The 57,671-nt window shown below is 38.0% G+C and carries 49 protein-coding genes (1 of these 49 running past the window's edge); 40 read left to right on the top strand and 9 right to left on the bottom strand.

Translation table 11 applies throughout. The features are described from left to right. The 20 genes from OQX63_RS21090 to OQX63_RS20995 form a co-directional block, all read left to right on the top strand. Positions 1-448: the final stretch of a putative zinc-binding metallopeptidase gene (locus OQX63_RS21090; protein ID WP_265852781.1), read on the top strand. Its footprint begins 494 nt before the window's first position; the window shows 448 of its 942 coding nt (coding positions 495-942); its start codon lies off the left edge, out of view; the stop codon is at positions 446-448. Positions 449-468: 20 nt separating this feature from the next. Then, positions 469-2,916 (top strand): zinc-dependent metalloprotease, encoded by a 2,448-nt coding sequence (locus OQX63_RS21085; protein ID WP_265852780.1) that lies wholly within the window; start codon positions 469-471, stop codon positions 2,914-2,916. Positions 2,917-2,924: 8 nt separating this feature from the next. Further along, complete coding sequence (locus tag OQX63_RS21080; RefSeq protein WP_265852779.1) at positions 2,925-5,246, top strand: zinc-dependent metalloprotease; 2,322 nt, start codon at positions 2,925-2,927, stop codon at positions 5,244-5,246. A 3-nt stretch (positions 5,247-5,249) separates the two neighbouring features. Next, positions 5,250-6,359 (top strand): thioredoxin family protein, encoded by a 1,110-nt coding sequence (locus OQX63_RS21075; protein ID WP_265852778.1) that lies wholly within the window; start codon positions 5,250-5,252, stop codon positions 6,357-6,359. Then, complete coding sequence (locus tag OQX63_RS21070; RefSeq protein ID WP_265852777.1) at positions 6,340-8,622, top strand: S9 family peptidase; 2,283 nt, start codon at positions 6,340-6,342, stop codon at positions 8,620-8,622. Before OQX63_RS21075 ends, OQX63_RS21070 begins: the two co-directional genes overlap by 20 nt. 607 nt (positions 8,623-9,229) lie before the next feature. After that, on the top strand, positions 9,230-10,288 hold the full coding sequence (locus OQX63_RS21065) for a hypothetical protein (RefSeq protein WP_265852776.1): 1,059 nt from the start codon (positions 9,230-9,232) through the stop codon (positions 10,286-10,288). A gap of 366 nt (positions 10,289-10,654) precedes the next feature. Beyond that, complete coding sequence (locus OQX63_RS21060) at positions 10,655-11,869, top strand: Pycsar system effector family protein (protein ID WP_265852775.1); 1,215 nt, start codon at positions 10,655-10,657, stop codon at positions 11,867-11,869. Continuing rightward, on the top strand, positions 11,869-13,908 hold the full coding sequence (gene ppk1 / locus OQX63_RS21055) for a polyphosphate kinase 1 (RefSeq protein WP_265852774.1): 2,040 nt from the start codon (positions 11,869-11,871) through the stop codon (positions 13,906-13,908). Before OQX63_RS21060 ends, ppk1 begins: the two co-directional genes overlap by 1 nt. A 200-nt stretch (positions 13,909-14,108) precedes the next feature. Beyond that, positions 14,109-15,023, top strand: a complete 915-nt coding sequence (locus OQX63_RS21050; protein ID WP_265852773.1) for an SdiA-regulated domain-containing protein — start codon at positions 14,109-14,111, stop codon at positions 15,021-15,023. A gap of 224 nt (positions 15,024-15,247) precedes the next feature. Then, entirely contained in the window at positions 15,248-18,862 is a 3,615-nt protein-coding gene (locus OQX63_RS21045; RefSeq protein ID WP_265852772.1) for a BamA/TamA family outer membrane protein, read from the top strand. Between the two features lie 139 nt (positions 18,863-19,001). After that, positions 19,002-21,428 (top strand): GAF domain-containing protein, encoded by a 2,427-nt coding sequence (locus OQX63_RS21040; protein ID WP_265852771.1) that lies wholly within the window; start codon positions 19,002-19,004, stop codon positions 21,426-21,428. 348 nt (positions 21,429-21,776) lie between these two features. Further along, the gene (gene tssD, locus OQX63_RS21035) at positions 21,777-22,172 is read left to right on the top strand and encodes a type VI secretion system tube protein TssD (RefSeq protein WP_265852770.1); all 396 of its coding nucleotides are present in this window, start codon (positions 21,777-21,779) and stop codon (positions 22,170-22,172) included. A gap of 185 nt (positions 22,173-22,357) precedes the next feature. Then, on the top strand, positions 22,358-22,753 hold the full coding sequence (gene tssD, locus OQX63_RS21030) for a type VI secretion system tube protein TssD (RefSeq protein ID WP_090496864.1): 396 nt from the start codon (positions 22,358-22,360) through the stop codon (positions 22,751-22,753). Between the two features lie 86 nt (positions 22,754-22,839). Continuing rightward, positions 22,840-23,559: a hypothetical protein gene (locus tag OQX63_RS21025; RefSeq protein WP_265852769.1), complete on the top strand. Its 720-nt coding sequence runs from the start codon at positions 22,840-22,842 to the stop codon at positions 23,557-23,559. Position 23,560: 1 nt separating this feature from the next. Further along, positions 23,561-24,406, top strand: coding sequence for a hypothetical protein (locus tag OQX63_RS21020; RefSeq protein WP_265852768.1), 846 nt, complete (start codon positions 23,561-23,563; stop codon positions 24,404-24,406). Between the two features lie 22 nt (positions 24,407-24,428). After that, positions 24,429-26,267: a type VI secretion system Vgr family protein gene (locus OQX63_RS21015; RefSeq protein WP_265852767.1), complete on the top strand. Its 1,839-nt coding sequence runs from the start codon at positions 24,429-24,431 to the stop codon at positions 26,265-26,267. 4 nt (positions 26,268-26,271) lie between these two features. Next, positions 26,272-27,786 (top strand): polymorphic toxin-type HINT domain-containing protein, encoded by a 1,515-nt coding sequence (locus tag OQX63_RS21010; protein ID WP_265852766.1) that lies wholly within the window; start codon positions 26,272-26,274, stop codon positions 27,784-27,786. Between the two features lie 12 nt (positions 27,787-27,798). Then, positions 27,799-28,245 (top strand): hypothetical protein, encoded by a 447-nt coding sequence (locus OQX63_RS21005; RefSeq protein WP_265852765.1) that lies wholly within the window; start codon positions 27,799-27,801, stop codon positions 28,243-28,245. A gap of 5 nt (positions 28,246-28,250) precedes the next feature. Next, complete coding sequence (locus OQX63_RS21000) at positions 28,251-28,745, top strand: tetratricopeptide repeat protein (RefSeq protein ID WP_265852764.1); 495 nt, start codon at positions 28,251-28,253, stop codon at positions 28,743-28,745. Positions 28,746-28,941: 196 nt separating this feature from the next. Then, positions 28,942-29,643, top strand: coding sequence for a hypothetical protein (locus OQX63_RS20995; RefSeq protein ID WP_265852763.1), 702 nt, complete (start codon positions 28,942-28,944; stop codon positions 29,641-29,643). Positions 29,644-29,775: 132 nt separating this feature from the next. On the opposite strand, the gene OQX63_RS20990 is transcribed toward OQX63_RS20995, so the two are convergent. Then, positions 29,776-30,378 carry a GIN domain-containing protein gene (locus OQX63_RS20990; RefSeq protein WP_265852762.1) on the bottom strand — a complete coding sequence of 201 codons (603 nt, stop codon included), beginning with the start codon at positions 30,376-30,378 and terminating at the stop codon, positions 29,776-29,778. A gap of 258 nt (positions 30,379-30,636) precedes the next feature. Between OQX63_RS20990 and OQX63_RS20985 the strand changes: the two genes are divergently transcribed. From OQX63_RS20985 to OQX63_RS20975, 3 genes are all read left to right on the top strand, one after another. Continuing rightward, on the top strand, positions 30,637-30,993 hold the full coding sequence (locus OQX63_RS20985; protein ID WP_265852761.1) for a response regulator: 357 nt from the start codon (positions 30,637-30,639) through the stop codon (positions 30,991-30,993). A gap of 240 nt (positions 30,994-31,233) precedes the next feature. Then, on the top strand, positions 31,234-31,413 hold the full coding sequence (locus tag OQX63_RS20980; RefSeq protein ID WP_265852760.1) for a hypothetical protein: 180 nt from the start codon (positions 31,234-31,236) through the stop codon (positions 31,411-31,413). 268 nt (positions 31,414-31,681) lie between these two features. Then, positions 31,682-32,227, top strand: coding sequence for a hypothetical protein (locus OQX63_RS20975; protein WP_265852759.1), 546 nt, complete (start codon positions 31,682-31,684; stop codon positions 32,225-32,227). A gap of 227 nt (positions 32,228-32,454) precedes the next feature. On the opposite strand, the gene OQX63_RS20970 is transcribed toward OQX63_RS20975, so the two are convergent. Together OQX63_RS20970 and OQX63_RS20965 are read right to left on the bottom strand one after the other, a co-directional pair. Beyond that, positions 32,455-33,759, bottom strand: coding sequence for an ABC1 kinase family protein (locus OQX63_RS20970; protein WP_265852758.1), 1,305 nt, complete (start codon positions 33,757-33,759; stop codon positions 32,455-32,457). 7 nt (positions 33,760-33,766) lie between these two features. Further along, a complete protein-coding gene (locus tag OQX63_RS20965; RefSeq protein ID WP_265852757.1) occupies positions 33,767-34,420 on the bottom strand; it encodes a TetR/AcrR family transcriptional regulator in 654 nt (217 codons plus the stop codon). Between the two features lie 231 nt (positions 34,421-34,651). On the opposite strand from OQX63_RS20965, the gene OQX63_RS20960 reads away from it, so the two are divergent. The 5 genes from OQX63_RS20960 to OQX63_RS20940 all read left to right on the top strand — a co-directional run bounded on the left by OQX63_RS20960 (position 34,652) and on the right by OQX63_RS20940 (position 40,974). Further along, entirely contained in the window at positions 34,652-35,497 is an 846-nt protein-coding gene (locus OQX63_RS20960; protein WP_265852756.1) for an HD domain-containing protein, read from the top strand. A 240-nt stretch (positions 35,498-35,737) separates the two neighbouring features. Further along, a complete protein-coding gene (locus tag OQX63_RS20955; protein WP_090496822.1) occupies positions 35,738-35,878 on the top strand; it encodes a Sec-independent protein translocase subunit TatA/TatB in 141 nt (46 codons plus the stop codon). A 61-nt stretch (positions 35,879-35,939) separates the two neighbouring features. After that, entirely contained in the window at positions 35,940-36,146 is a 207-nt protein-coding gene (locus OQX63_RS20950) for a hypothetical protein (protein WP_265852755.1), read from the top strand. 261 nt (positions 36,147-36,407) lie between these two features. Then, positions 36,408-39,962: a PKD domain-containing protein gene (locus OQX63_RS20945; RefSeq protein ID WP_265852754.1), complete on the top strand. Its 3,555-nt coding sequence runs from the start codon at positions 36,408-36,410 to the stop codon at positions 39,960-39,962. A 1-nt stretch (position 39,963) separates the two neighbouring features. Next, positions 39,964-40,974: a type IX secretion system membrane protein PorP/SprF gene (locus tag OQX63_RS20940; RefSeq protein ID WP_265852753.1), complete on the top strand. Its 1,011-nt coding sequence runs from the start codon at positions 39,964-39,966 to the stop codon at positions 40,972-40,974. A gap of 365 nt (positions 40,975-41,339) precedes the next feature. Here OQX63_RS20940 and rpoN read toward each other — a convergent pair whose 3' ends face one another. After that, positions 41,340-42,812, bottom strand: coding sequence for an RNA polymerase factor sigma-54 (gene rpoN, locus OQX63_RS20935; protein WP_205057951.1), 1,473 nt, complete (start codon positions 42,810-42,812; stop codon positions 41,340-41,342). A 165-nt stretch (positions 42,813-42,977) separates the two neighbouring features. Between rpoN and mscL the strand changes: the two genes are divergently transcribed. Continuing rightward, positions 42,978-43,427, top strand: a complete 450-nt coding sequence (gene mscL / locus OQX63_RS20930) for a large conductance mechanosensitive channel protein MscL (RefSeq protein WP_265852752.1) — start codon at positions 42,978-42,980, stop codon at positions 43,425-43,427. Positions 43,428-43,472: 45 nt separating this feature from the next. On the opposite strand, the gene OQX63_RS20925 is transcribed toward mscL, so the two are convergent. Continuing rightward, on the bottom strand, positions 43,473-44,345 hold the full coding sequence (locus OQX63_RS20925) for a ChaN family lipoprotein (RefSeq protein WP_265852751.1): 873 nt from the start codon (positions 44,343-44,345) through the stop codon (positions 43,473-43,475). Positions 44,346-44,477: 132 nt separating this feature from the next. On the opposite strand from OQX63_RS20925, the gene OQX63_RS20920 reads away from it, so the two are divergent. From OQX63_RS20920 to OQX63_RS20905, 4 genes are read left to right on the top strand one after another with little or no spacing between them, the layout of a single operon-like run. Continuing rightward, the gene (locus OQX63_RS20920) at positions 44,478-45,236 is read left to right on the top strand and encodes a LiaF transmembrane domain-containing protein (protein WP_265852750.1); all 759 of its coding nucleotides are present in this window, start codon (positions 44,478-44,480) and stop codon (positions 45,234-45,236) included. Between the two features lie 22 nt (positions 45,237-45,258). Beyond that, positions 45,259-45,606 (top strand): DUF4288 domain-containing protein, encoded by a 348-nt coding sequence (locus OQX63_RS20915; protein ID WP_265852749.1) that lies wholly within the window; start codon positions 45,259-45,261, stop codon positions 45,604-45,606. Then, a complete protein-coding gene (locus OQX63_RS20910; protein WP_265852748.1) occupies positions 45,596-46,657 on the top strand; it encodes a sensor histidine kinase in 1,062 nt (353 codons plus the stop codon). Before OQX63_RS20915 ends, OQX63_RS20910 begins: the two co-directional genes overlap by 11 nt. Then, entirely contained in the window at positions 46,635-47,369 is a 735-nt protein-coding gene (locus OQX63_RS20905) for a LytR/AlgR family response regulator transcription factor (RefSeq protein WP_265852747.1), read from the top strand. Before OQX63_RS20910 ends, OQX63_RS20905 begins: the two co-directional genes overlap by 23 nt. Before the next feature lie 142 nt (positions 47,370-47,511). Here OQX63_RS20905 and OQX63_RS20900 read toward each other — a convergent pair whose 3' ends face one another. Beyond that, positions 47,512-47,724: a hypothetical protein gene (locus tag OQX63_RS20900; protein ID WP_265852746.1), complete on the bottom strand. Its 213-nt coding sequence runs from the start codon at positions 47,722-47,724 to the stop codon at positions 47,512-47,514. 185 nt (positions 47,725-47,909) lie between these two features. Here OQX63_RS20900 and rpmH point away from each other — a divergent pair, with 185 nt between their 5' ends. From rpmH to tsaB, 4 genes are all read left to right on the top strand, one after another. After that, positions 47,910-48,068 carry a 50S ribosomal protein L34 gene (rpmH, locus tag OQX63_RS20895; protein WP_010601723.1) on the top strand — a complete coding sequence of 53 codons (159 nt, stop codon included), beginning with the start codon at positions 47,910-47,912 and terminating at the stop codon, positions 48,066-48,068. A 49-nt stretch (positions 48,069-48,117) separates the two neighbouring features. Then, positions 48,118-48,531 carry a ribonuclease P protein component gene (locus tag OQX63_RS20890; protein WP_265852745.1) on the top strand — a complete coding sequence of 138 codons (414 nt, stop codon included), beginning with the start codon at positions 48,118-48,120 and terminating at the stop codon, positions 48,529-48,531. Next, positions 48,518-48,748 carry a membrane protein insertion efficiency factor YidD gene (gene yidD, locus OQX63_RS20885; RefSeq protein WP_090496806.1) on the top strand — a complete coding sequence of 77 codons (231 nt, stop codon included), beginning with the start codon at positions 48,518-48,520 and terminating at the stop codon, positions 48,746-48,748. Before OQX63_RS20890 ends, yidD begins: the two co-directional genes overlap by 14 nt. A gap of 425 nt (positions 48,749-49,173) precedes the next feature. Beyond that, entirely contained in the window at positions 49,174-49,869 is a 696-nt protein-coding gene (gene tsaB / locus OQX63_RS20880) for a tRNA (adenosine(37)-N6)-threonylcarbamoyltransferase complex dimerization subunit type 1 TsaB (protein ID WP_265852744.1), read from the top strand. A gap of 2 nt (positions 49,870-49,871) precedes the next feature. Here tsaB and OQX63_RS20875 read toward each other — a convergent pair whose 3' ends face one another. Continuing rightward, the gene (locus OQX63_RS20875; protein WP_265852743.1) at positions 49,872-51,284 is read right to left on the bottom strand and encodes a DUF5723 family protein; all 1,413 of its coding nucleotides are present in this window, start codon (positions 51,282-51,284) and stop codon (positions 49,872-49,874) included. A gap of 30 nt (positions 51,285-51,314) precedes the next feature. After that, positions 51,315-52,883, bottom strand: coding sequence for a hypothetical protein (locus tag OQX63_RS20870; protein ID WP_265852742.1), 1,569 nt, complete (start codon positions 52,881-52,883; stop codon positions 51,315-51,317). 90 nt (positions 52,884-52,973) lie between these two features. Between OQX63_RS20870 and OQX63_RS20865 the strand changes: the two genes are divergently transcribed. The 3 genes from OQX63_RS20865 to OQX63_RS20855 all read left to right on the top strand — a co-directional run bounded on the left by OQX63_RS20865 (position 52,974) and on the right by OQX63_RS20855 (position 56,705). Then, complete coding sequence (locus OQX63_RS20865) at positions 52,974-53,360, top strand: DUF423 domain-containing protein (RefSeq protein ID WP_265852741.1); 387 nt, start codon at positions 52,974-52,976, stop codon at positions 53,358-53,360. Next, on the top strand, positions 53,360-55,840 hold the full coding sequence (gene priA, locus OQX63_RS20860; RefSeq protein ID WP_265852740.1) for a replication restart helicase PriA: 2,481 nt from the start codon (positions 53,360-53,362) through the stop codon (positions 55,838-55,840). The genes OQX63_RS20865 and priA overlap by 1 nt, the downstream gene beginning before the upstream one ends. Positions 55,841-56,048: 208 nt before the next feature. Beyond that, positions 56,049-56,705 (top strand): protein-L-isoaspartate(D-aspartate) O-methyltransferase, encoded by a 657-nt coding sequence (locus OQX63_RS20855; protein WP_090496797.1) that lies wholly within the window; start codon positions 56,049-56,051, stop codon positions 56,703-56,705. 79 nt (positions 56,706-56,784) lie between these two features. Here OQX63_RS20855 and smpB read toward each other — a convergent pair whose 3' ends face one another. Continuing rightward, complete coding sequence (gene smpB / locus OQX63_RS20850; RefSeq protein ID WP_090496795.1) at positions 56,785-57,234, bottom strand: SsrA-binding protein; 450 nt, start codon at positions 57,232-57,234, stop codon at positions 56,785-56,787. Between the last annotated feature and the right edge of the window lie 437 nt (positions 57,235-57,671).

Genomic DNA, 57,671 nt, shown 5'->3' with positions numbered 1-57,671 from the left:
CATTCAGGTAAATTATGGGGATGCATCTGTAAGCTCCATGACTACCGCTGAGCAGCGGGCCTTTATTTATAAGGTGAATCTAATCTTCATGCAAAGCATTTTTGCCAGGGGATTATGTGCACCAACTTCAGACTTCGCCAGTAGTGCTGATTACATGAGCAATGTAACTACCCTTGCCCAAGCGTATAGCAGGGGAATAATTATGGGTACCTCAAACATTTCAGCCCAGTCAGACTGGAATGCCTATATCACTGCGATGGTTACTTATTCTACCCCGCAGTTAAATGCTTCGGTAGCAAATACAGACAGCACCCCAGCCGGAATGCTTAATGCTACAAAAGATACTGCAGGCCAGATAAAAAGGCGGTATAATATCGTTAGAAACTATTTTATCAGTGAATATGGGGTAGACCTTCAGTTGATCGGCAACGCTACCAGAGGTCTCTAAAAGATTTAAAAAACACACGAATGAAAATTATTATAAGAAAATTGTGCCTGGGTATTGCGCTATTGCTTATCACTGTAGTATGTACACATGCGCAATCAGAAATAAAGGTACCGGATCTCGGTACCTTTATTAAACCTGCTGCCAAGGCCTATAAAGGAATGTTCAATGTTTACGCACAGGACGATAAATATTACATCGAAATTCCCGATCAGCTGCTGGGCAGGGATATCCTTACCAGCATTACCATTATCCGTGGTTCAGCACAGCGTAAAAGAAACCCGGCCATGCGTTTTGGCTTTGCAGGCGATGCCGTAAACGATCGTGTGATCCGGTTTACCAAAGGAACTAATGGCAAGTTAAATCTGATTATTCCTGAATTTGTACAGGCCAATGATACTGTTGGTTTATATTTTAATGTCGTTAAATCAAGATTGGTACCCAGTCTGCTCGCCTTTGATGTGGTGGCTGCTGGAAAGTCGAGTTCCGTGATCGATATCACCTCGATGTTTGCCGGCGACAATGATTTTTTCTCCTTAAAAGGAGCCGCTACAGAATTAAAACTCGGTGGTTTCGAAGCACAGAAATCCAAAATCCTCGGCGTAAGCGTATTTGAAAACAACATCGTTTTCCGTTCCATCAAAAGTTATTCAGAAGGTGCGGCAGCGCCGGAAGCACCAGGTGCGCCGGGTACTGCACCAAAAAAGCAAGAGTCAAATCCCACCATGTGGGAAGTCGGCGCCTCCTGGTTTTTACTGCCAGAGGTTCCGATGGCACACCGTTACGGTGATAAACGGATAGGGTATTTTTTAACAGGATTAAGAAATTACGACCTTAACCCGGAAAGAGATGAATTTCTAACAGTTGCCAATAGATGGCGCATAGAGCCTAAACCAGAGGACCTGCAAAAATTCAAAAATGGCGAACTGGTAGAACCTGCAAAGCCGATCGTGTTTTACATTGATCGAAATACGCCCGCCTACCTCGTTCCTTACTTTATTGAAGGTGTAAATGCCTGGCGTAAAAGCTTTGAGAAAATTGGATTCAAAAATGCCATCACCGGGAAGCTGGCGCCTACACCTGAAGAAGATAAGGATTACAGCATGGAAGATGCAAGGTATTCCTATATTTCTTATAAGCCTTCAGAAATGGCCAATGCCTATGGTCCGCAGGTGGTGGATCCGCGTTCCGGAGAGATTTTATCGTCTCATGTGGCTGTTTTTCACAACATCATGGACCTCCTGCAACGCTGGTATTTCTCTATGTGCGCTGCAACGGATCCCAGGGCAACTAAGATTCCCATGAGCCAGGAGCTAATGGGCTCGCTAATGAAAAATGTGATCGCTCATGAAGTGGGGCATACCTTAGGTCTGAGGCACAATTTTGCCGGCAGTTCTTCCTATTCGGTAGACAGCATCCGCAAAAGGGATTTTGTGCGTAAAAATAGTTTTGGCCCATCCATAATGGATTATATGCGCTACAACTATGCGGCACAGCCTCAGGATAATATGACGCCTAAAGACCTGCTGCCGTTTATTGGCGTATATGATGATTATGCCATTGAATGGGGTTATAAATACATGCCCGACAAAACACCTGTACAAGTAGCAGATTACCTTAGTGCCTGGGTGTCGGAAAAGAGAAAAGATCCACGTTTCTTCTATTATGATGAAGAGGAAAAAAATGACCCAAGGGTACAAAGTGAAGACATCGGCGACAACAGTATGAAGGCAAGTGCACTGGGTGTCGAAAATCTGAAGAGAATCATGGCCGGTTTAAATACTTCGGTACAGGGAGACGATGATGACTATGCTACCCTAAGGTCGATGTACCGTGCAGTGAAAGGCCGCTATTACCAATACCTGCAGCATGTAGTGAGAAACATAGGCGGGGTTTCAGTCGATAATCCACTGCGTGCCGAAAATAAAGACAGCTATGTGCCTGTTAGCCGCGCGCGACAAAAAGAGGCCATGGCCTATCTGAATGATTACATGTTTACCGAGCCAAAGTGGTTGTATCCTGAAGATATAATGGCTAAAACGAATGCAAGCTTTGAAACAGAAGTAGAGCTTGGCTATACCGACTTGTTGAACAGGATATTAGCAAAGTATTTCCAACTGGGAAATGCAGCCAACATATCCACCAACCCGGCGTATCCGCCTACTGAGTTTCTTACCGATTTGCAGCGTTACATCTTTAAAGATCTGGAAACTGGTAAACCCATTTCCCGCTACACCCGGATGCTGCAGCGCTCCTTTTTAAATGCCATTATGGGGCATGTAGACAAGCCGGCAACCTTCCCTAATGATGTAGATTTTACGATGACCAAACTCATGTACCTTACTGCAAAACAGGCAGAAGCCGGTGCTGCAAAACAAACGGACTTTATTTCTAAAAGCCATCTTGTTTCGATAGCCAATATGATTAAGATCTGGAACACCGGACAAAATGATGCCTACCTCACTAAATAATCACCACAATGAAATATATATATTCAATTCTGCTTGGTCTTTGCGCATTTTTAGCAGCCGGCACTTCACAGGCACAAATAAAAGATACTGCTCCTTCGGGCGATCCGAAACCATTTGACAAGTTCTTTAAAAATACCATGAAGATCACACCCGGTGCATTTCCGGTTTACCAGGATGGTACTAAATACTACCTGGAAATTTCGCCTGCGAACTTAAATAAAGATATCCTGATCATTGGAGACGTGGCCCGTGGCTATGCAAATAATATTTCTCAATCTTCAGGCGTTATCCGCTTTAGCGAAGGCAACGGCAATAACCTGAACGTAACAAGAGCGGTTTATAAAGAGGCGGTATCGCCAGATTTTAATCAGGGTATTGAAGAGCTTGTACAGAAATCAAGCCTGGTTCCTGTGAGTTTCGTGATGCCCATTGCTGCTCTTGGAAAGACGAAAGGGAGTTACCTCATCGACATCAGCAGGCAGCTGATGGAGGGCGGTGAATTTTTCTCGTTCAAGGATGTAAATGGCTTAACTAGTCCTGACGCCGCACGCTCGGGTGTACAGGAAGTGAAAACCACAAACGATGCAGTTGTATTCAGCGTGTTGCGTACACAAACCATACCGGGTACAAGCTATAATGGTAGTAAAGCAATAGATAAAGCTACTGCTTTTGTACTTACCCTGGTTATTCAACGCCTGCCTGACGCCGTTATGAAAGTAAGAGAAGCGGATCCCCGTATAGGTTTTAAAACGGTCAATTACAATGATTTTGGCAAAAGCCCTTATGGTATTAAAAATGTGAAAGTGATTACCAAATGGAACCTGGAGACAAAAAAAATTATGGTCATTATTGACCCTACAACACCTTCGCTGTTTGTTCCTTACTTAAAAAAAGCGGTTGAACAATGGAACGGAGCCTTTCGTGCGGCAGGATTAAAAAATCCCTTGGTCGTATCCACAGATGATAAAGACAATTGGCTATCTGCCGGTAAAATACTGTTACGTTGGGGAAATGCTGTAAAAGGATTGGTCACAAACACAGTTACAGATCCACGAACAGGAGAAATTCTTGCCGGAAAAATGAATATTGATGTGAATGTCAGCAATGATTTGCTACCTTCTTATTTTGCGAAATGTGGCTTTAAAGATCCACGGATCATGAAGGACCTCTACAATCCTGAAGTACGTGGCGAGATTATGGAGTGGAAAGCAGCCCAGGGATTGGGCGAACTGCTGGGTATGCTGCCTAACCTGCATGGCAGTGCGGCCTACACCACTACACAACTTCGATCTGGTGCCTGGCTTAAGGAACATAGTTTTACCTCATCTGTTACAGACGATACGCAGTTTAACTTTGTGGTGCAACCGGAAGATCAGGTGAGCGTTACCGACTTGATGCCCCGGGTGTCGGCTTACGACAAACTGGCGATTGGCTGGGCATACAGGAATTTCAAAAATACCGCTGAAGAGAAAAAGGCACTATCGTCTTTAAAGATTTCTGATCCGGAATTGTTGTTTCTTGAAGAAAATAAAAGTGATCCTTACATCCGCAGGGGAGATGTTTCTTCTGATCAGCTTGAAGCCGCCATTCTCGGAATGAGAAACGTGCAGACCTTCTACCCACAGGTAGAAAAACTCACATCGGCGATGAAAGATAAGGACGAGGACTGGAAGAACTTTAAACTGTTGTCTAAAGCTTTCCAGATCAGTTATCAATTGTATACCGACAATGTAGTGAGCTACATCGGTGGGAAGTCTGTGCGTCCGGTGCTTAAAAACTACAATGACACAGGCGTAGTGTATCCGTCTAAAAAAGACCAGCAACGGGCAATGGCGCTGTTGGATACCTGGTTTTTTAATGGGCCGCCAGCCTGGATGCAAAGCAAACGCATGAACCAGATCAGCGAAGAGTCTGAAACCATAAAGATGGGTAAAAGCACACAAGATGCACTCAGAAAATTTATTACGCCGGAAGTGCTCAACAACCTGATTCAGGCGGAGTACGATTTGGGTAAGGAGGCGTATACAGTAAGTGATTTGTTCAACGACCTGGACCACTATGTTTTTAAAGATTTTAACCCTGCAGCACCGGTAGATGATTACAGAATGCTGATGCAGACAAACTTCGTGTACGATCTTTCTGCAGCGGTTGCAAAAAATAACATTACAAGTGGCTTGAGTGATTCCAGCGAAGTGTTGCATCTGTACTTTATCAGAACCTTGCAGCACCTGGGCGAGCTATCAGAAAAACACCAGGATGCTGCTACACGTGAGCGCTATAAAATGATCAAACAAAAAACTGAACGTAACATCAACCAGAAAGCAAGCTAGTACATGAAAAAGATAATATTAGGCATAATGCTCTTTTTGGGAATCTCAACATATGGACAGAACAGGGCGATTAATTTTAAAACGGCTTCGTTAAAGGAAGCCTTAAATATGGCGAAGGAACAGCATAAAATGATTTTTATAGATTGTTTTACCACCTGGTGCATTCCTTGCAAACAGATGGAAGCCAATGTATTTACACAGGATAGTGTTGCTGATTTTTACAATAAAAATTTCATCAACATCAAAGTTGATATGGAAAAAGGAGAAGGCCCTGCACTAAAAAAAATGTTTACGGTAGAAGCTTATCCATCTTACCTTATTGTGGATGCCGAAGGGAAAATCCGAAATAAATTTGTGGGTGGCATGTCGGCTAAAGACTTTATAATGAACGCCAAAAAAGGATTGGGAACAAGTGAAGAGGCAAGGTTAAATGCAATGTACGAAAGTGGAGATCGTTCACCGGAATTCATGAGAAATTACATCAGGCATAAGATTAAAGTGATGGAGATCTCGAAAGCTAAACAACTCAATGTCGAATTCATGGCCACGCTCACTCCTGAACAAAAAGCGAGCCCGGAGAATTGGTTCTTGTTCGGACAAAATAGATATACCATGTATCTCTCTGATTTATTTAGCCCGAATTTTAAATATTTAGCCGATCACTGGCAGGATTTTGCTGCAAAGAACACCAAAGATTCGGTAGATAATAAACTATCATCTGTGTATAGGCAGATTGCCTCCTGGACGCTTAATGGGTTTTATGCAAAGGTGAAGCCTTATGATAAAGCGACTTACGAAATGTACAAAACGCAGATCAAAAAAACGGAGATGCCAGATAAAAAGCAATTGTTAGTAATGATGGACATCGCTATGGCAGCAGGAGAGAAGAACATTACCAAGGTTACAGATTTATTTATCAAACACCTGGCTTCGTTCTCTGAAGAAAACCGTCACATCCTTTTCGATTACTACACTTTCGCCAGAACAATCAAGGGTTACGAATTCCCAAAAATTGAGGCGCTTTCTGACGAAATCTCGAAAAGTTCAAGCAATCCTTACTTAGTTAAACAGTTTAAGTCTTTAAAAGAAAGATATGCGCCAAAAGCAAATTAGTTTATGGTGCGCCTGGTTGTTTTCCTGTACGGCGGCTTTTGCACAGCAGGCCAATTATAAAGCTGCACAAAAATTTGATGCGCCAAATCTGGCTAAACTTATTGGCACAACCAAGGTGATTCCTTTTTTCCTTAAAAACAGTCATTATTTTTGGTTTATAGCTGATGAACCCCGTTCAACTACAGCTAAAGTAAATTTTACTCGCGACTCAGTTGCACTTACTAGCAAGCAAAGCACGCATTACATCGTGAATATGTTGACGGGTAAAAAACAAGTACTTTTTGATAAACCTGAAATTGTTAGGCAGTTGAAAGTGCTTACACAGGATGTAGTAGATGATCAGAAAATCTTGTATTGGGCCAGTTTTTCGGATGATGGAAAAAACGTAATCATAAAGTACGATACAAAAACTTACAACTATAACTACGAAACGAAAAAGCTTATCTTACAACAGGTTAAAGCGCCGCATAAAAAAACAGCTGGTTTTGGTGTTTCTTCCGATGGTAACTGGGAACTTTATACCAAAGCACATAACTTATACATCGCTCCAACAGCCAATAAGCAAAAAGAACGTCAGTTAAGTTTTGATGCCGAGCCTTATTTCTCGTTTTGTGTAGACGAAAAAGGCACCTATACTACAGATAAAACTTATCCTTCTAATGCAAAATGGTTAGGTGCCAGGTATTTTTATGCTTTACGGGTTGATACCAGAAAAGTAGCTACCCTGTCGGTGATCAGTTCAGCCATAACCCCAAGGCCCAGAATATCTACCTATAAATATGAATTGCCTGGCGATAAGGATGTAGCACAATATGAACTTTATGTTGGCAATGCAGAAAGCGGTTCATTTAAAAAAGTAGACCTGAAACGTTGGCCTGATCAGCAGGTGGAAACTTTAGAGGCTCAAGGAAATACAAAAGAGATTTACGTGATCAGACGTAAGCGCAGCAGAGACGAAATGGAACTTTGTGCCGTTGACCTGGCTACTGGAAATTTACGTTCTATCATCCACGAGACCAGTAAACCTTTTATCAATGAAGATTTTTTTAATGTTTCAATTATCAAAGGTGGAAAGGAAATTATTTGGTGGAGTGATAGGACAGGTTGGGGCCAATACTACCGTTACGATGGCGAAGGACATTTACTCAATCCCATCACCAAGGGCAATTTTACGGCCGGAAAAATCGTGGCTATAGATACCGCTATTGGTGATATTTATCTATATGGTTATGGTAAGGAGCGAAATATAAATCCGTATTATTCCATGTTATACAAGGTGGCTTTAAGTGGTAAAAACCAGCATTTGCTTACTTCTGAAAATGCCACCCATCAGGTATACATTTCACCAGACAGAAAATATTTTATAGATAATTATTCCCGCATAAATATGGCGCCCGTAACTATTTTACGTAAAATTGATGGGAAACAGATAGCAGAAGTATTAAAGCCAAATATAGATAATCTATATGCTTATGGTTGGAAAAATGCTGAACCCTTTACGGTAAAAGCTAAAGATGGCACAACTGATTTGTATGGATTGATTTGGAAACCTTTTGATTTTGATCCGGCTAAAAAATATCCGGTAATATCGCAGGTGTACCCGGGTCCTCAGATAGAAACCGTTTGGAACGATTTTACAGTATTGGATAAATATAATAATGCCGCTTTAGCACAACTGGGATTTATCGTGGTGGCAGTTGGGCATAGGGGAGGATCGCCTATACGCAATGCCCAATATTACAAATTTGGGTATGGTAACCTTCGTGATAATGGAATAGATGATGATAAGTATGCCATTGAGCAGCTGGCAGAACGTTTTTCCTATCTGGACCTGAGCAGGGTAGGTATTTTCGGGCATTCAGGCGGAGGTATGATGACGGTTGCAGCCATGTGTAAATATCCTGATTTTTATAAAGTAGGAGTAGCCTCATCAGGTAACCACGACAATAGAATATACAACCGGACCTGGGGCGAAACGTATCAGGGACTGGAAAATAAAATGCCTTTAAATGAAGATTTAGCCAGAAAATTAAAAGGTCATTTAATGCTCGTAACTGGCGAAGTTGATGAGAATGTAAACCCTGCCAATACCTACAGAATGGTAGATACGCTTATTAAAGCAGATAAAGATTTCGATTTAATGGTGCTGCCAGGGCAGGATCACCATTATGAAGGTACTGCAAAATTGTATTTCGAGAAACGAATGAGGGCTTATTTCGCAAAGTACTTTATAGAACAAGACATTTCGAATGATAAAAAATAAACATAACACTTAGCGTGCTAGTTCTTAGTTAATGATGATCGGAGCTGGTTGGATGACCACTCCGTTTTTTAGTTTTAGCTCAACATATAATTACTGGAGTTTGATAATTAATTCTTAGGCAATCGTCATGCTGAATTTATTTCAGCATCTTTTTAGCATGAAAGACCCTGAAATAAATTCAGGGCGACGAATCTATTCAATCTTTAATATTGTCATCCTCAGTGCAACGAAGGATCTTTAATTGTGGTAAGTTACTAACTTATAAAGGATTCTTCACTACGTTCAGAATGACAATATGGAAAACTCTCTGTGAATGGATTCTTATGGAAAAGCACGACCTTCTCAATTCTAAATTGTTATCCTTAGTGCAACGAAGGATCTTTAATTGTGTAAGTTATCAACTTATAAAGGTTCTTCACTGTGTTCAGAATGGTAGCAATCGCATTATGTGTATAACTAAGCAGATTTCATTGCTGCCCAAAGAATAGAGAGATTGGAGATTTAACACTATAGTTTAAAAAGTTCCTATCATCTTTTTATAAAATTAATGTGCAACACTGAAACTATATGCCTCTTTGGTTGTTGAACCTCAAAACAAAACCAAAATATGAGGCAGCATTTACGAATAGCTTTACTTTTTTTAATCACATTGAGCATCGCATTACCAGCGTGCAAGAAGAAAACTATAGATGAACCCACTCCGTCCGATCCGTTTGATATCTATGCAGCCGGGAGGGAAGGTTATGTAGCCAAATACTGGAAAAACGGGAAAGTCGTAAATCTTGGCAGTGCTGGCGTATCTTCTGATGCAAATGCTATGGCAATAGCCGGAAATGATATTCATATTGCAGGTTACGAAGTTAATGCTTCAGGGAAATATGTGGCCAAATATTGGAAAAACGGTGTCTCAACCTCATTAACCGATGGTAGCCAGGATGCTTTTGCAAATGACATATTTGTACAGGGGAATGATGTGTACATTGCCGGACAGGAAATAGTACCAGGAAAATCAACCTACCAGGCCAAGTACTGGAAAAACGGAACCCCTATAGTGTTAACGGATGGTACGCAGCAGGCCGTTGCTACTGGGATAGCCATAATCGGTAATGATGTTTATGTGGTTGGTGAGTGGAGAAGCCTGGAGTGGCTTACACCTATTACGGTTTATTGGAAAAACGGACAGCTTTTTAACCTTTCAGACCGTACTACAGCTGCTGACAACCAGTCAATAGCCGTATCGGGTAACGATTTATATTTACTCTGGTCTGAAACCTACAATAGCTCTGGGCAGTCAAAAACCAGGTATAGTAAAAACTTGGGCAGTCCGGTACTCATTAATGATGGTACTCCAGATGTAAGGGGCTATTCAATTTTCGTAAATGGGAGTGATGTATATGTAGCCGGATCGGGCACTACAAATGGAAATAGTGCAATTATGGCCAAATATTGGAAAAACGGAATTCCTGTAATTTTATCCAATGGCCCTGATAGTGCCTTCGGTTTATCTATTGCCGTGTCAGGTGCTGATGTTTTTGTAAGTGGTTACAGAGATGGGAGTAATGGGAAAGATGGTGTAGCTCAATACTGGAAAAATGGGACTGCAGTACCGCTTACCGATGGATCAGCATCGGCATTGATACGAAAAATTGTCGTAGTTAGAAAGTAGTTATTAACTGCTACTGATTCTGATAAAAAGCATTAACATGCACATAATTGAATGTTTATTGTTGGGACATTCCTGCTAAATTTCCTTTCAAGCAAATATGCTTAAAGAAACCTACTTTTACTACACCTTTGGAGTTAAAAATTATACTGTTGGTTTTATAAAAAGACATGGTTTCCTGTATGACAGCTTTAATCTTATTGTAAAATAAACCGGGCATTATTATTGTTTAGTGGAGATCTATATCGTTTTTAAAAAAATAGCTTAATTTTATCTCAATAAAATATTATCCAGATTTTTCAGTTTTAAAGATTTTTAAGAAAATGCATTTCCTACATCATATTAAATCATCACAATCCCAATACGCTCATGAACTATAAAAAATTGCAGGAAGATGTAGAAAAGCATGTTGGCGATTACTTCCATACCCATAGCGATCCGCGCTTGGTTTATCATAACCTGGAACACACGCAAGAAGTGGTAAATGCGGCGCAGCAAATTGCCAATCATTACCAGTTAAACGAACAGGATTTTTTTGTTGTAACCGTTGCAGCCTATTTTCATGATACCGGGTATTTTGAAGATGCATTAAACCACGAAGCAAAAGGAGCAGCTTTGGCTGATGATTTTTTAGCAACACATAAGGTAAACCAGGAAATCCGCGATCAGGTTAAAAGTGCAATATTGGCCACTAAAATTCCTCAGCAACCTAAAAGTGAAATTGATAAAATCCTTTGCGATGCAGATCTGTTCCATTTAGGGCTGGCTGATTTCCGTACAAAAGGGAAATTAATGCATAAAGAAAATGAACTGATCTATAAAAAAGATATCAGCAAATCAGAATGGCGCAAAAAAGATATCCAGTTTATGGAATCGCACCATTACCATACCGATTATGCCACCCTGTTGTTAAGCGATCAGAAACAAAAAAATATAGAAAAGCTAAAAAGTAAACTAACTGCACAGGAAGTAATCAACACCGAACTCGAAGAACCTAAAAACTTTGCACCGGTTATTGTTAACGATAAAAAGAAAAAAGATAAAGACAATAGGCCAGATAAGGGGATTGAAACGATGTTTAGGATTACTTCAGCCAATAACCAACGGTTGAGCGATATGGCTGATAATAAAGCACACATCCTTATTACCGTAAATTCGATTATGCTTTCCCTGATCGTAAGTTTATTGTTAAGGCGGCTCGAAGATCACGGCAATCTGATTATTCCCACCTTTATTTTATTGATGGTGAGTTTAACCTGCGTAGTCGTTTCCATTTTATCAACCCGTCCATCTATTCCAAAAGGAGAGTTTACACAGGAAGATATGGATAAGAAAAAGGTAAACCTGTTATTTTTTGGCAACTTTTATAAAATGAGTTTGCCCAGTTATACCGATGGGATGATTAAGGTAATGAACGATAAAGATTTCTTATACGGCACATTAATTACCGACGTATACTCGCAAGGTGTAGTACTGGGCAGAAAGTATAAACTCATCCGCCTGGCATACAATATTTTCATGTTTGGTTTAATTGCAGCAGTATTGGCATTTGTAATTGCTTACGCAGCTTACGGTAAACTTTAATGGAACAGCAAGTAGAAACCTCTTTTTTTAATCGGGATTTAAGCTGGTTAAAGTTTAACGAGCGCATTTTAATGGAAGCCGCACGAAATACCGTTCCGCTTTTAGAGCGGATTAAATTTTTATCCATATTCTCTTCCAATCTTGATGAGTTTTATCGCGTAAGAATGCCCGTATTGCTCGCTTTAGAGAAATTGAGCAATAAAGAAGATAACGATATCAAAATTGATGATAATTTATTGACTACGGCTAATCAAATTATTTCCGATCAGCAACAGCGATATGGCAAAGTGCTTCAATCAGCACTTATTCCCTCACTTAAAGAAAATAAGATCAACTTAATTTACGGGGAGCCGTTCCCGGCAGAAATTCAGAAAAGTATAACCCGGTATTTTTTAAGCCAGGTAATGGCCTTTTTGCAGCCGGTGTACCTAAATGCTGATGCTGATTTTTTTCCTTCCAACAATGAGCTGTATTTTCTAATCACACTAAAAAAGAAAGAAGATGCAGAAGTTGTAATTTTAAATATTCCTTCCAGCCAGTTGCCTCGTTTTTATAAAGTAGAATCAGGAGATGAAACCTTTGTGGTGTTTCTGGATGACGTTGTGCGCTTTCATTTAGACCGTGTTTTTCCGCACGGTGAAGTTACCGGATGTTATAGTTTCAAAATTACCAGAGATGCCGAATTAGACCTGAAAGACGAATATGCTGGCAGCTTATCAGAACAGCTGGAAAAACAATTGTTAAAACGCGATTTGGGTTTGGCCACACGTTTTCTCCACCAACCCGGTATACCGGCCAATGTATTCGAATTGCTTAAAAAACTGTTTAATCTTAAAAAAGCGAATCGGATAGAAGGTGGGCGATACCACAACCTGAAAGATTTTATGGGCTTCCCGGTGAGTTCTCAAAAGTTATCCAACCAGAATTGGCCAAAACTTTGTAATACCGACCTGATTGACGGATCGTTAACCGAGGCCATTTATAAAAACGACATTATTGTACATACACCTTACCAAAGTTATGATAGTATATTGCGTTTTTTTAATGAAGCCGCTATAGATGCCGAAGTTAGGGAAATCTATGTTACGCTTTATCGTGTAGCCAGCGATTCTAAAATTGTGAATGCATTAATCAGCGCAGCAAAAAATGGTAAAAAAGTTACCGTTCTGGTTGAGCTAAAAGCCCGTTTTGATGAAGCCAATAACATCAAATGGGCAAAAAAAATGAAAGATGTAGGCGTTGATATTATTTACAGTGTTACCGCTTTAAAAGTGCACGCCAAAGTAGCCCTGGTAAAACGCCAGGTTGGTAACAGAATGCGTTACGTTGGTTTGTTTGCTACCGGAAACTTTAACGAAAGCACTGCGGCTTTTTATACCGATCATATTTTAATGACGGCCAATAAAGAAATGCTGCGGGAAGTAGAACTACTTTTTATTTTTCTGGCCAAACGGGTTAAGCCTGCATCATCCGACCAGGTTAAATTTAATCATTTATTGGTGGCTCAATTTAATTTACAGCAGGTTTTTCTCAACCTGATTGATAGAGAAATTGAACACGCCAAACAAGGTAAAACATCAGGCATTACCATTAAAATGAATAACCTGGAAGAGAAGGTTTTAATTAACAAACTTTACGAGGCGTCATCTGCTGGTGTAAAGATTGAAATGATTGTTAGGAGCATTTGCCGCTTAATTCCGGGTGTAGCAGGAATGAGCGAAAATATTAAAGTTACCCGTATTGTAGATCGTTATCTGGAACACGGGCGTGTTTTTATTTTTAATAACCTGGGGAAATATGATGTTTATTTAGGGTCTGCCGATTGGATGAACCGGAATATTTACCGAAGAATTGAAGTTTGCTTTCCCATTTATAACGAGCAGATTAAACAAGAAATTATGGAGATTATAGAAATCCAAAAACAAGATAACGTGCAGGCGGTTTGTATAGATGAAAACATGGATAATATTCCTGTAAAAACTGGCGGGGTTCTTGTTTCCTCTCAACATGATATTTATCAATTATTGAAAAAAGATTAAATACAGCTTAGTACGGTCGTCATTCCCAACTTGATTGGGAATCTTAAACCTATTGCATTACGATTCCCGCCAGCGCGGGAATGACGGCCGATAAATAAAAACAGTTATTAAAGATTAAATTTTTGATTTTAGTTACGCATGATTTTACCGATGGTCTGTGAGGACACAGACCAAGGCGCATAAACATTAAATTTACCCTTATGAAATACAATAAAACTCTTTTGGCTTCAGGTCTTTTAATCGCTTCAGCTTTTTTTAGCGTATCCTGTGTTAACGGTAACCGCGAGAATAAACAAAAGGATTCAACCAGCACAACAGCTTCAACAAACGAGGCAGCAAAATCAGATTTTCCTTACGATCTGGCCAATCCGGTAAAATACAACATGCCGCATAACCTTTTCGAAATTTCAGGCATTGTATTTCATAATGGCGACCCTAAGGAAGTATTTGCCATTCAGGATGAAGATGGCGATCTCTTTCATTTAGGTTTGGGTGATAAAGAGTCAAAATTTACGAAATTTGGCGGCAAAGGCGATTATGAAGATGTAACCATCATCAAAAATTATTTCATTGTGTTAAAAAGCAATGGCGAACTGCACACTTTTCCAATTGCCGAATTAAGCAAGCCAGAAGCCGATAATGTAACCAAAACCAAAGATCTGGTACCCAAAGCGGAGTATGAGGGATTGGCGGCAGATGAAAAAAACAACATGATTTATGTACTGACTAAAGATAGCAAACCAGATTCTAAAGCAAAAGCTTCCAGTATTTATGGATTTAAAGTTGCTGATGATGCTTCGTTAACAGCAGCCGGAGAATTCAGCCTTTCGCATAAAGCGATCGAAAAAGCTTCCGGAAGCTCCAAATCAAGATTCCGTCCATCTGCACTGGCTAAAAATCCAAAAACTAACGAGTGGTATATCCTTTCATCAGTAAATAAACTATTGGTAATTACAGATGCTGATTTTAAATTAAAAACAACGTATCCATTAGATCCAAGTTTATTTAACCAACCAGAAGGCATCGCTTTCGACCGCGATAATAACCTTTACATTTCTAACGAAGGCGGAACCTTGGCCGCTGGTAATATTTTAATGTTTAAATTGAAGAAATAAATTTGGTAGAGGTGTGCTAACGCGATTGTTATGCTGATGGATAATTTATTTATAAAAATAAATATAAACCGAAGTACAATTTAATGGAAATAAATTCCCCCTATGGATCGTCATTGCTAGAAGGCTTTTTCAGCCGACGAAGCAATGACGATCTTTTTTGGAATGATGCTCATGAAAAATAAAATAAATTTTAAAATACCTACCTTTATGCAAACGCTTAGTCTATGATCAAAAGATTTACCTTTTTTACCATCTTATTTTTAATCAACCTCATTGCCTTTGCGCAGGATGATGTAAAATACCGAGTAATTCTTTTTGGCGATGCAGGCGAAATGAACCCTGCCCAAATGCAGGATTTAAAAAACGCGGCAAAGCAGATCCTTCCCAAAAAAACCACCGTTTTATATCTTGGTGATAACATTTACCCAACAGGAATGGGTTTGCCCGGCAGTGTAGAAGAAGAGGAAACCAAAAAGATTCTGCGTTCGCAGTTCGAGCCTATGCGTAAGATGGGGGCTGCGGTTTATTTTATTCCCGGCAACCACGATTGGGATAAATCAGGACCAAAAGGCCTGGCCAAGATAAAGGCCCAGGGTGATTACCTAAGGGAACAAAACGATCCTTTGCTTAAACTAATTCCCGATAACGGTTGTCCCGATCCCATAGCCATTAAATTAACCGATAAACTAACAATCATTGCTTACGATAGCGAATGGTGGTTATTTCCATACAACAAAACCAACCCCAATGATGATTGTGATTGCCATACTAAAGATGAGGTGCTGGTAAAAATGGACGAGTTATTGGCTGAAAATAAAGATAAAGTAATTCTTTTGGCATCGCACCATCCCTTTCAGAGTTATGGTCCGCATGGTGGTTATTTTAACTTGAGAAACCATCTTTTTCCACTAACATCTTTAAATAAAAACCTATACATCCCTTTACCTGGCTTAGGTTCTGTTTATCCGTTATTACGTTCTACCTTGTTAAGTCCTGAAGATTTAAACCATCCGGCTTATAAGGATATGATCAAATCGGTTACCGGTGTATTTGGCGATTATCCAAACGTAACCTACGTTGCCGGCCATGAACACGGCCTTCAGTTAATTAAAGGAAAGCAATTGCAGATTATCAGTGGTTCGGGATCAAAAGTATCGCCAAATAAAGAAGGTAAAGCTTCGTTATTTCACGAAATGCAACAGGGCTATGTGGTGGCTGATCAACTGCAAAACAACGATATGCGTTATGAATATTATATTTATTCAGATACAAGTGTTAAAAAAGTTTACAGTTACCTAAAAAAGTTCGAAACCATTCCAAAAAAATTAAGAAACAGGGATAAGCCAATTACAGCTGACAGTGTTTTTGTACGCGTAAAGCCAGAATATGATAGCGTTGGTCGTTTTCACCGTGTAATTTTTGGCGAGAATTACCGCAAAGAATATGCTGCAAAAACAAAAGTACCTGTACTGCACATTTCTCAGATGATGGGCGGCTTAAAAGCAACAAAACGTGGTGGAGGTAACCAATCGCGTTCTTTGCGTTTAGAAGATAAGAATGGTAAAGAATATGTACTGCGGAGCGTAGAAAAATTTCCGGAAGTATTGTTGCCGGCAGCACTGCGCGAAACTTTTGCTAAAGATATTTTAAAGGACAATATGTCGGCGCAACATCCTTTTTCAGCGCTCGTAGTTCCCGAACTGGCTGATGCTGGCGGAATTGCACACAGTAATCCAATTATCGGCTGGGTTTCTCCAGATGATAACCTGGGCGAATTTGAACCGGCTTTTGCCAATACGTTGTGTTTGTTTGAAGAAAGGGAACCAACCGGAGAATCAGACAGTTCTCCAAAAATGGATAAAAAGCTAACTGAAGATAACGACAACAGATTAGACGGACCTGCCTGGGTAAGAGCAAGGGCATTTGATGTGTTATTGGGCGATTGGGACAGACACGAAGACCAATGGCGTTGGAAAGAAACGAAGACTAAAGATGGTTCGCTTTATTCCCCGGTGCCCAGAGATCGCGATCAGGTATTTTTCAGATCAGATGGTCTATTACAACGTTATACACAATCTTCTTCGTTATTGCCAATGATGCAGGGCTATGAGCGTGGCATAAAAGATATCAATTGGTTTTTATGGGAAGGAAGAGAAATCAGCAGCCGCTGGACCGCCAATATAGATGAAGAGGAATTCGATAAAATCGTAAAAGATTTTTGCGCAAATTATAACGACGCAGTTTTCGAAAAAGCACTGAAAAAACTTCCTGAACCAAGTTATTCATTACATCACGATGCCTTTATGGCACAGCTGCGTAATCGCATCGCTACACTGCCAAAATTAATGAACCAGTATTATCATTTCTTTAACCGCATTGTAGATATAGAGGTAACCAATAAAAATGAACTGATTCAAGTCACTGATGCAGCTAATAAAGGGCTCCGCGTAAAAATCAATAAAATCTCCAAAGAAGGTAATATCAAAGATGAACTTTTCGATCGCAAATTTGATCCGAAAGTAACTAAAGAGATCAGGGTGTACATGCACAATGGTAACGATAGCCTGATGCTTGATAATAAAGATTCGAACATTAAATTGCGGATTATTGGAGGCAAGGGTAATAAAGTTTACGATTTTGCTAACAGCAATGGGAGCGTTAAACTGTATGGGCGTACAAATAAAGCAACTTACCTGGGTAACGATCAGGATAAAATCAGGAAAATTATTTCCAACGATACGTCAAATTTTAGCTATATCCCAAAAGATATGTACCGCCGAAATTCGTGGTTGTTAAATGCCGGTTATAATCAGGATGATGGTATTTTATTGGGCTTGATTTATAAACAAACCAATCCTGGTTTCAGAAAACAACCTTATGGCAATTCGCAAATGGTTTCGTTTTTGCATTCTTTTTCTACTAAAGCCTTTAGATTTAATTATAAAGGTGAGTGGTTAAAAGCTTTAGGTAAAGGCGATTTTGTATTGAAGGCAGATGCTTTCGCCCCAAATAACACACAGAATTTTTTTGGTTTAGGTAATGAAACACATTTTGATGAGCATGGCGATGATGATGACAATATCAGGTATTACCGTGCACGTTTCAATCTATATCAGGTAGATGCTGCTATCCGCTGGCGCCGTCCAAAATCTACTTTTAGCGTAGGTCCCGCTTTTCAGTATTATAAATTTAACCAGGAAGATAATACAGGCCGGTTTATCGAAAATACCAGTCAGTTGCACTCAGCAGATAGTTTAACCGTGCGTAACGAAAAGATGTTTGCAGGTGCATTTCTAAATTTCACCAACAATACGCGTGATAATGATTTGTTACCAACTTTAGGTAGTTATGTAGATTTTAAACTATTGGGCTACAAAGGCGTTAATCAATATTCTAACTCTTATGGGCAGTTTACAGCGAGTATAGCACTATATAAAAATCTGGACGGCAGAAAGAATTTTATTCTGGCCGATCGTTTCGGTGGTGGGGTAACCGTGGGTAAACCTGCATTCTACCAGGCATTATTTTTAGGTGGACAAGGGAATCTGTTAGGCTACCGCCAGTTCAGGTTTGCTGGCGAACATATGTTTTACAATAATTTAGAACTCAGGGCAAAGCTTGGCGATTTAGTAAGTTATATTTTGCCCGGACAAGTTGGCTTGCTCGGTTTTTATGATGTAGGCAGGGTTTGGAAACGTGACGAAAAATCAACAATATGGCACCATGGAGTAGGAGGTGGGGTTTATTTTGCACCTGCATCACTCACAGTTGTACGATTTGTGATGGGACACTCTACAGATGGCTGGTATCCATACGTATCTCTCAATTTTAGGTACTAAATTTGTGTAACACTATTATGGATGTTTTATCGAAGTATTACGTTCAGCAGACTAACAACATTTGGGTAGTAGCTATCTTTGCAGTTGATTAGTAACAAATTAGATAATTAAATTTTTACCCTATAGCAGAACTTATACAATGAATACCAATGTAATACAAATACATAAAAACGAATGTATACATTGCCAGGTAGAATCATCTCTGTCTTTCCGCCCCCTTGTGGAGTATTTAAAAGCTAGGCTGAAAACAGAAAAATCAGTAAAATCTGAATTTTACAGGTTTTTACTCCAAAAAATTGAAAAAGACGATGTGCTGCTTGGCAACATCAGCCCCAAAGATTTATCCCGATATAAAGATACTTTAGAATTAATTTTTACTATTCTAACGCCTTTAATGGATAATGAAAATGATCTGTTTTGGGCATTAAGTACACCAATTCCAGATCAGATTTTCTTTAGTACAAATGCATTCTATAAATTTTTTAAGGATCATGATCCTAAAAATAAGGTAACAAAGGATAATGAGCCAGTTGAGAAAAAACAGCTTAAGTTTATCTATAATATTATTCTGGGCCGTTTTTATAATTTCACATCAGTACTGAAAAATGAGATCATTTATGCGCACATTAATCAGGAAACAAAACTAACGCAGTATTATAATATCCAGACAGATACGAAGTTTGTAGAAATTATGCACAAGGGCGATTTGCCTGAGCTTAATTTTGAAGCTTTAAGTAAACATTTTCAGGAAGAAACTGAATTAGAATATCTGTTAGAAAACCTGCCTTTAAGTAACTTTCATTTTGAAGGTTTCAGCATCATTTCCATTACCGATGTTACTTTGCAACATTCTATTGAAGGCATACGTGGAGCGCTGGTTGATCACAATTATCAAACCGAAGCTTACAGCCATGTAATACATGCGCTAAAAACACTGAGTGGTAACAGTAAACTGGAATTTGGCTTAATGCCTTTTTTAACAGTGAACAATAAGCTGGTATTTGATAACCAGGAGTTTTCACAAAGTATGCTGATCAATTCAGCAAAAGCATCTAATTTAGAAGAAGAAGTTTTTTACGCACTGGTTGATAAATACAAAGAAAACCCACGTTCTATTTTTGTAAGTACTATAACAGAAGAGCAGATAGAAAAAGATCCTTTTTTAAAGGTTTTAAAAGCTGCAGGCGTTAGCTCTTATTCAATACTGCCTATTTATTACAATAAAGAGTTGGCAGGCGTGCTGGAAGTATATTCAAAGGATGAAGTAGCCGTTGATGATAAATTGTTATCAAGGTTGCGTCCGGCAATGCCTTTGATCGGTCAGCTTTTCCAATACAGCATTGAAGAATTTAATGCCAAAATGGACGAAATACTGATGGATAAATTTACTGCCTTGCAACCTTCCGTTCAATGGAAATTTAACGAGGCTGTTTGGCATTTCCTTCAGCAGAATAATGGTTATCATAAGTTAAAAGAAATCGAAACCATTACCTTTAAGCATTTATATCCACTTTTTGGTGCTATTGATATCCGCAACTCTACTACTGAGCGTAACCGGGCGTTGAAAAACGATATGGAAGTTCAGTTGAATGCCTTAATTGATACTTTAAAGTTCATTCGCAAAGATGTTTCTTTAGCGCTTATTGATAAGCTGATTTTTAACTGTAAAGACTGGATTAAAAGAATAGGTGATTTTGCTTCGTCAAATGAAGAAAGTCAGCTGAACGAATTTTTGGAAGTTGAGGTTTATCCATTCCTGTCTATCATTAAAGCAAACCATCCTAAAACAGCAGAGGTAATCGATCAGTATTTTGAAGTGGTGGTGCCAGAAACCGGTGCCGCATTCGAAAACCGCAGGCAGCTTGAAGTTTCCATGCAGCTGATCAATACCGAAGTAAGCCAATACCTGGAAAAATCGCAGTCAAAGCTGCAGGCTTCTTATCCTTGCTATTTTGCCAAATTTAGAACAGATGGGGTAGAATATGATATTTACATCGGTCAGGATATTGCACCAGAAAAGCCGTTTGATTTACTTTATCTGAAGAATATTCGTTTGTGGCAGCTTACCTCAATGGTTGATATAGCCCGACTATCTAAAAGTTTAATTGCAGAAATGCCATGTGCACTAGAAACTACGCAATTGATTTTTATTCATTCGAATGCTATTGACATTAGTTTTAGGAACGATGAGCGCCGTTTTGATGTAGAAGGAGCTTACAACATCCGTTACGAAGTGGTTAAAAAGCGGATTGATAAAGTGCTGATAAAAGGTACTACAGAGCGTTTAACGCAGCCGCATAAAATTGCTATGGTTTACTTTAATCCGGAAGAAGCAAAGGAGTATATTGAATACATCAAATACATGCAGGTTCAAGGTTATTTAAATGATGATTTAGAACAGCTCGAACTAGACGAACTTCAAGGTGTATCAGGTTTAAAAGCACTAAGAGTAGGTGTTAAGTACACGGAAAATAAAGTAGTATCCAAAACAGATGCTGCTAAAAAACTTAAACCTAAAGAGATTAAGTCTATAGAAAAGGAAATTGCTAAAGTATTACAGCATTAACCTTGTTTAAATCCATAAAAATCCTCCAAAACTATTTGGGGGATTTTTTTTGGCATTATGCCAAAATGCATTGGTGATAAATGTATCAATTTGTAGAATTAATACACATTTTTGTATATTTTTAAGTAATTATTTTTGTCTTATGGTAACGTACATAAGATTTTTCCACATTTTTATTTCTTGAAAATTGCCTTCCATAATTCACAATAAAGCTTTCTGAACCGTTTTTGAATTTTGTTACCCCTTCATTATGAGTGTGGTATGAATTATTGGCCTGATCTTTGGTTAAGAGAATATAGTAGCGGAGGCTACTGATAATCAATTTTTTAACCTTTAAATTTTAAAACTATGGCTTTCAAAGCTAGATTAAATTTTTCGGGCAAGGAGTACGATGTGCTTCAATGTGCCTATGCGTTAAACCGCGATGTAGATGCAAAAGGAAGACCTTCTTCCGGAGTTTATGGCGGTACCATCGACATTGAGATCGAATCAACCGAAGACACCTCAATTATCGAGGCGATGGTAAACAACCAGTACAAACCTATTACAGGAACCCTTCTGATCAAGAAAACAGAAGAAGATGCCAAAATGAAAGAAGTTCATTTCGAGGATGGCTACATTGTTAAATATTCCGAAGGGATTAACATTGTGGGCGATCACCCAATGACGCTTAAATTCCAGATTTCAGCGAGAAAACTAAAATTAGGAAACGCAGAGCACCTTAACGATTGGCCAAAGGCCTAAAGAAAGGTTTAGGGTGTGAGGTTTAGGGTTTAAGGTGTATAAACACTAACCATTAAGCCTTTAATCGCTAAACGTAGAGAGGTGGGTTTAAACGCCTAACGCAATGCGCCAAACTCCACTCTCTCCACTCCACGCCAGCCGCTCAGCACAATTCATTCATTTAAAAACAGTTAAATTTTACTACAATGGCATTCAAAACCCGTTTAAACTTAGGATCAAAAGAGTTTGATGTACTACAGTGCAGCTTTTCATTAAATAGAGATGTTGACGCAAAAGGCCGTCCATCATCAGGTGTTTATGGTGGTACCATCAACATCGAAATCGAATCAACTGAAGACACTTCGGTCATCGAATCGATGGTTAATAACCAATACAAGCCGCTTTCAGGTACGTTGGTTTTCAAAAAAGGAGAAGAAGACGCAAAAATGAAAGAACTATCTTTCGAAGATGGTTACATTATCCAATATAATGAGGGTATTGCGGTAAACGACAATACACCGATGACTTTAAGTTTTGTGGTATCGGCACGTAAGCTAAAACTAGGCAACGCCGAACATGAAAACGACTGGCCTAAAGCGTAATTAGATTTAAAATCGTTATCGGTTACTGGCCAGGCTGGTGCCGATAACGATTTTTTGTTTTTGGGATGTGATCAAAAGAGCTACCTATGGCTACCGATTTGGAATACATAAACCTGTTTAATAATTGTACAATTTCTCCGTTAAAATCTGCAGAGATCAGCCGGATTATTGACAATAAAATATTAAGCAATAAGTCAAGATATCAGGCGATTCGAAATAAACTGCTTAATTTAACCGAATATACTTATCGCAATGCCTGCTTTTTTACCGAGCCGGAAAACAGCTTCCTTGAAAAAAATCCTAAAATTGCAAATAGCTTTTTTAGCAGGTCATTTTCAGATACAGGTCTTTTTTCTGAAACCAGCGGTATACCATGGTATTTTATTGCCTGTGTGCATTACAGAGAAAGCAATTCTGATTTTACTAAACACCTGCACAACGGCGATCCGCTAAGTGGCTTTACCAGGCAGCACCCTGCAAATAGACCGAAAATTGGTCATGGTCCACCATTTACCTTTGAAGAAAGTGCTGTTGATGCCTTAAAGTTACGTGGCCTTGATAAAGAAACAATTTGGTCGTTGCCTAAAGTTTTACTGCGTTTAGAGCAATACAATGGTATAGCCAAAGCTTACCAAAATAATAAGATCAATTCTCCATACCTGTGGGGTGGTTCTAACCTGTACATTAAAGGAGGTTTCCCTAGAGATCATGTTTTTAGTCTCGATTATGTAAATAAACAGATCGGAACCGCGGTAATTTTAAAAGCAATGGAAAATAGAGGAATCATTAACATACCAAGGCAATAGTATGAAAGCAATAGGCATTTTATTTTCTTCTTTAGCTTTCTTGCTATCTTCTTGCGGGGCAAAGCATGGTAAGCAGCAGCTTGAAAAAGTCAATGATTCAGCTACGCTTACCCATCAAAAATTAGATTCGGTTCCTGCCCAGATAGATACGCTCGAAAAACTGGCTGCCCATATGGTGGCTTCAGTTGAGGGTTATAGAAATGACGGTAATACTGAAGCAGAGCAGATTTTTATACATGCGTTTATTAAAGCCCTGGAAAAATCAAAGGCATTTGAAACTGACTTCACTAATTTGAAGAAATACGACATTCAGGTGTTAACTGCAGATGATGGTAAACTTAGAATCTTTTATTGGCTTTCTCCCTATTCGGGCTCGATGTGGCATGTGCAAAATATTGTGCAATATAAGGATGAAAATAATGAAGTAACAGCCCTATCGTTTAACAATCTTTATCAGGATAAAGATGATGAGGGCAGTCCTACACCGTTTTTTGATCACATTTACACTTTAAATACATCGCCTCAAAAAACATATCTTTTTACCGGGTATGGGCAAATGAGTGGAACCGAACCTTATACTGTAGCCCATGCGCTAGTGATCGATCATGCAAAATTCAGCATCACTAAAGCGTTGTTCAAAATAGGTAAAGCAGTTAAAACACAGTTATTCGCCGCAGCAGAGCTTAAAGAAGACCAGGATAAAGAAAAACTATTGGCACAATTGGCCATATCCTATAATACTAAAGATAAAACCATTAGCTATCCAGAGGTAAATGAAACAAAAAACGGTTCTGTGCTCACAGGAAAGAGAAGCGTTTTAACCTTTCGTGATGGAATGTTCAAGTAGGCACAAACGATTATAAGTTGATATGGAAAAGAAATTAATCACCGAAATAAATATAGAAGATAAGGCCATTACCCATTTTGCCTCCTTTAGTTTAAAACAGGCTTTTAATGCCCATCATTATTTTGAGCTGCGGTTTAACCACGATCAGATGGGTTCGCCCGGAATGATCAGCTTAGATGATAGTCGTGATTTTGTGGGTAAAACCCTTACCGCTTCCTTTGGTTACGATGCTGGGAGCTTACAGGAGTTTGCCGGTTTAGTTACTAAAGTAGAATTGGCGCAGAGCCATGGCTACCATGGTGTGTTAATCGTAAGTGGTTATAGTCCTACCATCTTAATAGACCGCGGGCCCGATTTAGGTTCTTATCTCGATAAGGATTTAAATGCAATTGTTGGACTTGCTACTTCCGAAGTACCACAAAACGACCTCAAAATTATAGCGAATGCATCAAGAAAAGCGCCAATTGATTATCTGATCCAATACAGGGAGAGCGATTTTGATTTTTTAAACAGGCTTTCGGGCGAATACCACGAATGGTTTTATTATGATGGTAAGCAGCTTAATTTCGGTAAGCCAGACGATCAAAAGGAAATAGCGCTTTTTTATGGCCGGGATGTGCAAAATCTGCAATACGCTATGGAAATTGCGCCGATAAAAAATAAACGTTTTGCCTATAATCCCAAACAGGATGAAATGTTGCATAGTGAAAGTGCGGCCGCCGCTAATGGGTCGCCCGATCTCGATCATGCTATCCAGGCATCAAACACAACGTTTAGCAAGATATTTAACCAACCATCTTTAATCAGGGTTGATAACAATAGCGATATTAAGAGCCATGTCGATAATGAGGAAAAGGCAAATATCAGCAACCTTTTAAAAGTACATGCAAGTGGTGATAATGCAGCACTTGCATTAGGAAGCATTGCAGAAATTACCATGAGCTTAAGGAAAGAACTTGCATTTAGCACCGAAAGTCTGGGTAAATTTCTGATCACCAGTATTAACCACGACATTGATGGCACAGGGAAGTATTACAATACTTTTGAAGGGCTCGTTTCGACAACAGAACGGATCCAGGTAAAAAATTATAGCAAACCGAACCCGGATATGCAACTGGCCGATGTGGTGGATAATGCCGATCCGAAAGGGCATGGCCGGGTTAAAGTAAAATTTAAATGGGAATGTCAGAGCAACGACATTACCGAATGGTTGCGTGTAATTACGCCTGATGCGGGAAGTAGTGAAAAAGTAAGCAAAAACCGTGGTTTTTCTTTCGTACCAGAAGCAGGCGATCAGGTCGTGGTTGCCTTTGAAGAAGGTAACATCGCCCGGCCGATTGTATTGGGAAGTGTTTACCACGGTAAATCGGGCATTGGTGGTGGCGATACCAACAAAACCAAGTCGTTAACTACCAGAAGCGGTAATACCATTATCATGGATGATAGTAATGGCAGCATTAACGTTAAAGATCCCAGCGGAAATGTAATTACCATGCATGGCAATGGTCAGGTAACCTTAACCGCGCCCAATTCTTTTACCATCAACACTAAAGATTTTATTGTTAATGCCAGCAACAGCATTGCCATTAACGCCCAGCCTGGTGAGGAAGGTGGGGGTGAAGGCACCATAGCCATTAGCGCAAAGAAAACCATTGCAGCAACTGCTGATACCGAAGGTATTACTTTAGATGCTACGGAAATGGGAGTGGCTATTAAAGGTAAAACTGATGTGAGTATAGAAAGTACAACAGCATCTGCATCAGTTAAAGGAACTACTGAAACCAAAATTGATGGTGCTGATGTTAAAATGAGCGGAACAGCCACCATAAGAATCAATTCTAATGATACCGATATAACTTAAGATTATGCCTGATGAATTAGAATATATTGTTGATAAAGCCGTATGCCATTGCGATAAAGGTGCTGCCCCCAATTTTTTCAGAGGGCTGGCCAATCAGAATGTCAAGATAAACGGTTGTATGGCCTGTACCAAGGCCGATAAAATTCCCATTGCCAATATACCATCTTTCGGGGTATGCAGCGTTACCGGATCGGCTTGTGCACCAGCACCTCTAGATTGGACAGATACCTATAAGGTAAAAATAAAAGGAAAAGAAACATTGCTTTTTAAATCCAAACTGCCTTGTAGCATAGGAGGTAAAATCGAATTCATGACGAGTGGACAGATTCCTGTTAGCGAAGAGGAACTGGCTGAAATGACGGATGAGCACAGCGAAAAAGAAGAAGATGAAGGCTGGGGCTGGTGGGATACTGCAGAGTTGATCCCCGTGGTGGGTAGTGTTATCGGCATTGTACGCTCGGCAGCAAAAGGCAACTGGTGGATGGTTGCCGCCAATGTTGGTTTTTTAGCGCTTGATATTGCTGGTGTGGTTAGTTTTGGTGCCACCACTGCGGCTTCTACAGCAGCAAAAGGTGGGTTAAAGGCAGGCTTAAAAGTTGCTGGTAAAGCTGCATTAGAGGCCGCCGGAAAAGCGCTAACGAAGGAAGGTGCAAAAGCATTGGCGAAGGCAGCAGCTAAACATGTAGATGATATTGCTATGGCAACGGGTAAAATATGCGTGTTTGCCTGTTTCCCGGCGGGTACGCCAGTACATACTGCTTATGGAAAAAAAAATATTGAGGAAATTGTGGCAGGTGATGAAGTGTGGGCATGGGATGAAAATAACGGAACCGTTGCCCTGAAAGCGGTAACGGCCATAATGGAACGCGAAGTTGATGCAACGGTAGAGATAACCCTCGAAGGAGAAACCATAGAGACCACTGCCGAGCACCCTTTTTATACCCGAAAAGGCTGGAAAGATGCCGCTGACTTAACCACTGATGACGAATTAAAAACAAAAGAAGGCGAATGGAAGTTTATAAAAAAACATGAATTTGCTTATGAAAAGCGTAAAGTTTTTAACTTTGAAGTAGAGGGCTGGCATACCTATTTTGTAGGGATATTGGCCTGGTTGGTGCATAATGCTGCTAAGTGCATTACTACAACAATTAAAGAAATTAGTAAAAGGCTAAAGTATTTAGGTCGAACGCCAGGAAAGGCATCAAAAGCAGGCAGGGAGGTGTTTGAAAGGATGAAAAACTCAGGAACTGCTCGAGAGGTTATTGATGATTTCGGAAATGTTGTTAAGGAATTTTATGACGCCGAAAATAAAATATGGCGGAACATTAAAGAGGCAGATATGGGCCACATTGAAGATGCTGTTTCATGGTGGAATAAAACAGGTAGATATTATGGCTCAAAATCTACAGAAGTTAGGGAGTGGATGCTTGATTCAAAAAATTACGTTTACGAATATTATAAAACAAATAGAAGCCGTGGAGCTCAATTACTAGAAGAATACTTGCCTCCATTAAAATAAATAAAAATGATTATGGGTAGTAAAGAATTAACATTTGAAGTACAGGAGATAATTAATAAATATACGTCAAATGCCAGAGAGTGTTTCCAAAATAAAGATTTTGATGGTTTTATTAAATGGCAGCTAGAGAAATGGAATGCTATTCCCGATCCTAAAGAGGATTGGGAAGAAAGTTTTAGGACGGCAAAAGTTCTTATAACGTTATATTCAAAATATCAGGTGAATTTTGAAGAGGCAGAAAAGTGGTTATCACAATTATCTTTTTTAGACGAAAAGCAACAACAGCATCCGGGTGAATTTAATTTGATGAAAGGAAAAGTACTTTTTGAAGAAGCAAAGTATGATGATGCGCTTGATGCTTTTAAAAATGCTTACATTCAATCTGAAGGACATTGCTTTGGTGCTGGAGATGATATTTATTTTGATTTTTACCGGAATCCAGAAAAGTATATTAAATAATGGCTATGGAATTATCTGATGAAGTATACGATAAAATAACAGCACTGTCAGAAAAGGGAGATGAATATGCAGAAAATGAACAATTTACATCGGCATTAAAGCAATATGAGGAAGCTTTGAACCTACTTCCCGAACCTAAAACCGATTGGGAAGCGGCAACATGGTTATATGTGGCAATAGGAGATGCTTATTACAATAAGCAAGAATTAGATCAAGCTATGAGTGCATATCAAAAAGCATTAATGAGTCCTGATGGCACGGGCAATCCTTATATTTGGTTTAGCATAGGTCAGATCTTTTTTGAAGAGGAGAATTTTGAAAAAGCAAAAACACATTTCATGAGCGCTTATCTGCTTGATGGAGAGGAAATATTCGAGGGAGAAAACCCTGAATATTTCAAACTTATAAAGGAGGAAGCAGATAAAAAAGCAGAATTGCCCAATAATAATAAAGGGGACAAAAGAAATGACTGGCTACCCCGTGATTGGGATAGAAATTAAATGCAAGCGACTTACAGGTAGGTCGCTTTTTTTGCTCTACCAAAAACGTAAAGTTTTTAACAATATTGGAAATACCTCCTGAAATAAAGGAAATCCCAGCGGATGTAGCAAAGTATGCGAAAGATGCTGGAGTAACTATAAGGGAAATATCTGGCGAGGTACTAGAGGCGTTTAAAAACACAAAATTTTGGTAATTATGGAAAATTACTTATATCAGTATTGGTTTCGGGGAAAAAGAAAACTTCATACTGAAGAAAGCACCCTATTTTATTACAGCAAGAATATGCATTTGCCAACAGAAAGGGCTGAAGATGCAAAAGCAGCCAAAAAATTCCTCAAAACCTGCGCAAGCGCTGAAGAATGGGCCAGATATGCTTACACAAATGATTTGCCATTTTCTGTTTGTAAATTAGAAGAAGGAAAAGTTGTAGTTGGATTGGAGGAGGACGTGACAAAAGATCTTACTGTTTTTTTTCTCGATGAGTATTATAGGTTATTTATGTATTATGTGTTCAGAAAGCAACCAAATGATAATTATTTCTGCATTGGTATTATGTTCTGGGAGTTTGAAGAGGGTAAAAGTGGAGATGATGATGATAAAACGGCGTGGACATATATTTTTGAAACAAACGGAAATGTTGAAGTTATTGAGCAGGAAAAGAGTAGTGCCGAAGAATGCGTTTGGAAGAGTAAACGACCGTTAAATGTAGAGAGCAATTGGGAGCCTGCTCCAGAATTTGGAGACTGGGAGGGTTTAATGAAAATGGAAAGATGGAAGCAGGGAGAATTAGATGAGTTATTTAAAAGAAAAGAATCAGAAAATAATAATCCTCCGAAGAAACCTTTCAGTCCCTGGCTTCCACCAGATTGGGAAAAGAATGGATTTTTAGGATTTTGATTGATGTTAAACATTAGTTTTAGATGAATAATATCACATTTAATAATAGATTTTATAACTGAATATTGAGCAAAAAAAGGCTTCCTGATCAAATCAGAAAGCCTTAGTTTCATTTGCGTGTGTGTGTGTATGTTATTTGATTGCGGCTAACTCTTGCTCAACAGCTACAGTTTCTATCGAGCTGATGTTGGTTTTTAAAGCCGCAAATTTATCTATGGTCAACTTTGGTGTTTTACCCATTACCAAAGTGTGGTTATCGGTAGAGCCGCTTAACTTTAAATCAGCATGATCTGAAATCACCGTATATAAACTTTCCGAACAGGTGTTGATTTCTGCATGGGCATTTCCTTTTAAAAAGATTTGAAGATATTTGGTGATCAGTTTTCCTTCAGTTTTAACAATAGCATTTTCTGAAGCTTCAATTCTGTAAAAATCATTTACATAAACGGTTAATTTCACTTTTTCGGTATTGGTTGAAGTGATTTTTAAATGATCACCGTTTTGCATCACTTTCGCCGTTCCTGCATTATCATTACCATAAGAAATACCAGGATGATCACCCTGAATGATGGTTACTTCTACATTTCCTTCAACAGAAATTCTTTTAAAGGCCGATATTTTCATCGTAAAATCCGGATCTTTTTCTATTGCAGAAACGTTTGTAATAAATACAGCTGATGATAAAGCAAAAGCCATTAGTGAAGTAGTGAGTAGAGTTTTGATGGTGGTTTTCATATTTTTGTTCAAAAAATAATTTTTTATTAATTGTTGTGTTTATTTACTTTTTGTTGTTTGATGATAAGACCCCATGAAATAAAAAACGTTGCAGGCCATGTTGTGCTTTTATACAATCGATAACAAATACTCGACGAACAGACATTATTTCAATACGAAAGCTTGAAACTTTTACCAAGCATTTGTAAAATATTTTAAGATCTGTATTTCAATTGCGCTTTTTTTTTATCTTTAATGAGAATTTAGGCTTGCTTATTTATGAAGAAAAAGGTTGTGCTTGTTCAGGATAATAAAGATATCCTTGATATTATGGACGAGGTCTTAGAAGAGGAGGGGTTTGATGTTACTGCATCATTAACAACCGAGCCTATAGAGAAGATAAATGAAATTGAGCCTGATGTGGTGATTGTGGATGATCACATCAAAGGCAAAAAGAAAGGATCGCAGGTGATTAAAGAACTTAAATCTGATCCTGAAACGCAAGATGTATCGGCAGTACTCACCTCAACATCAAATCACTTGCCCCAACAGGCAGAAGATTGCAAAGCCGATGATTATATCGAAAAACCATTTGATATAGAACATATGGTTAATGTAGTAAAGAAGAATACTTAACTATAACTTGCGTGTACAAAATCATGAATAAACATATTCCTTATTTATTTTGTACAATGGCTCTTTTTTCTACAGCTTCTCGTATAAGAGTTGGAGAAATTGGGAAATGGAAGGATAATATAAATCGCGCTCAAAAACAGCCAGTTTAAATTCCAATAATAACGCTATAACCATTACAACTGAAACAACTGCCTGGTGGTTAGGTGGCATTTCATTTAAAGCCAATGTTGATTTAAAAATATGGAAAGATCAGCTCAAAATTTTTTTATTGTTCAACCTGATTTTAAAGTTGAGCGAAAAGATGGGAATAAGACGATCATCACCATGAATCAGAATACAACCAACGCAGATAGAGCATTATCTATAGGTCTTCAAAACGGAAATTATTTTGATGGCGTGAAAATAACCCAATCCAAATAACTTTACCTATATAAAGTGGGCTTATAGTTATCCATGTTTACAGCAGCCCTTAACCTTTACAAATTCCGGTACAATCCAAAATTAGTTCGGCTATCATAAATAGATGTAGTGTGTATGATATAGTATTTCGATTTTCAGAGTATTGCGTTTATCATTTGGTCTAAATATATTGCAAGTTCAGTTTTTAAAATTGAAACATTAATAAAACTGAATGGTTGAGAGATTGTTTATTCGTTGTAGATTCCTTACATAAAAAATAACTAAACCTATGACCTTCAAAATCGTTCTCCTATTTTTTTTATCCTTTGGTTTAACAAACGGGGTGTTTGCCCAAACAACAAAACCTGCATCACAACAAAATTTAACATCGAACAAACAAATGGTCGATCAGGTAATTTTAGCGATTCGAAAGGATGTGCAGAAAATCAATTCAAAGAAACTAAAAAAAGAGCATTACACTTATGAATCTGCTGGTTGTGTGGAGGAGGGAGTGGTAGATTACTCTTTTGACGAAAAAACCAATGTTAAAATTGTAGAATCTGGTTCAATAGGAGATGGGAGTTGGGTAAATGAATATTATTACCAATCTGGTAAAGTTATTTTTTGTTTTCAGAGAATTGTCGGCGGACCTGCCATTGGTAAGATTACTAAAACGGAATATCGGTTTTACATTAAGGATGGCAGCATTGTAAAAGCAATGGAAGGAACGAAAACTATAAAAGCAGATTCAAAAGCGAGCGAGTCTTTAGGAACTGCAAACAGAATATTTAAAGCTTACGCGTCAAAAGATTTTGCCGCTGCGTTATGTAATTAATTCTCCTAAACTTTTACATAACATTTATTATCCTTTCCTTTAGCAATTCATAAAGCTACTACGTAAACTGAATTATAGTGGTGTTTGCGGAAGTTCATTTTAGTGGCTATTATTACAAGGTAGAGCTTGCACGCACTAACTGCCTTGCAATGGCAAAAATCATTTATACTCGAAAAACAATCTATAGACACAGCTGATAACAGCTAACTATATTAATCTTCAATGTTTTATTTTTCTAAAGTGGGCTTATAGGTGTCTGTTTGCACATTAGCCTTTAATTCGTGTAAAATCTGGTATAATCCAAAATTAGTACGGTTAACATAAATAAAATGTTTTACTCCACGTGCTTGTTTAAATTCTGGCATTTTAGAAATTTTCTCGCCGTAGGCGTAAAGCTGCTCAAAAAAATCAGGTTTACTAAAATCAAAGGATGTACTGGTATATGGTTTGGCGAAGAGACTGATCATCTCCCTGTATGATCTGTAATAAAATTCAACTTGCTCAGGAGAATCATCTTTATGGATCATTTCCAGTTTTCTAAAGGCATCGATCGTTTTATTTTTATCATTGATTACGTCAGTAGAAATTAAAGAAAAGAAAGGGTAATAAAAATCATCTGGCATTTCTTTAATACAGCCAAAATCAATTACACCGAGATTTTCATCGGGAGTGATCATAAAATTTCCGGGATGCGGATCTGCGTGTACAGCCCTCAGTTCGTGTTGTTGAAAGTTATAGAAATCCCACAACGCCTGACCGATTTTATTCCGAAGTTCCTGAGAAGGATTGGTTTGCAAAAATTCTTTTAAATGCTGGCCATCAATCCAATCCATAGTGATGATACGTTTTCCGGAAAATTCTGGATAATATTTTGGAAAAACCACATGATCGAGATTTTTACAAGCTTCAGAAAATTCGATGGAACGCCTCACTTCCAGTTCATAATCTGTTTCTTCAAGCAAACGTTCTTCAACTTCTTTGATGTAGATATTTAATTCCCTTTCAGACATGCCCAATAAACGGAATGCGAAAGGTTTTACCAGTTTTAAATCAGAAGAAATACTATCGCCAACCCCTGGATATTGAATTTTTATAGCGAATTTTTTGCCATTAAGCGTGGCCTGGTGCACCTGCCCGATAGATGCCGCGTTGCTGGAGTTTAAGTTAAAACTGTCGAAAATATTTTCAGGAGTTTTACCGAAATTTTTAGTGAAGGTTCGCACAATTAGCGGACCCGAAAGCGGAGGCGCATTGTATTGCGACTGGCTAAACTTATCTACGTAAGATTTTGGCAGGATATTTTTATCCATGCTCAACATTTGTGCTATTTTTAAGGCACTTCCTTTTAGTTCACTCAGCGATTTATAAATATCGGTTGCATTATCCTCATTAAGCTGTTCACGGTCCATGTCTGGATTAAACAGTTTTTTTGAATAATGTTTAATATAATTACCACCGATCTGAATGCCTGTTTTAACGAATTTTGCCGAACGTTCTACTTTAGTAGTTGGAATACTTTTTTGTGTCTTCATCTGGTATTTAAAACCTCATCTTTTCTGTAAACTTTCCATTTCTGGATAAAAATTTTCCATATTCCAATAAATTATCAATTGGCGAATGCTGGAAAAGATCGAAAGTTACATTAATACCCTTTTCTATGGCTTCGTCGCTTTTTTCGAAACCTTCACTGTCATCATTAATCCAAAAATTAAGAATAAAGGCAAATTGGATCCACAAGGCATCTTTGTATCTTTTGCTTAAAAAACGACGTTCAGCAAGTTCGCCGCTACCTAAACCTTCTTCAATAATTTCTTGTGCAAAGTTTTCAAATATCGGTTTAACACCGGCCAGTATGTCAGGCGTAGAGAATTTACCCTTATGATGCTTTAAGCTATAAATTACAAAACTACGCTCGTTCTTCAAGTTTTCCAGATAACTATAAAAGAAAGAAAGCATTTTTTCTCTGGCCGTATACTGAAGCCAAACTTCCTGTTCTTTGATTTTAGTAATGGTTTCGAAGGTAAGTTCAAACCAGATTGTTTTTTCTATGCTTTCGAAAGAAGAAAAAAACTGATAAAAATCGGCCTCCGTAATTTTAAGCTTCTTTGCAAAAATATAAACCGATTTAGGTTTTTCATTGTTCGTTAAAACATAATCTAAATACCCTTTTCTAATTTGTTGAGCAGTTGCCATATAGCTGTTTTTTACAAGTATAACGTTTAATTAAATGCCTTGTTTTTCTTCGGGGTTTTTTGTTGATCATGAAATTGTAATAATAGCTTTCAAAATAATTGAAAGTTGGTTTTTTGCTAATTATTTTAGTTTTTTAAAATCAAATGTTGATAATTATTTAAATTAAAACTAATTTTTTTGGTAATTTTGTTTTCTTTATTTCTTAAAATAAATCACGCTAATATGATCCAGATGAACGATTTTTTATATGGCAAAATGGAACTACCAATGGTGTTTTCCGACCTCTTGAATACTGATGCCTTAAAAAGGCTGGGAGGGGTCCATCAAAGTGGTGCCATATTTTTGGTCAATCCAGACATCTGCCATTCGCGGCTGGAACATGCTATCGGTGTGACCATGTTGATCAGGATGCTTGGTGGTTCAGAGCTGGAGCAGATTGCAGGCCTGCTACACGATATTTCGCATACAGCTTTTTCCCATGTGGGCGATTATGTTTTCGGCAATACAGATGAAGATTATCATGAAAAGGTTTTTGCCGAAATTTTATGTCAATCGGAAGTACCAGATGTACTGTTAAAATATGGATATGATGTTAGCCAGATTTTGCATGGCGCATTTGATATTTTAGAACAGCCCTTGCCAGCACTCTGTGCCGATCGTTTAGATTATACTTTGCGTGATGGCATTCATGGCGGAGTAATTTCCCGTCAGCGCGCGCGCGAATTTTTAAATGCTATTGTGCTGAAAGATGGTAAAATAGCGGTGAATGCAGAAGCTGAAGTGGCATGGATTAACGAAGCTTTTGAGAAACTGAATAATGATGTGTTTAAACTGCCCCTTCATTTATATGCCAATGGCAAAATGGCCGAACTGATTAAGAAATTTTTAGATAATGGTTTATTGGTAGAAAGTGACCTGTTTAAAACCGATACCATGCTGCTGAATAAAATTAGAACAACTTATGAAGGTTACGAAGCCATTAAGTCGATTAAACAGTTAAAAGGTTTTGCCGAGTTTATGCGCCATGGTGCAGTACCTAAGATTAAAAAACGCACATTAAATGCCTTGCTGGTTTAGTATTACTCATTCCATCAAGGCTGTAAATAAGTATAGAACTGTTATTCTGAGCTTGTGGAAGGGGCTTTACAAAGATTTTTTAAGGCTTGTTCTCTCATCCCATCATCCTGAACTTGTTTCAAGGTCTTTCCAGCTTAATTAAGGCTAGATGCCAAGATACCAGTGACTCATTTCACAATGACCAATAGACAAGCAATCCAATTTTAAAGAATTGACGTATATTGTGAAAAATATAAGAATATGTCTGCAATAGAAATTATTTTAATCGGAGTAGTTATCCTGCTTATTTTTGGTGGTAAGAAACTACCCGAATTAATGAAGGGAATAGGGAAGAGCGTAAAAGAATTTAAGGATGCTAAAAATGAGCCGCCGGTTAAATAATTTTTGTGAATAAAACATTCCTTTACAGGTGCTGTTTAAACTTATAATATAAATAGCCAAAATGGAAAATCAAAAGCAAGACCTGACCAAAGCGAATTTCATTGAAGAAAATGCAAAACATCCTGATCAAGGACTAGATCATTGGAACGACCGTTTAGAGGAAAACCTGGAAACTGAAACAAGCAATGATATAGAAGCAGATGAAAAGGCTAAAGATTTCTCTGAAAAGTATGGAAGTGGCGATCAGTCCGATCAAGGTAATGATTGAATATTGATCTTGTAGTCATTTTATAAAATGTTTTTTTATTGGTTTACCCGTGTATCCACTGCTTTTGTTCCGTCAGGCCAGAAATTGATTTGTATCTGAAAATTTTTTTACACTAACCTTTCATTTTATTACACAAAAGGGAATTTTTCTAATTAAAATGGTTAAAATTCCATAATTGTTTTTCATGTAATTTGATTAATAGTATATTGCATAGCTAATCAAACAAACATGTATAACGTTTTCAAACTAGGCTGATAAGTGATGAATAAGCATTCGTTATTGGTCTTGTTTTTTTTGCTTTCTGCCAGCCTTTTTTCTTTTGGGCAAAACACATCGAACAAGGGGAAAGATTTTTATGTTCCTTATGCTGGGCACATTGATGGTAATAACTCCAGATTAACCTTGTTTCTGTCTGCTGATCAAGCTACTGATTATAAAGTTTATATCGGAGGTATTTTAGTATCTCCAGTTGGTTCCACTATCCCGGCTAATACCTGTCTGCCATTCGTAATTGATCCAAATGCATATGATGTGTTAATGAGCAGTTCTAATTCAATTGAGCCGAATAAAGCCATTAATGTGGTTACAACCAAAGCAATATCGTTATATAGTATTATTTCCAATAATGCACGTACGGGGGGTACCTTAGTATTGCCAACAAACACACTTGGGCAAGAATATTATGCCTTTAGCTATGAAAACCACGGAAACCAGCAGGGATTTTCACAATTTACGATTGTAGCAACAGCAAATAATACTGATATAGAAATTACACCTAAACAAAATGATAGAACTGGTGTAAGGACCGCCAATACGACTTTTACCATTAAATTAAATAAAGGTGACATCTATCAATATCAATCCATTGGTGATTTAACAGGAAGCCACATTAAGGCTTTAAATTGTAATCCAATAGCTGTATTTTCTGGCAATACCTGGGCCGCATTTTGTAATGAGGGCAATATCCGTAATCCAAGTGGTGGAGATAACCTTTATCAACAGGTTTTTCCGGTTGTGGCATGGGGGAAAAATTTTGTGACAGCACCTTTTTACAATACCCTTCATGGTAATACTGATATTATGAGGATAATTGTTGCTGATGATAATACGGTGCTAACTGTTAATGGAAGTACGATCAATGCCAACGGAACCCCACTTTCCAATCCTTACAGCAAAGGAGCTGTAGTTACATTTTTTTCAACTACGGCAAATGTAATTTCTGGTACAAAACCCATTTCTGTTGCGCAATATCAGACTTCGCAAACCTGCAATCCAAACAATGCGCAAGATACGAGACAGGGAGGATCATATTTAGGAGATCCTGAAATAACGGTTCTTAATCCTGTTGAGCAAACATTAAATAATATTACCGTTTTTTCAGATTTGAAATCGGTAAGAGTGCCTACTCAAATTTCCAAGTACTATCTAAATGTCATTATTAAAACTGTAGATATCGCCTCATTTAGACTTGATGGTAATCCAGTAAGTAATTTTATCGCTATTGATAATGTATTTAGCTATGCCGTAATTGATGTAACCAACACGCAGCCCCAACATAGATTATCTTCGGCAGGCGGTTTCTCTGCCATTTCGTATGGCTATGGCGCCGTAGAATCTTATGCTTATCTCGCCGGTGCAAACATTCAGAATTTTACCTTTCAGCCAACCAGTACGGCTACCGGACAATCCATAACCAGTGGATGTTTGGGTGAACCAATCAGCTTAACCATAAATTTACCCTATCGGGCCACTAAGTTGGATTGGGAGATTCAAGGTGCACCGAGTTTTACCGATGGAAATCCAATAGCTGTAAATACTTTTACCAGACCAAATGATAATAATACCTATTATACTTACAAGTATCCTAATCAGCTAAATTATCCAAATCCTGGCGATTACCAGTTTAAAGTGATTGCCACAAAGCCCAATGCGGATAATTGTGGTAATATTGAAGAATTGATTATCGATTTTTCGGTTGATAATCAGCCTACCGCGGCTTTTGAATTGCCAGCTACCGGGTGTCAATCTAGTGGAATTCCATTTACTGATAAGAGTAGATCCAATTCAAACTCCAGGAGCATTACAGAATGGTTATGGGATTTTGGTGATGGAAAAACATCTACTGAACAGAATCCTGTTCATATTTATGATCGACCAGGTACTTTTAACGTGGTTTTAACGGCTACGACAGATTCAAAGTGTTCAGAAACATCTCCTGCATCCCCAATTTTTATCAATCCCCAACCTTTATCAGATTTTGATGTTAAAAGTTTATGTGTGGGCAAACCGATTATCTTAATTGAAAAATCTACGATAGAAAATCCGGGGACCATTGTAAAGTGGACCTGGGACTTCGGCGATGGAAGTACGCCATCAACTGAACAGCATCCCATCCATCAATACACTGCAACTGGTTCTTATACGATTACCCTGATTACTGAAAGTGATAAAGGCTGTGTGAGTGAAATTAAGCATAAAAATGTAACTGTAATTAATCCGCAATTAGCCAATTTCGAATTGCCTGATTTCTGTTTGGATGATGGCATAGCCAGATTTAAAAATACATCCAAAAATGCTGATGGAAGTACAACGGATTTGACAGCACAATGGACTTATACCTATAACGGCGTTACAGTAGCAACATCAACCGATTTTGATGGTTCTTTTTCTCCAACCGTTACTGGTGATTATACTGTAGCTTTGGTTGTAAAAAATGGAGATGACTGCGAAATGTCAAAAACACTTACATTTACGGTTAATGGCGCAGTTAAAAGTGCTGATTTTGATATAGTAAAAAATAATGTTTGTGTAAGCGATCAGATTATCATAAAAAATACATCAACAACTTTTGCAGGCAGGATTACGAAAATTGAGATTTACAGGAGTACAGAAAATGAAAACAGCATTTATCAAACCATTCCTTATCCTGATGACAGTGACATAGCAATCCAGTACAATACTTTTGGAGGTGCTACAGATCGCAGTTTTAATATAAGGCTCGTGGCGTATTCCGGCGAAAGTTGTTTTAAATCAGTAGAAAAAAGGGTGACATTAAAACCAGTCCCACAATTGGTTTTTGATGATATGCCAGCTGTTTGCGAGGCTGATGGAACGGTACTCATCATACAAGCAAAGCAGAAAACCGGGGAAGAAGTGGCTGGAGGTGGCGGAGAATATAGTGGAGATGGCATAAAGGCCGATGGAAACTTTAATCCCAAAATTGCTGGTGTTGGATCACATACCATTACCTACACTTTTAAAGGTGCTAACGATTGTTCTGCTTCAATAAGTAAAAACATCGAAGTGTATGCATCTCCTGTGGCTAACGCAGGTACATTAATCTACGTGTTGGCCGGCGGACAGATTGAAATTCCGGCAACTGCAGATGGAACCGATTTGAAATATAAATGGTCGCCAGAAACCGGTTTAAATAAAACAGATATATTAAATCCAATTGCATCGCCAGATAACGATACAGAGTATACCATAACAGCAACCACACAGCCTGATGGTTGTTCAACTACCTCAAAAGTGTTGGTAAAAGTTTTACAGGTCTTAACTCCACCTAATACCTTTACGCCAAACGGCGATAATGTGAATGATACCTGGAATATTAAATATTTAGAATCTTATCCTAATGTTACTGTAGATATATTTAACAGAAATGGGCTGAAAGTTTTTTCTAGCAAAGGGTATAAAGTTCCGTTTGATGGTAATTACCAGAACGAACCACTGCCTGTTGGCGTTTATTATTACATTATTAATCCACAGAATGGCCGTAAAACTATAACAGGTCCGCTCACTATAATCAGATAAATTGAAGAAGCTCATTACCTCACTCGCACTTTTTGCATCCCTAAACGTTTTTGCGCAACAAAAGCCACAGTATACGCAATACATTTTTAATCAGTACCTGCTAAATCCGGCGCTCTCCGGAATTGAAAATTACCTCGATTTTAAAGCCGGTTACCGTAAACAATGGTCTGGTATTACCGATGCGCCACAAACCTCTTTTGTTTCGGCCCATTGGGCGCTCGGCGATAACCAGCTATGGAGTAACGCACTCACCGCTTTCCCCGAGCAAACGGGAGATCCTATGGACAGAAACTATACGCAAAATTACATGTCGTCTCCAGCGCACCATGGAATGGGGGTAACTGCTGTTTTAGATAAAACTGGTCCGATAAAAAGGTTGGATGCCAACGTTACTTATGCTTATCATTTACAGTTAAGTAATAATTTTAATCTTTCTGCAGGCGTGGCAGCAGGTATTTCGAGTATTTCGTTAGATGTAAATGCGCTTACTTTCGATACGCCAATAGATCCGATTATGAACAGGGCATTGATTAACCAGGTAAAACCTGATTTAAGTATAGGCTTATGGTTGTATGGCGCCAGGATTTTTGCAGGTGTTTCTGTACAACAAATTTTACCTCAGAAATTAAGTTTTACTGGTGATAACAGTTATAATCTGGGTAAAGAAGTGCCACATTATTTTGCTACTGTAGGATATAAATTTTTTGTTGATGATGAAATTTCAGCAATCCCATCAGTAATGGTCAAATATGTATCTCCTGCACCTGTTTCTGCTGATTTAAACCTTAAACTGGCCTTTAAAGATAAAATCTGGCTGGGCGGGAGTTACCGTAAAGACGATTCTTTTGCTGCAATGGCAGGCTTCAACATTGGGAAAATGGTTAACCTGACTTATTCATACGATTTTACCACTTCGCAGTTAAATCAGGTAAGCAACGGTAGCCACGAGATCGTATTGGGCTTGATGCTGAATAACATCTATAAAGTACCTTCTTATATTAAGATGTGGTAATTCAGTCGGCATTTGGCAATTTTCAGTTGGCAGTTGGATCTGACGATTAGTTGAAAAGCCTGAACTTCCCTGAATTAAATTCATTGTAGTCGTTTATAACTTGAATGTACGGTAAGGAGGCTGTGTCAAAATTAAAATCTATCAGTTAGGGCAAAAGCCCGTTAGCCAGGAACGAGTGCGGGACTTGGAATGGAAAGCGGGACTGATGCTGCCAACAACATAGAACTGCTTATTTCCCAATCAAAATAAATACACCACTTATATTTGGAGTGCAACACTATCAATTGGCAATTTAAATTCTATACTTTGGCTAATCAACTGTAAACTGGCAACTGATAACCGCCAATTGAAAACTGCCAACTTTACTACAGTTCTTTCCTCAGCCTTGCTACCGGAATATTCATTTGTTCGCGATACTTTGCAACCGTTCTTCTGGCAATGTTATAACCTCTTTCTTTTAAAATTTCGGTTAATTTTTCATCAGCCAAAGGTTTGCGTTTATCTTCATTGCCAATACAGTCTTCTAATATCTTTTTAACCTCTTTATTGGAAACTTCTTCACCGTTTTCAGTTTGAATAGCCTCTGAGAAGAACGATTTTAACAGAAAAGTGCCAAATTCGGTTTGTACGTATTTAGAGTTTGCCACCCTTGATACGGTTGAGATATCCATATCAATTTTATCTGCAATATCTTTTAAAATCATCGGGCGCATCTTACGCTCATCAGCTGTTAAAAAATATTCATATTGATAGTGCATAATGGCATTCATCGTTTTTAACAAAGTCTGTTGTCTTTGTTTAATCGCATCTATAAACCATCGTGCAGAATCTAATTTTTGTTTCACAAACTGAACGGCCTCTTTTAACTTTTTATCTTTAGATGCGGCTTTGTCGTAATGCTCAAACATCTCCTGGTAAGACCTGCTTACCTTTAGTTCAGGCGCATTTTTCGAATTTAAAGTCAAAATCAATACACCATCATTATTACTGATGTGGAAATCAGGAATAATCTGCATTTGTTTCGTCGTCACCTGGTTGGCATCACCAGGTTTAGGATTTAAACGCAAAATTTCGTTTACCACCTCTTTAAGTTCTTCGCTATCTAAACCTAAACTTTTTTCTAATTTATCGTAATGTTTACGGGTAAACTCATCCAGATAGTTTTCTACAACATTCATTGCTTTAACTATAATCGGATTGTTTGTGTCTTTTCTTTTTAACTGGATCAGTAAACATTCTTTCAGGTCTCTTGCGCCAATACCCGGAGGATCAAATCCCTGGATCAGTTTTAACATTTCCAATACATCCTCTTCCTCAACCATAACATTCTGAGAAAAAGCAAGATCGTCAATCATGGAGCCCAACGGACGGCGTAAATAACCATCATCATCTAAACTACCAATAATCTGTTTGCCAATAATAAAATCCTGATCGGATAGGGGAATGAGGTCTAATTGCTCTTGTAAACTTTCAAAAAAAGTGCTTTCAATAGCAATCGGCGTCTCTTTTTTTTCCTCATCATCGTCGCCATTATTATAATTGGTACTATAATCGTTGGTCGAATCATCCTGCAGATAATCATCTACATTAAATTCATCCATGCTGGTATCTTCTGATGATTGCTCGTAATCCTCTGGCCCATCATTTAAATCATCATATTCGCTTTTTGGCTCATCCTGAGTCATTAAGCTTGGATCTTCAAGTGCTGGATTCTCTTCAAGTTCCTCTTTTACACGTGTATCTAAAGCAACGGTTGGCACCTGCAACAATTTAATAAACTGTATCTGTTGTGGTGATAACTTTTGTAATAATTTTTGTTGTAAATGTTGTTTTAGCATAGCAAATAAAAAAGAATAGGGCAAAAATAAACAATAGATTTCAGATATTATGCTGATTTGACCTAAATGCTATCGATATGTCGGTTTTAAAATTATTTCCTAAACGTTTGTATTGAGTTTAATGTTTGCTACTTTAGTAAATAAATAGAACTAAACTAATAATGTATGGGCTTTGTAAAAGAATTTAAAGAGTTTGCCATTAAGGGCAATGCTTTCGATTTAGCAGTCGGAGTAATTATTGGTGGTGCTTTCGGTAAGATTGTGACCAGTGTAATTGAAGATTTGATCATGCCCGTAGTAGCTGCTATGGTGGGTAAGCCAGATTTTAGCAGCATTTACTTTGCAATGGGTAAAGGATCTGAACTTATTCCTAAGGGAGCATCACTGGCTGATGCCAAAAAAGCTGCTCCGGATGCTGCCATATTTGCTTACGGTAATTTTATTACAGTGGCCATAAACTTCTTACTATTGGCATTAATTGTTTTTATTATGGTTAAAACAATTAATAAAATGAAAAAGAAAGAAGAAGCCGTAGCAGTTGCTGCACCACCTGTACCCACAAAAGAAGAAGTACTTTTAACCGAAATCAGAGATTTGCTAAAAGCAAAAGCATAAAAAAACTAAGCTCTGCAACCCATCAAAGCTGCGGAGCTTTTCATTTTAATAACTTCTTTTTACCGTTGGATCGGTGATGATGATGTAATCATCAAGTTGACTGAATTTTCCCCATTTGGGGTTGTTGAAGCTTTCATCAGAAAACGACGAAATATTCAGGATTTTTAATTTTGGATTTAATTGTTTGAGCTTTGCCAGTGTTCCCAGTTTTTCATCACTATGGAAACGGCCGTTGAGTTGTAAAACTTTAACGCCTTTATTCGCTTTAATAAACTTATTGATAGACCAGGCCATGGTTGCATCCCATAAATTTTGTGTCTGGTAAATTTTCATCGTGCCCATGCTGTGTCCACCCAAGGTTTCTGTAAATTTTTCATAATACCTACCCTGGGCCGTATCGATAGGGATTGGAGGTAAAAAATTGAATGATGTTTTAGGGAAATTTTCTAAAACCTTCAGTCCGCCAAGTGTAACAGCGTTGCTGTAACGTGTTGCCGCATTTGCAGCGATAACTTTTAATCCGTTCTGTTTGGCATATTCAATTAAAGGTCTGTAATCTTTATAATTTCCCCAGGCCCTGCTTTCTTTAATAAAATTCTTTTCAGAGATTAACCCTGCCAGGTATTCATCTACCTCAGGTTGTACATCGGTAGGGAACATTTCTAAAGATAACGCCATTTTTAATGGATATTTTGAATGGAGTTTTTCAAAAAGCGCCGCTTCAAGGTAGTGGCCTATAGAATCGTTATGGTCTTCGCCAAAAAATAAAACATCAGCATGCTCCATATCAGCAACAATGTCGGCTATTGATATCGATTTTTGTTTTTTTACATCATAGATCTTATAATGGCTGCTTATTTCTTGTGCATACAAGCCATTAGAAATAGCAAAAACAAATACTAATAGGATAAATTTCATGCCCTCAAAATAACAAAATAATTTTCACCGATAAAATAAGGCCACTTACCGCTTTTTACCAGGTTCTTACATGTGGCGTATATGATGGTCAGTTACTGATCAATACTTTTGAATTATTAAATACGAGCACAAATGGAAAACATTAATCATAATAATAACAACCAGGTTAAAAACTCAGGAAGGGTTTGGAGCGGTTTCATCATCATCATCATAGGCTTTGCATTTCTGCTGAACAATGTTGGATTAAATATTCCACGATGGATTTTCAGTTGGTCTAATTTTTTAATTTTATTAGGCGTGTTTCTTGGTGTTCGTCGTAACTTTAAGGGCATAGGCTGGCTGGTCTTAATTTTGGTCGGTGCTTATAATACCTTAATTCATATACCCGGGCTGGATCTCGACCTATCTAAATATGCTTTAGGCTTTGGTTTGGTAATTGTTGGCTGCTTTTTAATTTTCAGACCAAAGCAAGGTTCGTTTTCTAAGAAAAAGGATAAGCGTAAAGCCGATTTTGATTTTGAAGGCGATTCAGATAAAGAGTCAGTGAATAATAACGATGTTATTGATGTAATGGCTGTTTTTGGCGGTAGTCATCAAACGGTATACACTAAAAACTTTCAGGGTGGCGATATTACGGCCGTTTTTGGCGGCGCCGATATTGTGATGACGCAGGCTGATTTTCCTGAAACCGTATCGCTTGATGTAACAGCAGTTTTTGGTGGAATTAAATTGATTGTACCGCAAAACTGGGCAATAAAATCTAACGTAACGGCATTATTTGGTAGTGTTGAAGATAAAAGATCGCATGTAATGCCGGTAGCAGAGCTGAAAAAAACATTGATTTTAGATGGGACAGCTTTATTTGGCGGGATTGAAATTAAAAGTTTCTAAACATTTATTATAAATAGCGCCTATGAAATGGTTTGCAGTAAATTGTATCTATCAGGTAATTTGTGGTGAAGGAAAGCATACGCCCCAGTTTAACGAACAAACGCGTTTAATCCAGGCAAAAGGGATCAGGCAAGCCTTAAGTAAAGCTAATTTGAATGCCGTACATTTTAATCCTTCCCTTAACAATTGCCAGGGAGATAAAATAGTATGGAAGTTTTTAGGTGTAGGTGGAATATCTGAAGTTGTAGAACTTACAGATGGTGCAGAAGTGAGTTCGAAGATGGTTGAACCACAATCGGTTTCATTATACCTTGAAAAGCTAGCGCACCGCAATAAATCATTAACTAATCAGAAACGTTTTGACAACTAGACCTTTATCCGTTCCGCAAATACAGAAAATATCAATCACCATTGCAATCGTGTGGACGGTAATGTGTGCTGCTGGATTGCATTATGCAGTTAATTTTTCCTGGTGGATAGCGATAACCGATAGCTTAACCAATAATCTTTTGCTCGCATTGGCCTGTATAGGGGTAAGCAATATGTTGGGGTATTATCAGCCAAAAAACGAAAGGATGCTTTATGTACTGATTGTTGCGCTGGCCCTCACATTTGTAATTATTTATGCCGCCAGATATAGCATGCTTTACATTTTTGCTGATTATAAAGAATATAAAGATTTTTATAACTTTTCTTTTGCCTTTAGAGGTTTAATCGCTTTTATGTGTTTGGCCTGGTGTGCTTTAGCTAATATATTATGGTATAGGTTAGAAGAACAGTCTGAAACACATGGAAGACTTTCTGCAGCGAAGAGTTTGGCTAAAGAAGCAGAGCTAAATAAGTTAAGGCACCAATTGCAGCCGCATTTTCTTTTTAACAGTCTAAATTCGGTATTTGCACTCACTATGGTTAACCCAAAAGAAGCTGGGGTAATGATTACAAAATTGGCTTCTTTTTTACGCGGTACCTTAAAACGTGACGATGAATTATGGGTTTCGGTTGAGGAGGAGATGGAGTACATCCAATTGTATCTTGATATCGAAAAAGTAAGGTTTAGCCATAGGTTAAATATTGAAGTGAACGTTGCCGAAGATACCTTAAATCTTTGCTTACCAGGTACATTGTTACAGCCGATTGTAGAAAATGCCATTAAATTCGGTCTTTATAATACTTCTGCTGGCATTACGATTAAAATTGATGTTACGGTTGAATATAATATTTTACAATTGCGCGTTCAAAACCCTTTCGATCCGGAAATGAAAGCTGCCGGAGGAACAGGATTTGGTTTAAGTGCCATTAAACGCAGGTTGTATCTGTTATTTGCAAATACCCATTTATTACAAACCGATATTGAGGCAAATAATTTATATATTACCACCCTAAAAATTCCACAAAAAAATGATCAGGACAATACTAATTGATGATGAGCCTTTAGCGAGAGATATTGTAAAGTATTACCTTTCAGATCATGCAGAAATAGAGATTGTAGCCGAGTGTGCTGACGGATTTGAAGGTTTAAAAGCCATTACCTTGCACAAGCCTGACCTCATTTTTCTCGACATACAGATGCCTAAAATTAGCGGTTTCGAAATGCTTGAGCTGGTTGAAGATAAACCTGCAGTAATTTTTACTACGGCTTTTGATGAGTATGCCATCAAGGCTTTTGAGGTTAATGCAGTAGATTATCTCCTCAAGCCGATTGATAAATCGCGCTTTGATGCGGCCATCAAAAAAATACCGGGCAAATTAAATCAGACCGAAAATACAGAAGCTGTTTTAGATGCTGCAGCTTTAAGCCCAGCCCAAAATAATAGGGTAGTGGTTAAAAAAGACGGCGTAATTAAGATTATTCCTGTTGCCGATATCAATTATTTAGAGGCTGATGATGATTATGTGAAATTGAGTACCGTTGATGGTGCTTTTTATAAGAACAAAACCATGGCTTATTTCGAACAAACGCTCGATGCCAGCCAGTTTATCCGCATACATCGATCATACATCATTAACCTGGCGCAGGTAACCAAAATTGAGCTAAAAGAGAAAGATAGTTATGTGGTGTTGTTAAAGTCTGATATCTGGCTCCCTGTAAGCAAAACAGGTTACGTGAAATTGAAGGCAGCGTTGGGTTTGTAAAGAGATAGATTCTTCTAAAAGCGTCAGCCTGATCCGATAGCTATCGGATTTATTTCAGGGTCTTCATTGCAGGAAAGATGTTAACCAATATGTAGTCACGATCGCATTTTTAATGTAAAGCAATCAACTGCTCAAGTTATTGTTAGCCCTGCTTTCTGTTACAATCTTTTTGCCCTTCGACTACGCTTAGGGTAACAAAAAGGATTTCCACTACAATCAGGTTTGTTTTACGGTGGCCTCTGCTGTTATTATTGGCCTGTTCCTTTCCAGCGCCCAATAACAAGGGATATTGTTGCGATTTCCTTATTTCGTCCCATCGGGACGAATCATAGCTAAAAAAATATTTTCGTTCCATAAGAACGTTTGATGAAATAGAGAACGCCACAGACAATGATTAAAATGATAACATTAGTCCCGTTTTTGAAAAGATTTTTTACATTTGCATTTAAATAGAAAAAATAATAATTAATCACTCTTGCATTTGTAGAGAAATCGCTTTATATTTGCACCTCTTAATTTTACAATAGATAATATACAGTCATGAAAAGAACATACCAACCTTCGCAAAGAAAGAGAAGAAACAAACACGGCTTCCGCGAAAGAATGGCAACAGCTAACGGCAGACGAGTATTAGCATCACGTCGTGCTAAAGGAAGAAAAAGATTAACAGTTTCTGACGAACGCAAGCATAAAGCATAATTTTTGATTGCTTTTCCGTTAATTCGGGATCCGCAGATCAAAATCTGCAATGATCAATCAAAAATATATGTACACATTCAGGAAAGAAGAACGGTTATGCAGCAGGAAACATTTAGACCTGTTGTTTAAAAACGGTTCTTCTTTTTTATTATATCCCTTTCGGATTTCTTATCTTTTTATTGATGCGCCTAGTGATGTACAAGCACAGGTGGTGATCAATGTACCTAAAAGAAGATATAAGCGGGCAGTAGACCGCAATCTGCTCAAGCGTCGCATCCGCGAAGCTTATCGACTAAATAAACAAGATAAATTATACTTGCCTTTACCTACGGATAGGGGGTTGCTTTTGTTTTCCATCCAGTTTGTGGGGAAGAATAAGTATGAGTTTGCTTTTATTGAGAAAAAACTGAAGGCTACCTTCAAACGTTTCCAAAATTTAATCCAGCCCCATGAAATTCATTAATAAAATTTTTGGGTGGCTTTTTTTAGGACTGATCAAAATTTATCAGTATGCCATTTCGCCTATGCTGGGCGCAAATTGCCGCTTTACCCCAACCTGCTCTCAATATGGCATAGAAGCCATTAAAAAGCATGGCCCTTTTAAAGGTGGCTGGCTGGCGCTGAAACGCATAGGCCGTTGCCATCCCTGGGGTAAACACGGGCACGATCCGGTTCCATAGGAGAGTTCACTGGTTCATTAGTCATTAGTTAATTGAGTCCAAACTTTGAGTCAGTTCATTTGAAAGATTCGAGCAAAGATCCTTCGGATACGCTATCGCTAATAGAAAAATCGTCATCTCGACCGAAGCAATGCGAAGTGGAGAGATCTTTGAACTATGTTGACGAATAGTTTAAAGATTTCTCCATCACGCTACCGGGAAACCTGTTAAACAAGCATATCTATAAATAGATAAAAATAAATGCTTAAATCGGCAAGCTATAGTCGAAATGAGATATTATCCTCTTAAATTCTCCTGTCATTTATATTTTTTTTATAAAATAAATTCCCCTTGGGAATGTACACTCCGTGGGTTAATTTGACTCCAAACGCCAAACTCTTAGCGCCAAACTTATCTTGTCTTCCATTTTTATTTATCTTTGTCTCATGGCTAAAATACTTCAAATAGAAACCGCTACGGCAATCTGTTCTGTGGCAGTATCTGTTAATGGTGAAACAATTTCTTTTAAAGAGGAGCAAGGGCAAAACCTGCATGCAGCAAATTTAACGCTGTTTATTGATGAGGTAGTTAAAGCTACAGGCTTAAACTATCAGGAGCTGGATGCCATCGCCGTAAGTAAAGGCCCCGGATCTTATACTGGATTGAGAATTGGTGTTTCTACTGCTAAAGGGCTTTGTTATGCCTTAGATAAACCCCTGATCGCAATTGAAACATTAGAAATGATGGCAGCCGGTTACCTTGTGGAGAACCCGGGTTATTCTGGTTTAATCTGCCCGATGATTGATGCCCGTAGGATGGAAGTATATACCTCAATTTTGGACCGATCATTAAACGTAATTACATCAACAGAAGCTAAAATTATTGATGAAACAAGTTTTAACGAGTTTCTTTCACAACAAGTTATTACCTTTTTGGGTGATGGAGCAGCCAAATGTGCTGAATTTTTAACACACCCAAATGCAAAATTCGATGCTGCTAATTTCAATTCTGCTACCTATATGTCGAGGTTGGCTAACGAGGCTTTTAGTAACCGTAAATTTGAAGACGTAGCCTATTTCGAGCCTTTTTACCTGAAAGATTTTGTGGTTACACCATCTAAAAAGCAACAAGCACAAGGTTAAGTCTATTTTCTTTTAAAGATCGAAAACAGACTTTTAAAGAAACTGCCATCATCGCTATTATCATTAATACCTGGTATTACATCGGCAAATTGGGGATGGTTAACCACGTTTCCAAATTTAATGCCTACGCCCATGTAAAAGGAGGCTCCATTAGGCCCACTGCCAACAGTAGCATCATTTCTAATGGTACCAATGGTTTGGAAACTTGTTGCAACTAAATTATCTGTTCCTAAAAACAGTTCAAAATTAGGAGTTTGGTATTTACCTTGCAGGCCGACCATAAAAACACCATTTAAATTGTACAAAGGTGTTACGCTCCCCGAAAAATCGTTTGCAATAAAAGTATTTACCAAAGCAATATCGCCACCTTTGTAAAATAGGTTTTTGGAAACAGCTAATGCAGGTTTATAGAAACCATAACGTTTAGACAGGTAAAAATCAAGTTTAGCATTAGTAGGAGCCAAAAACTTTTTAGGTTGTTCTGATAGCAAGAAAATATCTTTTATTTCCTGGTTGGTATTCGATCGGTTGTTCTCAATATTTTCAATAATTTTTGATTGATCTACAGTAGTACGTTCGGTATTACTCCGCCACCAGATAAATCCTAAATCTTTAATGTTAGCCATTAAAAATAAACCTTTTTTTGTGGTGTAGTTGGTTCCAAAACCTAATGATAAACCAGGGTTTTTAAAGTTTGGGAAGAAGTTTTTCTTGTTTACCTCATTAAAGTCAGAGAAGTTGGCTGAGTAAGTTCCCTTCAAGCCAATTAATAAGGCATCAGACTCAGGATCAATATATAGTTGGGAATCATAAACATTTAATTTATTGTAAAGTATTCCACTCAATACACTGGCTTTCAAGCCAAATGCAAGCCTTTTATTCCAGTTTTCGCGATAGGTAAAGCTAAACTGATGGTAACTTTGCTGATAACCTTTGGTGTTAAAAATTCCGATATACTGCTGGTTGCTGTTAAACCGCTCGAACGAATCAAAAATAGCTAAAGTTTCGTTTGTATAATCGATATGTGCATCAGATCTGATCTGCCATGAAAAGCCCATTTCTTTCTGATACTTGTAAGATTTGAAAAGCCTGAATGTTGCCACATAAATATTGCTGTTTTCAAAAAAACGATTTACTTCGCCAGTACCAATTGGTAAACTTCTGGTATCAAAAACACCTTCCTGGGTTAATTTTCTTATGGCAAACTTAGAATTTCCCTTATTAATGGCATTTGTTCCAAAATATGGTAAAAAGAAATTAGAAGAAAATTTTCTTGATGAATCTAAGGTGAAAGATTTTTGAGATGGGTTTTCGAATGCATCAAACATGGTTTTAGTACCAAAAAGCGCATATTGCTGTGCATTTGCAACCCCGAAGCTGGCTATTGCCAGTAACGCAAGTAAAAGTTTCTTCATGTAAAATAGTTTATTGGGATGGTTTCCTTATTAACGATTACTTAATGAATCTGGTGTGTTTGGTTGTATGTATTTGTTTAAAAGTAAGTTAGTAATAAATTTGTTTTTATCTGCGCTCATTTGATAACAAAAAGTATCAAAACTTTTTAAACCACTATCGGCCCGTAAATGTCTGTAGAAATTCAGTTGAATATTATGCCTGAAAATATCTGCCGAATTTTTGGTATTGATGTAGTAACTTACATTTGAAGTGGTAGAAATCTCGTTCACTGCATCTAAATATTGCGGCGTTTGTATTAAAAGCCTATTATTTTTGTAATGATTTAAAAATGATTGTACCGTGCTCGCATTATTGGCTACAATTAAATTATTATCAATAATGACATAATAAGGCCGCGCAAATTTTTTAAAGGGCTCACCAAAATAACTGTATAAGATATCTGCCGATTTAAAGAGCTTAATCTCTTCGTTATAATCTGTACTTACATCAAGCAACAACTGTTTTGTTTTTTCACCATCAGATAATGAAATTGCACCTAACTTTTCGCTGGTGCTTAACTGAAAAAGAATAAACTGATTCTTGGTATAAGTTTTAAATATCAGGTTTAAATCTGTTCTGTAATCATCCTTTACGCTTTTTATTACCGCACTGGTTTTGGAAAGTATTTTCGTCTGTTCCTGCCAGGTATTTAATTTCTTGAGCCATTTGCCATAATCATCATAAGCATAAAGCGCATAGTTTGCAGTATTATCGGGCAGAATATTTTGGATAGATGTATTTTGTGCCGCGATATTTTCGAATAGCTTAAGGTAATTGTGCTGATCTTTTAATTCGGTACTCCCGCTGAAAAGAATTTTTTCTTTACTGAAATTGTAATTGAGTACAGCAAAACTGTTCTGTTGGTTAAATAGGGCAATTTCTCCATTAATGTTCCCTGCAATAATATTTTTAAGTAATAGTGGTGCCTGGTTAAAATTAATGTAAATGTGGGCCAGTACATTTTTGATTTGGTGGTTATTCTCTTTAATATATTCTGTAAAAGGATTTTCAGTTAAACGGATATTGGCATCATTAATCAGTTTTAAAGAAGTTGAAACCGTTAATACCTGGTTGTGGATTCCCAAATAAACCTGTAAGCTGTCATTTATCTTTACTGTATAAATCGACTTCGAATTTTCAGTAATTACTTTTCTAAGCTTTAACTGTTCGTAAAATTTTTTGATATCGTTATCAGGCTGAATTTGTAAGGTGATCAGGAAATTAAGGGTTTTATTAGAATCAGGCAGTACACTAATATAAACCTGCTGATCTTTCAAATACCTGTTGAGCAGGTTATCATCAATAATGCTTGTTTTCAGCTGTTTCAGGAGGTTCATTTTATCTTTGCCCAAAACCTGCTGAATAAGTTGTTGCCCTTCAATAATATCGTAAAAACCTTTGTCGTTCTGGAAAGAAAATACCAATGCCGCGTTATTGGTTGCCGATTGCAACGCCAGGTCTTTTGCATCATTATCAGTTCCCAATTTCGAAAAATACAGGTAAGCCATAAAGGCTACACCTAAAAATAATGCACTTGTTAGAATTACGATTTTTTTCATCTGCTGTGCAACAAATTTAATTTATTACATTGATTAGTGAGAAGTTCTTTACCAATTTATTAATTTAGCGACTGCTACTTGCAAATAACTATGAATAAACGAATAATCCTTACTGCTTCTTTTTTTGGTGCTGTTGCCGTTTTGTTAGGCGCATTTGGTGCCCACGGATTAAAAGCTTTAATTGACGGCCCATCATTAGAAATTTGGCAGAAAGGTGTTGATTATCAGTTCTATCATACATTTGCTTTATTATACCTTTCTACCTTTGCCCGTTATCGGAACAAGCTTATTAATATTGCTTATTTCTGCTTCACATTTGGAATCATCCTTTTTTCAGGATCATTATATTTATTGGCTACTCGGAGCTTATCGCATTTAGGTTTTACCGAATTTATTGGTCCAATAACACCAATTGGCGGGCTTTTATTTGTATTGGGATGGATAATGCTCTTTTTTGCGGCATTTAAAGATAAATAATGAATACTTTCGAAAACGATATTTTTTCAGAAAGAGAAACACTTTTTGTGGAAGTTATTTTGCCATTATCTTTGGCGAAAAACTATACTTATCGGGTACCTTTTGATTTAAACGATCAGATCGCTGTTGGAAAACGGGTAGTGGTGCAATTTGGAAAGCATAGAATTTATACGGCTTTAATTAGTGCAATCAGCACGGTGCCACCTAAGGTTTACGAGGCAAAATACATTATCGATGTGGTAGATGCCGAGCCTGTAATTACACCCATGCAGCTTAAATTCTGGACATGGATGACCAATTATTACATGTGTAATGAAGGTGATGTAATGGCAGCTGCCCTGCCTGCCAGTTTAAAACTGGCCAGCGAAACCATCCTGATTATTCGCGAAGATTATAATGAAGATACCGAACTTAGCGATAAGGAAGAAATTATTATCAACGCACTGAAACAGCAACAGAAACTTACAGTTAATGATGTTTCTAAGTTATTGGGGCAGAAAACAGTATATCCGATCATCAACCAGCTATTGGATAAGGAACTCGTACTGGTAGCAGAAGAGGTAGTGCAGAAATATAAACCTTTGCTCAAATCATTCATTGTTTTAAATGATTTTTACAGCGATGAAGAAAATCTGAAACAGCTTTTTAATATTTTAGATAAGGCACCTAAACAGTTAGATGCTTTATTGGCTTACCTGAAATTACAAAAATCAAATCTGCCAATTGCTAAAGAACAGCTTTTAGCCGAAAGTAATTGCGGTCCGGCGGCATTAAAAGCTTTGACAGACAAAGATATTTTTGTGGTGATGAAAAGGCCGGTTAGTCGCCTGGCCGCTCACGATGAAGAATTCAGTGTGAATTTCGAACTGAACGAAGGACAGCAGAAAGCATTAGACCAGATTAACCAGCATTTTGAAGAGAAAGAGGTGGTTTTGCTGCATGGCGTAACCGCATCAGGAAAAACGCAGGTTTATATTAAACTGATTGAAAAAATTATCCAGAATACCGATGGACAGGTATTATTCCTGTTGCCAGAAATTGCCTTAACCACACAGATTGTTGAACGGATTAAGCGTTATTTTGGTAATTCGATCGGGGTATATCATTCAAAATTCAACAATAGCGAAAGGGTCGAAATCTGGAATAAGGTAAGAACAGGTGCATATAAAGTAATTCTTGGTGCGCGTTCAGCGGTTTTCCTTCCTTTTGAAGACTTGAAACTGATTGTCGTTGATGAAGAACATGAACCCTCCTACAAACAATACGATCCGGCACCGCGCTATCAGGCAAGGGATGCGGCTATTTATTTGGGCTATCTACATCAGGCCAAGGTTGTTTTAGGCTCAGCTACACCATCTTTAGAGAGTTATTACAACGCCTTACAAGGCAAGTACGGACTTGTGGAAATGAAGACGCGTTTTGGCGGTGTTCAGCTTCCGAACCAGCAGGTGGTGAGTATTGCGGAAGAAACAAAGAAAAAAACGATGAGTTCGTATTTTTCCAGCGTGCTGATCAAAGATATTGATCTGGCGCTTGCTAAAAAAGAACAGATTGTATTGTTTCAGAACAGGAGAGGCTATGCCACCATTCTCATTTGTGCAACCTGTGGTTATACACCAAAATGCGTAAACTGCGATGTAAGTTTAACCTACCATAAAAGCAGTGGTAAATTACATTGCCATTATTGTGGGTATCAGCAGAGCAGTATTAATATTTGTCCGGCCTGTGGTTCGGTGCATGTAGAGCAAAAAGGTTTTGGTACAGAGCGTATTGAAGAAGAACTTCGGTTGCTTTATCCAGAGGTGGCTATTGCCCGACTGGATATGGATAGCACACGGACCAAAAACGGTTTGCAACAAATTCTGAATGATTTTCAGGAGAAGAAAACCGATATTTTAATCGGTACACAGATGGTGGCCAAGGGACTGGATTTCGATAACCTGAACCTGATCGGTGTAATTAATGCAGATACCCTTTTAGGTTATCCTGATTTCCGCGCTTATGAAAGAAGCTTTCAACTGCTGGCACAGGTTGCGGGTAGGGCAGGTAGAAGAGCCGACCAGGGAAACGTTTGTATCCAGACTTACGATGCTGAAAACCGAATCATAAAACAGGTGGTGAACAACGATTATGAGGGGATGTATAATGATGAAATTGTAGAGCGGGAGAAATTTCTTTATCCGCCCTTTTCCAGGATGATATTTTTGTACATCAAACATAAAGATTCGCATATTCTAGATCATGCTGCCTTTACATTAGCTAATATCCTGAAAGGGAAATTTGGTAAACGTGTTTTAGGTCCCGAACAACCGTTGGTAAGCCGTGTACGGAATCTCTATATCAAACAGATTATTATTAAAGCCGATAAGCATACGGCCATTCAAAAAGTTAAAGATGCATTAAAAGAAACGCTGACCCAATTTAATGCCACCAAAGAATTTAAAGGCGTTTTTACGCAAATAGATGTAGATCCGTATTAGAAATGAGTGAATGATTGAATTTTGAATGATTGAATGGGTTTATTTCTTGCGCTCATGCTCTCCTTCTTTCATTCTCTCAATCGCTCATTCAATCCTTCATCTATGTGGATAATGTATCATTCTCTAACTCAGGTAATCCATTCGTTAATTTAATCAATCTCTCATTTTATCCTTGTATCACCGTTAAAAAAAGCTAATTTTGAAGTTCATGGCGTATAAATTTGTTGATAATTACCGGGAACGTGGAGCGAGAAAAAAACTGGTTGAGTTGTTAAAATCTCGTGGAATTGAGGATGAAAACGTATTAACAGCCATAGGTAAAGTTCCACGGCATTTCTTTTTTGACGAAACTTTTTGGAACCAGGCTTACAAAGACATTGCTTTCCCTATAGGCGATGGACAAACCATATCTCAGCCTTACACTGTTGCTTACCAAAGTGAGTTGCTTCACATTAAAAAAGGAGATAAAGTGCTGGAGATCGGAACGGGTTCAGGTTATCAAACCTGCATTTTAATGGAATTGGGTGCTACCGTTTTTACGATAGAAAGACAGGAGAATATTTATAACAGAACCATTCAGGTTTTGCCTGGAATGGGTTACAGACCTACTTTTTATTGTGGTGATGGCTCTAAAGGAATTGCTGCCCATGCACCATACGACAAAATAATCGTTACCGCTGGTGCCCCACTGGTTCCGGAAATTTTATTAAAACAATTAAAAATAGGTGGTATTCTGGTAATCCCGGTTGGAGATGAGAAAACCCAGAAAATGGTTACGGTGATCCGTGTAAGCGAAACAGACTACGACAAAATTGTACTAGACACCTTTCGGTTTGTGCCCTTAGTTGGTGACCAGGCCTGGTAGTTTTTGAGTCCATAGTCAGAAGTCCTTAGTCAGAAGTCAATTTAAACTAAGGACTCAAGACTTCAGACTGAAGACTAACCTACCTTTTCATTGCTCTATCCAACTCCCGCTTCGTATCTCTATCCTTAATGCTATCGCGTTTGTCGAATTCTTTTTTACCTTGGGCCAGTGCGATTTCCATTTTAGCAAAACCCCTTTCGTTGATAAAAATCCGTAAAGGAACAATGGTATAACCTTTTTCTTCTCCTTTAAGCTTCAATTTTCTAATTTCTTTCTTTTGAAGCAATAAAGCACGGTCGCGTTTAATGTCATGGTGATAAAAAGAGCTGTGGCTATATTCAGAGATATGGAGGTTGCGCACAAAAAGATTGCCGCCAATAAACATGCAAAATGCATCCGTCATGTTGGCCTTACCTTGTCTTATTGCTTTTATTTCTGTCCCTAAAAGTGCAATCCCAGCTACGTATTTATCTAAAAGGTTATAGTCAAAATATGCTCTTTTATTCTTTATGTTGATGTCGTTTTTCAAAATTTTAATAAGTGTATTACTGTAATATATACAACGGTATGTAAAACAAAATGTTTGGACTATAAATGCACCCTTCATGCTGAACTCGTTTCAGCATCTTTTTAATGATCCTGAAATAAATTTGATCTATTCAGGATGAAGGCCGTTTATGTAATTTTTCTCTAACAGGTTGCAAATATCCTAAAAAATGATGTGATAATTTAGTTTTAATTTATTTCCAAGCTTAATGCAATCGTCACGCTGAATTTATTTCATTATTTTTCATGTAAAAATGGGCCCTAAAATAAATCCGATAGCGATCGGATCGGGTTTATTAAACACAGGCAGGTGCAAGGAAAGAAATCTTTCATCCGCCAACCAAACCTTGTTTTATTGGAGAAGCGGTAAGAGATCGTCATTTCGAGCGAACCCGATAGCTCCTAATATCCGCAGGTTAC

Source organism: Pedobacter sp. PF22-3, assembly GCF_026239555.1.
In the GTDB taxonomy this organism is placed as follows: Bacteria; Bacteroidota; Bacteroidia; order Sphingobacteriales; family Sphingobacteriaceae; genus Pedobacter.
This window is presented reverse-complemented; position numbering and strand designations above follow the sequence as displayed.

Excerpts from the sequence above, each read along its gene's own strand:
- OQX63_RS20915 (WP_265852749.1), top strand. The coding sequence starts at position 45,259 with ATGAAATGGTTTGCAGTAAATTGTATCTATCAGGTAATTTGTGGTGAA.
- tsaB (WP_265852744.1), top strand. The coding sequence starts at position 49,174 with ATGGCTAAAATACTTCAAATAGAAACCGCTACGGCAATCTGTTCTGTG.
- ppk1 (WP_265852774.1), top strand. The coding sequence starts at position 11,869 with ATGGAACAGCAAGTAGAAACCTCTTTTTTTAATCGGGATTTAAGCTGG.
- OQX63_RS20900 (WP_265852746.1), bottom strand. The coding sequence starts at position 47,724 with ATGGAACGAAAATATTTTTTTAGCTATGATTCGTCCCGATGGGACGAA.
- OQX63_RS20995 (WP_265852763.1), top strand. The coding sequence starts at position 28,942 with ATGGAAAATTACTTATATCAGTATTGGTTTCGGGGAAAAAGAAAACTT.
- OQX63_RS21060 (WP_265852775.1), top strand. The coding sequence starts at position 10,655 with ATGAACTATAAAAAATTGCAGGAAGATGTAGAAAAGCATGTTGGCGAT.
- OQX63_RS21005 (WP_265852765.1), top strand. The coding sequence starts at position 27,799 with ATGGGTAGTAAAGAATTAACATTTGAAGTACAGGAGATAATTAATAAA.
- OQX63_RS20925 (WP_265852751.1), bottom strand. The coding sequence starts at position 44,345 with ATGAAATTTATCCTATTAGTATTTGTTTTTGCTATTTCTAATGGCTTG.
- OQX63_RS20875 (WP_265852743.1), bottom strand. The coding sequence starts at position 51,284 with ATGAAGAAACTTTTACTTGCGTTACTGGCAATAGCCAGCTTCGGGGTT.
- OQX63_RS21065 (WP_265852776.1), top strand. The coding sequence starts at position 9,230 with ATGAGGCAGCATTTACGAATAGCTTTACTTTTTTTAATCACATTGAGC.
- OQX63_RS21085 (WP_265852780.1), top strand. The coding sequence starts at position 469 with ATGAAAATTATTATAAGAAAATTGTGCCTGGGTATTGCGCTATTGCTT.
- OQX63_RS20975 (WP_265852759.1), top strand. The coding sequence starts at position 31,682 with ATGACCTTCAAAATCGTTCTCCTATTTTTTTTATCCTTTGGTTTAACA.
- OQX63_RS21045 (WP_265852772.1), top strand. The coding sequence starts at position 15,248 with ATGATCAAAAGATTTACCTTTTTTACCATCTTATTTTTAATCAACCTC.
- OQX63_RS20890 (WP_265852745.1), top strand. The coding sequence starts at position 48,118 with ATGATCAATCAAAAATATATGTACACATTCAGGAAAGAAGAACGGTTA.
- OQX63_RS20980 (WP_265852760.1), top strand. The coding sequence starts at position 31,234 with ATGGAAAGATCAGCTCAAAATTTTTTTATTGTTCAACCTGATTTTAAA.
- priA (WP_265852740.1), top strand. The coding sequence starts at position 53,360 with ATGAATACTTTCGAAAACGATATTTTTTCAGAAAGAGAAACACTTTTT.
- rpoN (WP_205057951.1), bottom strand. The coding sequence starts at position 42,812 with ATGCTAAAACAACATTTACAACAAAAATTATTACAAAAGTTATCACCA.
- OQX63_RS21050 (WP_265852773.1), top strand. The coding sequence starts at position 14,109 with ATGAAATACAATAAAACTCTTTTGGCTTCAGGTCTTTTAATCGCTTCA.
- OQX63_RS21015 (WP_265852767.1), top strand. The coding sequence starts at position 24,429 with ATGGAAAAGAAATTAATCACCGAAATAAATATAGAAGATAAGGCCATT.
- OQX63_RS21080 (WP_265852779.1), top strand. The coding sequence starts at position 2,925 with ATGAAATATATATATTCAATTCTGCTTGGTCTTTGCGCATTTTTAGCA.
- OQX63_RS20950 (WP_265852755.1), top strand. The coding sequence starts at position 35,940 with ATGGAAAATCAAAAGCAAGACCTGACCAAAGCGAATTTCATTGAAGAA.
- rpmH (WP_010601723.1), top strand. The coding sequence starts at position 47,910 with ATGAAAAGAACATACCAACCTTCGCAAAGAAAGAGAAGAAACAAACAC.
- OQX63_RS21010 (WP_265852766.1), top strand. The coding sequence starts at position 26,272 with ATGCCTGATGAATTAGAATATATTGTTGATAAAGCCGTATGCCATTGC.
- OQX63_RS20905 (WP_265852747.1), top strand. The coding sequence starts at position 46,635 with ATGATCAGGACAATACTAATTGATGATGAGCCTTTAGCGAGAGATATT.
- OQX63_RS21070 (WP_265852777.1), top strand. The coding sequence starts at position 6,340 with ATGCGCCAAAAGCAAATTAGTTTATGGTGCGCCTGGTTGTTTTCCTGT.
- OQX63_RS20945 (WP_265852754.1), top strand. The coding sequence starts at position 36,408 with ATGAATAAGCATTCGTTATTGGTCTTGTTTTTTTTGCTTTCTGCCAGC.
- tssD (WP_090496864.1), top strand. The coding sequence starts at position 22,358 with ATGGCATTCAAAACCCGTTTAAACTTAGGATCAAAAGAGTTTGATGTA.
- yidD (WP_090496806.1), top strand. The coding sequence starts at position 48,518 with ATGAAATTCATTAATAAAATTTTTGGGTGGCTTTTTTTAGGACTGATC.
- OQX63_RS20870 (WP_265852742.1), bottom strand. The coding sequence starts at position 52,883 with ATGAAAAAAATCGTAATTCTAACAAGTGCATTATTTTTAGGTGTAGCC.
- OQX63_RS20985 (WP_265852761.1), top strand. The coding sequence starts at position 30,637 with ATGAAGAAAAAGGTTGTGCTTGTTCAGGATAATAAAGATATCCTTGAT.
- OQX63_RS20970 (WP_265852758.1), bottom strand. The coding sequence starts at position 33,759 with ATGAAGACACAAAAAAGTATTCCAACTACTAAAGTAGAACGTTCGGCA.
- OQX63_RS20855 (WP_090496797.1), top strand. The coding sequence starts at position 56,049 with ATGGCGTATAAATTTGTTGATAATTACCGGGAACGTGGAGCGAGAAAA.
- OQX63_RS20965 (WP_265852757.1), bottom strand. The coding sequence starts at position 34,420 with ATGGCAACTGCTCAACAAATTAGAAAAGGGTATTTAGATTATGTTTTA.
- OQX63_RS21020 (WP_265852768.1), top strand. The coding sequence starts at position 23,561 with ATGAAAGCAATAGGCATTTTATTTTCTTCTTTAGCTTTCTTGCTATCT.
- OQX63_RS21025 (WP_265852769.1), top strand. The coding sequence starts at position 22,840 with ATGGCTACCGATTTGGAATACATAAACCTGTTTAATAATTGTACAATT.
- OQX63_RS20990 (WP_265852762.1), bottom strand. The coding sequence starts at position 30,378 with ATGAAAACCACCATCAAAACTCTACTCACTACTTCACTAATGGCTTTT.
- OQX63_RS21040 (WP_265852771.1), top strand. The coding sequence starts at position 19,002 with ATGAATACCAATGTAATACAAATACATAAAAACGAATGTATACATTGC.
- mscL (WP_265852752.1), top strand. The coding sequence starts at position 42,978 with ATGGGCTTTGTAAAAGAATTTAAAGAGTTTGCCATTAAGGGCAATGCT.
- OQX63_RS20955 (WP_090496822.1), top strand. The coding sequence starts at position 35,738 with ATGTCTGCAATAGAAATTATTTTAATCGGAGTAGTTATCCTGCTTATT.
- tssD (WP_265852770.1), top strand. The coding sequence starts at position 21,777 with ATGGCTTTCAAAGCTAGATTAAATTTTTCGGGCAAGGAGTACGATGTG.
- OQX63_RS20960 (WP_265852756.1), top strand. The coding sequence starts at position 34,652 with ATGAACGATTTTTTATATGGCAAAATGGAACTACCAATGGTGTTTTCC.
- OQX63_RS21000 (WP_265852764.1), top strand. The coding sequence starts at position 28,251 with ATGGAATTATCTGATGAAGTATACGATAAAATAACAGCACTGTCAGAA.
- OQX63_RS21075 (WP_265852778.1), top strand. The coding sequence starts at position 5,250 with ATGAAAAAGATAATATTAGGCATAATGCTCTTTTTGGGAATCTCAACA.
- OQX63_RS20865 (WP_265852741.1), top strand. The coding sequence starts at position 52,974 with ATGAATAAACGAATAATCCTTACTGCTTCTTTTTTTGGTGCTGTTGCC.
- OQX63_RS20920 (WP_265852750.1), top strand. The coding sequence starts at position 44,478 with ATGGAAAACATTAATCATAATAATAACAACCAGGTTAAAAACTCAGGA.